This window comes from Rossellomorea vietnamensis, assembly GCF_008180415.1.
In the GTDB taxonomy this organism is placed as follows: Bacteria; Bacillota; Bacilli; order Bacillales; family Bacillaceae_B; genus Rossellomorea; species Rossellomorea vietnamensis_C.
In genome coordinates this window covers 689,768-747,438 of the sequence record NZ_VTEI01000003.1, presented here as the reverse complement: position 1 = coordinate 747,438, position 57,671 = coordinate 689,768, and the positions used below count along the sequence as shown (strand labels likewise).

At 39.5% G+C, this 57,671-nt stretch carries 53 protein-coding genes and 3 tRNA genes (2 of these 56 running past the window's edge); 47 read left to right on the top strand and 9 right to left on the bottom strand.

Annotated features, from left to right (window positions below; translation table 11 throughout):
- The 3 genes from FZC78_RS09690 to FZC78_RS09680 all read left to right on the top strand — a co-directional run.
- Positions 1-192, top strand: the 3' portion of a protein-coding gene (locus tag FZC78_RS09690) for a ParA family protein (protein WP_148939476.1). The gene continues 570 nt to the left of window position 1, outside the view; only the last 192 of its 762 coding nucleotides appear in the window; the start codon falls outside the window, past its left edge; its stop codon occupies positions 190-192.
- Complete coding sequence (locus FZC78_RS09685) at positions 185-1,042, top strand: ParB/RepB/Spo0J family partition protein (protein WP_148939475.1); 858 nt, start codon at positions 185-187, stop codon at positions 1,040-1,042. The genes FZC78_RS09690 and FZC78_RS09685 overlap by 8 nt, the downstream gene beginning before the upstream one ends.
- Before the next feature lie 257 nt (positions 1,043-1,299).
- A complete protein-coding gene (locus tag FZC78_RS09680) occupies positions 1,300-2,019 on the top strand; it encodes a DUF554 domain-containing protein (protein WP_148939474.1) in 720 nt (239 codons plus the stop codon).
- Between the two features lie 225 nt (positions 2,020-2,244).
- Here FZC78_RS09680 and yyaC read toward each other — a convergent pair whose 3' ends face one another.
- Positions 2,245-2,865, bottom strand: a complete 621-nt coding sequence (gene yyaC / locus FZC78_RS09675) for a spore protease YyaC (RefSeq protein WP_148939473.1) — start codon at positions 2,863-2,865, stop codon at positions 2,245-2,247.
- Positions 2,866-3,058: 193 nt separating this feature from the next.
- Between yyaC and FZC78_RS09670 the strand changes: the two genes are divergently transcribed.
- The 13 genes from FZC78_RS09670 (at position 3,059) to FZC78_RS09610 (ending at position 16,420) form a co-directional block, all read left to right on the top strand.
- Complete coding sequence (locus FZC78_RS09670) at positions 3,059-4,009, top strand: mechanosensitive ion channel family protein (RefSeq protein ID WP_148939472.1); 951 nt, start codon at positions 3,059-3,061, stop codon at positions 4,007-4,009.
- A 12-nt stretch (positions 4,010-4,021) separates the two neighbouring features.
- A complete protein-coding gene (locus FZC78_RS09665) occupies positions 4,022-4,225 on the top strand; it encodes a DUF951 domain-containing protein (protein ID WP_148939471.1) in 204 nt (67 codons plus the stop codon).
- Between the two features lie 290 nt (positions 4,226-4,515).
- Complete coding sequence (ychF, locus tag FZC78_RS09660; protein ID WP_148939470.1) at positions 4,516-5,616, top strand: redox-regulated ATPase YchF; 1,101 nt, start codon at positions 4,516-4,518, stop codon at positions 5,614-5,616.
- 161 nt (positions 5,617-5,777) lie between these two features.
- A complete protein-coding gene (locus tag FZC78_RS09655) occupies positions 5,778-6,134 on the top strand; it encodes a PadR family transcriptional regulator (protein ID WP_148939469.1) in 357 nt (118 codons plus the stop codon).
- Positions 6,106-6,750 carry a DUF1129 family protein gene (locus FZC78_RS09650; RefSeq protein ID WP_187444869.1) on the top strand — a complete coding sequence of 215 codons (645 nt, stop codon included), beginning with the start codon at positions 6,106-6,108 and terminating at the stop codon, positions 6,748-6,750. The genes FZC78_RS09655 and FZC78_RS09650 overlap by 29 nt, the downstream gene beginning before the upstream one ends.
- A 366-nt stretch (positions 6,751-7,116) precedes the next feature.
- On the top strand, positions 7,117-7,404 hold the full coding sequence (gene rpsF, locus FZC78_RS09645) for a 30S ribosomal protein S6 (protein WP_148939467.1): 288 nt from the start codon (positions 7,117-7,119) through the stop codon (positions 7,402-7,404).
- Positions 7,405-7,481: 77 nt separating this feature from the next.
- On the top strand, positions 7,482-8,009 hold the full coding sequence (gene ssb, locus FZC78_RS09640; RefSeq protein WP_148939466.1) for a single-stranded DNA-binding protein: 528 nt from the start codon (positions 7,482-7,484) through the stop codon (positions 8,007-8,009).
- Between the two features lie 49 nt (positions 8,010-8,058).
- A complete protein-coding gene (gene rpsR, locus FZC78_RS09635; RefSeq protein ID WP_113927344.1) occupies positions 8,059-8,292 on the top strand; it encodes a 30S ribosomal protein S18 in 234 nt (77 codons plus the stop codon).
- 498 nt (positions 8,293-8,790) lie between these two features.
- A complete protein-coding gene (locus FZC78_RS09630; RefSeq protein WP_187444868.1) occupies positions 8,791-9,726 on the top strand; it encodes a YybS family protein in 936 nt (311 codons plus the stop codon).
- Between the two features lie 31 nt (positions 9,727-9,757).
- The gene (locus FZC78_RS09625) at positions 9,758-11,731 is read left to right on the top strand and encodes a DHH family phosphoesterase (protein ID WP_148939464.1); all 1,974 of its coding nucleotides are present in this window, start codon (positions 9,758-9,760) and stop codon (positions 11,729-11,731) included.
- Positions 11,728-12,177, top strand: a complete 450-nt coding sequence (rplI, locus tag FZC78_RS09620; RefSeq protein WP_148939463.1) for a 50S ribosomal protein L9 — start codon at positions 11,728-11,730, stop codon at positions 12,175-12,177. Before FZC78_RS09625 ends, rplI begins: the two co-directional genes overlap by 4 nt.
- 306 nt (positions 12,178-12,483) lie before the next feature.
- Positions 12,484-13,848, top strand: a complete 1,365-nt coding sequence (gene dnaB, locus FZC78_RS09615) for a replicative DNA helicase (RefSeq protein ID WP_148939462.1) — start codon at positions 12,484-12,486, stop codon at positions 13,846-13,848.
- Between the two features lie 1,282 nt (positions 13,849-15,130).
- On the top strand, positions 15,131-16,420 hold the full coding sequence (locus FZC78_RS09610) for an adenylosuccinate synthase (protein ID WP_148939461.1): 1,290 nt from the start codon (positions 15,131-15,133) through the stop codon (positions 16,418-16,420).
- Between the two features lie 60 nt (positions 16,421-16,480).
- Here the strand turns inward: FZC78_RS09610 and FZC78_RS09605 are convergent, their stop codons facing one another.
- Positions 16,481-17,545: a potassium channel family protein gene (locus tag FZC78_RS09605; protein WP_148939460.1), complete on the bottom strand. Its 1,065-nt coding sequence runs from the start codon at positions 17,543-17,545 to the stop codon at positions 16,481-16,483.
- 1,144 nt (positions 17,546-18,689) lie between these two features.
- Here FZC78_RS09605 and FZC78_RS09600 point away from each other — a divergent pair.
- The 31 genes from FZC78_RS09600 (at position 18,690) to FZC78_RS09450 (ending at position 47,964) form a co-directional block, all read left to right on the top strand.
- Positions 18,690-18,764, top strand: a tRNA-Glu gene (locus FZC78_RS09600).
- A gap of 8 nt (positions 18,765-18,772) precedes the next feature.
- Positions 18,773-18,849, top strand: a tRNA-Asp gene (locus FZC78_RS09595).
- Between the two features lie 354 nt (positions 18,850-19,203).
- Positions 19,204-19,276: transfer RNA gene (locus tag FZC78_RS09590), tRNA-Phe, on the top strand.
- 480 nt (positions 19,277-19,756) lie between these two features.
- Positions 19,757-21,205, top strand: a complete 1,449-nt coding sequence (locus FZC78_RS09585) for a M23 family metallopeptidase (RefSeq protein WP_148939459.1) — start codon at positions 19,757-19,759, stop codon at positions 21,203-21,205.
- 749 nt (positions 21,206-21,954) lie between these two features.
- Positions 21,955-22,665 carry a response regulator YycF gene (gene yycF / locus FZC78_RS09575; protein WP_113927336.1) on the top strand — a complete coding sequence of 237 codons (711 nt, stop codon included), beginning with the start codon at positions 21,955-21,957 and terminating at the stop codon, positions 22,663-22,665.
- A gap of 4 nt (positions 22,666-22,669) precedes the next feature.
- On the top strand, positions 22,670-24,490 hold the full coding sequence (gene walK, locus FZC78_RS09570) for a cell wall metabolism sensor histidine kinase WalK (RefSeq protein ID WP_148939458.1): 1,821 nt from the start codon (positions 22,670-22,672) through the stop codon (positions 24,488-24,490).
- Positions 24,487-25,806, top strand: coding sequence for a YycH family regulatory protein (locus tag FZC78_RS09565; RefSeq protein WP_187444867.1), 1,320 nt, complete (start codon positions 24,487-24,489; stop codon positions 25,804-25,806). Before walK ends, FZC78_RS09565 begins: the two co-directional genes overlap by 4 nt.
- Positions 25,793-26,602 carry a two-component system regulatory protein YycI gene (locus FZC78_RS09560; RefSeq protein ID WP_187444866.1) on the top strand — a complete coding sequence of 270 codons (810 nt, stop codon included), beginning with the start codon at positions 25,793-25,795 and terminating at the stop codon, positions 26,600-26,602. The genes FZC78_RS09565 and FZC78_RS09560 overlap by 14 nt, the downstream gene beginning before the upstream one ends.
- Positions 26,603-26,607: 5 nt before the next feature.
- Complete coding sequence (locus tag FZC78_RS09555) at positions 26,608-27,402, top strand: MBL fold metallo-hydrolase (RefSeq protein ID WP_148939455.1); 795 nt, start codon at positions 26,608-26,610, stop codon at positions 27,400-27,402.
- Positions 27,403-27,996: 594 nt separating this feature from the next.
- On the top strand, positions 27,997-29,217 hold the full coding sequence (locus tag FZC78_RS09550; RefSeq protein WP_148939454.1) for a S1C family serine protease: 1,221 nt from the start codon (positions 27,997-27,999) through the stop codon (positions 29,215-29,217).
- 120 nt (positions 29,218-29,337) lie between these two features.
- The gene (locus tag FZC78_RS09545) at positions 29,338-29,496 is read left to right on the top strand and encodes a CxxH/CxxC protein (RefSeq protein WP_148939453.1); all 159 of its coding nucleotides are present in this window, start codon (positions 29,338-29,340) and stop codon (positions 29,494-29,496) included.
- A gap of 94 nt (positions 29,497-29,590) precedes the next feature.
- The gene (gene rlmH / locus FZC78_RS09540; protein WP_148939452.1) at positions 29,591-30,070 is read left to right on the top strand and encodes a 23S rRNA (pseudouridine(1915)-N(3))-methyltransferase RlmH; all 480 of its coding nucleotides are present in this window, start codon (positions 29,591-29,593) and stop codon (positions 30,068-30,070) included.
- A gap of 210 nt (positions 30,071-30,280) precedes the next feature.
- A complete protein-coding gene (locus FZC78_RS09535) occupies positions 30,281-34,039 on the top strand; it encodes a helix-turn-helix domain-containing protein (RefSeq protein WP_187444865.1) in 3,759 nt (1,252 codons plus the stop codon).
- A gap of 73 nt (positions 34,040-34,112) precedes the next feature.
- Positions 34,113-34,526, top strand: coding sequence for a hypothetical protein (locus FZC78_RS09530; RefSeq protein ID WP_148939450.1), 414 nt, complete (start codon positions 34,113-34,115; stop codon positions 34,524-34,526).
- 158 nt (positions 34,527-34,684) lie between these two features.
- Positions 34,685-35,143, top strand: coding sequence for a JAB domain-containing protein (locus FZC78_RS09525; RefSeq protein WP_148939449.1), 459 nt, complete (start codon positions 34,685-34,687; stop codon positions 35,141-35,143).
- Between the two features lie 16 nt (positions 35,144-35,159).
- The gene (locus FZC78_RS09520) at positions 35,160-35,675 is read left to right on the top strand and encodes a DUF1643 domain-containing protein (protein ID WP_148939448.1); all 516 of its coding nucleotides are present in this window, start codon (positions 35,160-35,162) and stop codon (positions 35,673-35,675) included.
- A 23-nt stretch (positions 35,676-35,698) separates the two neighbouring features.
- A complete protein-coding gene (locus tag FZC78_RS09515) occupies positions 35,699-36,025 on the top strand; it encodes a hypothetical protein (RefSeq protein WP_148939447.1) in 327 nt (108 codons plus the stop codon).
- Positions 36,022-36,324: a DUF960 family protein gene (locus FZC78_RS09510; protein ID WP_148939446.1), complete on the top strand. Its 303-nt coding sequence runs from the start codon at positions 36,022-36,024 to the stop codon at positions 36,322-36,324. The genes FZC78_RS09515 and FZC78_RS09510 overlap by 4 nt, the downstream gene beginning before the upstream one ends.
- 239 nt (positions 36,325-36,563) lie before the next feature.
- Positions 36,564-37,418 (top strand): hypothetical protein, encoded by an 855-nt coding sequence (locus tag FZC78_RS09505; protein ID WP_148939445.1) that lies wholly within the window; start codon positions 36,564-36,566, stop codon positions 37,416-37,418.
- 174 nt (positions 37,419-37,592) lie between these two features.
- Positions 37,593-38,006, top strand: coding sequence for a hypothetical protein (locus FZC78_RS09500; protein ID WP_148939444.1), 414 nt, complete (start codon positions 37,593-37,595; stop codon positions 38,004-38,006).
- 77 nt (positions 38,007-38,083) lie between these two features.
- On the top strand, positions 38,084-38,686 hold the full coding sequence (locus tag FZC78_RS09495) for a hypothetical protein (protein WP_148939443.1): 603 nt from the start codon (positions 38,084-38,086) through the stop codon (positions 38,684-38,686).
- 45 nt (positions 38,687-38,731) lie between these two features.
- On the top strand, positions 38,732-40,411 hold the full coding sequence (locus FZC78_RS09490) for a DNA primase family protein (protein ID WP_148939442.1): 1,680 nt from the start codon (positions 38,732-38,734) through the stop codon (positions 40,409-40,411).
- Positions 40,412-40,572: 161 nt separating this feature from the next.
- Positions 40,573-40,704, top strand: coding sequence for a hypothetical protein (locus FZC78_RS24565; RefSeq protein ID WP_286365485.1), 132 nt, complete (start codon positions 40,573-40,575; stop codon positions 40,702-40,704).
- Positions 40,685-41,233, top strand: a complete 549-nt coding sequence (locus FZC78_RS09485) for a recombinase family protein (protein WP_187444864.1) — start codon at positions 40,685-40,687, stop codon at positions 41,231-41,233. Before FZC78_RS24565 ends, FZC78_RS09485 begins: the two co-directional genes overlap by 20 nt.
- Complete coding sequence (locus FZC78_RS09480) at positions 41,196-42,884, top strand: recombinase family protein (RefSeq protein ID WP_148939440.1); 1,689 nt, start codon at positions 41,196-41,198, stop codon at positions 42,882-42,884. The genes FZC78_RS09485 and FZC78_RS09480 overlap by 38 nt, the downstream gene beginning before the upstream one ends.
- A 111-nt stretch (positions 42,885-42,995) precedes the next feature.
- Complete coding sequence (locus FZC78_RS09475; RefSeq protein ID WP_252183566.1) at positions 42,996-43,193, top strand: hypothetical protein; 198 nt, start codon at positions 42,996-42,998, stop codon at positions 43,191-43,193.
- 311 nt (positions 43,194-43,504) lie between these two features.
- Entirely contained in the window at positions 43,505-43,816 is a 312-nt protein-coding gene (locus FZC78_RS09470) for a hypothetical protein (RefSeq protein ID WP_148939439.1), read from the top strand.
- 76 nt (positions 43,817-43,892) lie between these two features.
- Positions 43,893-44,738 carry a DUF6414 family protein gene (locus FZC78_RS09465; RefSeq protein WP_148939438.1) on the top strand — a complete coding sequence of 282 codons (846 nt, stop codon included), beginning with the start codon at positions 43,893-43,895 and terminating at the stop codon, positions 44,736-44,738.
- Positions 44,728-45,843, top strand: coding sequence for an AAA family ATPase (locus FZC78_RS09460; RefSeq protein ID WP_148939437.1), 1,116 nt, complete (start codon positions 44,728-44,730; stop codon positions 45,841-45,843). Before FZC78_RS09465 ends, FZC78_RS09460 begins: the two co-directional genes overlap by 11 nt.
- Before the next feature lie 131 nt (positions 45,844-45,974).
- On the top strand, positions 45,975-46,334 hold the full coding sequence (locus FZC78_RS09455; RefSeq protein ID WP_148939436.1) for a hypothetical protein: 360 nt from the start codon (positions 45,975-45,977) through the stop codon (positions 46,332-46,334).
- 115 nt (positions 46,335-46,449) lie between these two features.
- Positions 46,450-47,964, top strand: coding sequence for an ATP-dependent nuclease (locus FZC78_RS09450; protein ID WP_187444863.1), 1,515 nt, complete (start codon positions 46,450-46,452; stop codon positions 47,962-47,964).
- A gap of 540 nt (positions 47,965-48,504) precedes the next feature.
- On the opposite strand, the gene FZC78_RS09445 is transcribed toward FZC78_RS09450, so the two are convergent.
- The 7 genes from FZC78_RS09445 to bglX form a co-directional block, all read right to left on the bottom strand.
- Positions 48,505-48,786: a hypothetical protein gene (locus tag FZC78_RS09445; RefSeq protein ID WP_148939434.1), complete on the bottom strand. Its 282-nt coding sequence runs from the start codon at positions 48,784-48,786 to the stop codon at positions 48,505-48,507.
- A 318-nt stretch (positions 48,787-49,104) separates the two neighbouring features.
- Positions 49,105-49,923, bottom strand: a complete 819-nt coding sequence (locus tag FZC78_RS09440) for an ABC transporter ATP-binding protein (RefSeq protein ID WP_148939433.1) — start codon at positions 49,921-49,923, stop codon at positions 49,105-49,107.
- Positions 49,923-50,960, bottom strand: a complete 1,038-nt coding sequence (locus tag FZC78_RS09435) for a FecCD family ABC transporter permease (protein WP_148939432.1) — start codon at positions 50,958-50,960, stop codon at positions 49,923-49,925. The genes FZC78_RS09440 and FZC78_RS09435 overlap by 1 nt, the downstream gene beginning before the upstream one ends.
- Complete coding sequence (locus FZC78_RS09430; RefSeq protein WP_148939431.1) at positions 50,957-51,991, bottom strand: FecCD family ABC transporter permease; 1,035 nt, start codon at positions 51,989-51,991, stop codon at positions 50,957-50,959. The genes FZC78_RS09435 and FZC78_RS09430 overlap by 4 nt, the downstream gene beginning before the upstream one ends.
- Positions 51,991-53,055: an iron-siderophore ABC transporter substrate-binding protein gene (locus FZC78_RS09425; RefSeq protein WP_148939430.1), complete on the bottom strand. Its 1,065-nt coding sequence runs from the start codon at positions 53,053-53,055 to the stop codon at positions 51,991-51,993. Before FZC78_RS09425 ends, FZC78_RS09430 begins: the two co-directional genes overlap by 1 nt.
- Positions 53,056-53,335: 280 nt before the next feature.
- Entirely contained in the window at positions 53,336-56,671 is a 3,336-nt protein-coding gene (locus FZC78_RS09420) for a GH36-type glycosyl hydrolase domain-containing protein (RefSeq protein WP_435874063.1), read from the bottom strand.
- Between the two features lie 19 nt (positions 56,672-56,690).
- On the bottom strand, positions 56,691-57,671 hold the 3' portion of the coding sequence (gene bglX / locus FZC78_RS09415; RefSeq protein WP_148939429.1) for a beta-glucosidase BglX. The gene runs 1,185 nt beyond the window's last position; the window shows 981 of its 2,166 coding nt (coding positions 1,186-2,166); its start codon lies beyond the right edge, outside the window — the gene reads right to left on this strand; its stop codon occupies positions 56,691-56,693.

Genomic DNA, 57,671 nt, shown 5'->3' with positions numbered 1-57,671 from the left:
AACCTGGGAATCCAGGTCATTGAAGAAGTGAAGAAATATTTTCAAGATAAAGTTTACCGGACCATTGTTCCTAGAAACATTCGATTAAGCGAAGCTCCAAGCCATGGAGAACCAATTATTATCTACGATAGCAAATCCAGGGGTGCAGAGGTTTATCTAGATCTAGCAAAGGAAGTGGCTGCGAATGGCTAAAGGACTAGGTAAAGGAATAAACGCTTTATTCGCCAATGTGGATGCTGAGAAAGAAGAGTCAGTTCAGGAAATCAGCCTCAAAGAATTAAGGCCGAACCCATATCAGCCGCGTAAAGTATTTGAACCGGAAGCAATCGAGGAGTTAAAGGAGTCTATCTTGGAGCACGGGATTTTACAGCCGATCATTGCCAGGAAAAGCATCAAGGGCTTTGAGATAGTCGTTGGTGAAAGAAGATATAGAGCGGCTAAAGAAGCAAAGCTTGATAAAGTTCCCGTTGTTGTCAGGGAACTGACAGATAAACAAATGATGGAGCTCGCAGTATTAGAAAACCTGCAGCGTGAGGACCTCTCGCCGATTGAAGAAGGCAATGCTTATCAACTTCTGATGGACAAGCTGGACCTCACGCAGGAACAGCTGGCGAAAAGGCTTGGTAAAAGCAGGCCCCATATTGCCAACCATATCCGTCTCCTTTCCCTGCCTGTGCAGATTCAGCAGCTGATCATCGATAATAAAATTACGATGGGACATGGCCGTGCTCTGCTTGGCTTAAGAAAGAAAGAGAAACTGCAGCAGGTTGTCGATAAAATCATCAAAGAATCTTTGAATGTAAGACAGCTGGAGAAACTGATTCATGAGTTTAATGAAAATGTTTCACGTGAAACAAAGAAGCCGGAAAAGGAAAAGAAAGATGTTTTCATAAAAGAACAGGAAACGATTTTAAGAGAAAGATTCGGTACCAATGTTTCCATCAAGCAATCCAATAAAAAAGGCAAAATCGAATTTGAATTTTTCTCCAAGGAAGATCTTGATCGAATTCTGGAAATGCTCGGCCACTTGGAAGATAAATAATAGGTGCTTATTGAACTGACCATTATAAATGTGTTGGTTCTTTTTTCTGTGCCGCCTTTTATCTTAAGGAGGGACAGCCAGATGGATTCTGCTGATTCTCATTTATGTTATAGCTTTGTAAAATGGTTATGGCCATTGAACGGAAAACAGTCTAGGTTCAAGTCTTTTATCCTTAATGTAAAAAAATGTAGGCATTCACGATCAAAAGTGCTATTTTATAGGGAGTATTTCGATATTCGAAAAAGGAGAACGTCTTTATGGTGCTTTTAGGAACGATTGTTAATGGAGTGTGCATCATTATTGGCACTCTGCTTGGCAAGCTGCTTCACCGTATTCCGGAGAATATGAAAGGTACGGTAATGTATGCAATAGGGTTGGCTGTTATGGTTTTAGGTTTGCAGATGGGAATGAAAAGTGATAATTTCCTCATTGTCATTATCAGCCTGGTCTTCGGTGCAGTCATTGGTGAATGGATAGGCCTTGATGATAAGCTGAATACTTTGGGCGGCTGGCTGGAGAAAAGGCTGGGAACGGCAAATAGTGAAACGAGCATCTCACAGGGTTTTGTGACAGCAACGTTGATTTTCGTCATTGGTGCAATGGCTGTTATTGGAGCGCTGGACAGCGGTATCCGAGGGGCTCATGATGTTCTCTATACAAAGGCAATCATCGATGGATTCACTTCCCTCATCCTGACCACAACGTTGGGAATCGGTGTTATGTTTTCCGCAGTTCCGGTGGTCCTTTACCAAGGAACGATTGCTTTGTTTGCTACACAAATTGACCGCTTCGTCCCTCAAGCGGTTATGGATTCTTTTATCGTGGAAATGACTTCTGCCGGGGGGATCATGATATTTGCGATCGGCCTTAACCTCATCGGCCTGACAAAAATAAGGGTAGCGAACCTTCTTCCCGGCATCCTTGTGGTTGCAGCCGTTGTCTCCTTAATGTACGGATATCAGCAATTTATTTTATAATGGCTCTTTTCGTATACTTTGTTGCTATTTGATACTAAATCCGAAAAAATATTCATGTTAAGAGAGGTAAGAACTCTGGTAACACCGAAAAGAAAAGAGCTGCTCTCCCTCGATAAGAGATAAAACTTTAGTATCTGGGGATACCCGAAAGCAACAATATATGCGAAAACATCCTTTGTAATAAAAAACACACACTAAGCTTGGCTGCCAGGTGTGTGTTTTCTATTATAGCAATTGCTGTTTTTCTTCATTGAGGTTCATCTTGAAAAAGGACTCTTTCCTTGGTCTTTCTTTGCTTGCCAAGTAGATTCCTTCAGAGATGATTCTTGCCATTTTCAGAACAAGATTCAAGCGGGTATTCTGCAAAACAAAGAATTCCATGAAGCCGCTGACATTTACAATTCCGGTGATATGCATATCACCGACATCCGGAAGTTCCTTATTTACACCCGCACCAGGTTTTACAGGTCCGTCGCCAAGCTGGATTGCCCCGACGCTCTTGAGTCTTCCAAGACAGGCATCGATGCCGATGATGAAAGGATTCAGATGACTTTTTCTGATTTCCTCCAGCTTTTCTTCCAGGTTGACGGCATGAATGGGATCATCGAGTGTACCGTAAATATGAAGACCGTCCGTTACTTTTTCTTCTAAAAAGGTGCCGACGAGTGGTCCTAAGGAATCGCCTGTTGAGCGGTCTGTTCCGATACAAACGATTACTACGGGTCTCATGGTTGTCGGAAGCATGGTGAGCAGTTCCGCAGAGATCGAGGCGGCTGCTTTTTCATCATCATGCAGCACTCGGTAGGGCTCTGCTTTCCGCTCAAAAAAACCCTTTTTCAGATTCATTCCCTCCACTCCTTTGTGGGTAGTATTAACAGTATACGGAAAAAAAAGCTTATCTATACATAGTATTATGTATTTGTCACAAACTAAGACTTTTTAAACAATTTTCGGATAGTTTGCTTGCCGCTATCCAAATACGGGTAAAATTGATACAATGAGATATATTTTCTGAGAGCTTTATAGGAGTGGATTTCTTATGAGTCAAACAAAAAATAATGAGGCTGAAAATCCGTTAGAGAAATCTGCTGATCAGGCTAAACAAGTAACACAAGAATTCTGGGATAAGTTAATTAGTGATGACTTATGGATTGAGATTGGTTTAGCTTCAATAAAAATAATTTTAATTTTATTATTAACTGCTGTTGTCCTTAAAGTCGGTAGAACAGTTATTAGAAATATATTCAGGGTGCGTTCACGGTCTCCTTTTAAAATAACGGAGAGACGAGAAGCTACCTTAAGTAAACTATTGGAAAATGTCTTGACCTATGTTGTTTATTTCATAGCAATCACGATGGTTTTAACCAACTTGGGAGTTGAGATTGGAGCTCTCTTAGCTGGTGCAGGAATTGTCGGTTTAGCGGTTGGTTTCGGTGCTCAGAACCTTGTGAGAGACATCATCACCGGCTTCTTCATCATCTTTGAAGACCAGTTCTCTGTAGGGGATTTCATCCGTGTCGGAGCACTGGAAGGAAATGTCGAAGAAATCGGTCTGAGAACAACGAAAATCAAAAACTGGACTGGCGAGCTTCATATCATACCAAATGGAAATATCGCCGAAGTCACCAACTTCTCCATCCATAATAGTATCGCTGTAGTGGATGTCAGCATTGCTTATGAAGAGAACATCGAAAAAGCAGAAAGAGTGATCAGTGAACTTCTGCAGACGATGCCTCAAAAATACGAAGAACTGGTCACGCCTCCGGATCTACTAGGTGTCCAGACACTGGGAGCTTCCGATGTTGTCATGAGGATTGTAGCGGAATGTACCCCAATGCAGCATTGGGCAATGGCGCGAAATATCCGAAAAGATGTTAAACTTGTATTGGATAAACATGGAATCGAAATTCCATTCCCTCGGATGGTTATGTATAACAGGCAGGAAGAAGAGAGTATAGAAAATTCCGTAAGACAGCTTGATAGTGAGTAGGGAGGAAAAGGTATGGAGCCAAAAAGCTTTCAATTGAACGATGTCGTGGAAATGAAAAAGCCGCACCCATGCGGAGTCAACCGCTGGAAAGTCATCAGAATGGGCATGGATATCCGTATCAAATGCCAGGGATGTGACCACAGTATCATGCTTCCAAGAAAAGAGTTTTCGAAAAAGATGAAAAAGGTATTGGAGTCTGCGGGAGAAGAGAATTAAGCAGGAGAGGGATTATCCGTTCAGGGGTACTCCCTCTCTTTTTCTGTTAAAACCAATCCTTGATTAGAAGAGTTCTATTACTCTCTAAAACATTCTAAGTTACCAAACTGGCTTGCTCTCCGGCTATTTCCCAGGCAACTTCCTTCCAGCTCTATCCGATCCTTCCACCCTCCCCTTGTGTTTCTATCACTTAAAACCTATAATTAGAAAAGGTTTGAATAATTTTAGACATTGACTGCCGGTTCATCAGGCAGAATAAATATAGATCCATTTAATGAGGAGTGACCAAAATGGCTTTAACAGCTGGAATTGTTGGTTTGCCGAATGTCGGGAAATCAACTCTATTTAATGCAATCACAAAAGCAGGCGCAGAGTCTGCCAACTATCCGTTCTGTACAATCGACCCGAACGTCGGAATCGTAGAGGTTCCTGATTACCGCCTTGATAAATTGACTGAACTTGTGGAACCGAAGAAAACAGTTCCGACTGCTTTTGAATTCACTGATATTGCCGGGATTGTGAAAGGTGCCAGCAAAGGTGAAGGACTTGGAAATAAGTTTCTTTCTCATATCCGCCAAGTGGATGCTATCTGCCAGGTTGTCCGCTGCTTTGCTGATGACAATATCACCCACGTTTCCGGAAAAGTGGACCCAATTGATGATATTGAGGTAATTAATCTTGAATTGATTCTGGCAGACCTTGAGTCTGTTGACAAACGAATTGCCCGTGTGCAAAAATTGGCCAAGCAAAAAGATAAAGATGCTGCTTATGAGCATGAGATTCTTGTGAAATTGAAAGAGGCATTTGAAGAAGGCAGATCCGCTCGTACGGTTGAATTCTCAGATGAGCAGATGAAAGTCGTAAAAGGCCTGCATCTTCTGACGATCAAGCCTGTCCTTTATGTTGCCAATGTCAGTGAAGATGATATTGTCGATCCTTCTGATAATGAATATGTTCAGCAGGTCCGTGAGTTCGCGAAAGGTGACAACGCTGAAGTGATCGTTGTTTGTGCGAAGATTGAATCGGAAATTGCCGAGCTTGATGATGAAGAGAAAGCCATGTTCCTTGAAGAGCTTGGTATCGAGGAGTCTGGTCTGGACCAGCTGATCCGTGCTGCTTATGATCTTCTTGGACTTGCCACCTACTTTACTGCCGGTGTTCAGGAAGTCCGCGCGTGGACGTTCCGACAAGGCATGAAAGCCCCTGAATGTGCCGGGATCATCCACACTGACTTCGAAAAAGGCTTCATCCGTGCGGAAACCGTATCATACGACGACCTGGTTGCAAATGAAACCATGGGAGCTGCACGTGAAGCAGGAAAAGTAAGACTTGAAGGAAAAGAATATATAGTAAAAGACGGAGATGTCATCCACTTCCGTTTTAACGTCTAAATAAAATTCAGCTGTTCAAAGTCCTTATAATGGGCACTTTGAACAGCTTTTTTCTTATTGACAATACCTGAGTATTTCGAGTAATATAAAGCTATCTTGTATAACAAGTTACTTTTTTTATCACGGTACCTTGTAAAGCAAGTTAGAGAGGATGCAAACACGTGTCATTAAAAAGTCAGATGTTAAAAGGCATTTTGGAAGGATGTATCCTTGCTGTTATAAATGAAAGCCCAACCTATGGATACGAACTGTATGTGAAGTTATCCGGTAGAGGCATGGATACAGTCAGCGAAGGATCGATTTATCCCGTTTTATTGCGATTGCAGAAAGAAGGATTAATACAGGGGAAGATGAAAGAATCCACGAGCGGGCCAAATCGGAAATATTATACTCTTACCCCTGCAGGAGAAAATGCTCTTGAACAATTCAGCTTAGAATGGACAAAATTAAGCACTTCAGTGAATTCAATTTTTAAAGGAGGGAAAACGAGTGACAGCCAAGGAATTGATCGAGATTAATAATGAAAGACGAGAAAAGCTGAATAAAGAAAACAAGAAGTACTACGAAGATATGCTTCTATACATTCGAATGAGTGATGTAGCGGAGCAGGATGGGGAAGAACTTCTTCTCGAGATTCTTGAGCATCTTCTGGAAGCACAGGAAAACGGCCAGAGTGCTGAGGAAGTGTTTGGAGATCAGCCAAAGAAATACTGTGATGAGCTGTTGAGGGATTTGCCGAAAGAGCCGACAAAGAACAAATTGCTGATGTATTTTTATATTACTGCTTCTGGAATGGCTTGGTTTTTCCTTGTAGACGGCATCTTTTCCCTTTTCTTTCCCACTGACAAAGGAATTCCCCTTACACCAATCATTGTGTCAATTCTATTCACGGGAGCAATGGTTCTTTTGATCTTAAAATTAATGAAGTGGACCACCTATAAAAAGAAGTCAAATCTATTGTTGATGTTCAGTGGGGCCGTGACATTTATGGGCTGGATCGGATTGCTTGTCTATTTGGGAATGCAAAATGCCTTTCAATATGAAATGGCTTGGCCGATGTATACATCCTTGGTTGCAGCAGTCATTTTATTTACCCTATCCTGGATATTGCGGCATAGGGTCATTAAGTTTTAGAAAGAGCTGTATCTATAGCTCAGTAAAGTGAAGGAAAAGTAATCATCCTGAAATTCAACGTGTCCCTAAAAATGTCTTTCGGTTAATGTTTTCAATTTCATAAGGCTCTCTTGAAAAATCATTAGCTACTACCGCCCCGGGGAGCTGCGCGCCTGGAGCGGAAATCCATTACTTTTAAAAGCCGAAATATTTACGAAAAGAGCTTTACGAAAAGATTGTATTAAAAAGAAAGAGAGTTAATGTATTTCGCGTGCTATTGCATTAACCTGTCCACTATGATATAATTCTTACTTGTGAGTAATAATATATTGCTCCTTGCTCTTCTGCCGAGAAGAGCCGCATAGACCACAAGGAGGTGACTACAAGATGAGAAAGTACGAAGTTATGTACATTATCCGTCCAAACGTAGATGATGAAACTAAAAAATCTGTTGTTGATCGTTTCGATAATATCCTAACAACAAATGGCGCGGAGATCATCGAGTCGAAAGAGTGGGGTAAACGTCGTTTAGCTTATGAAATCAACGACTTCCGTGATGGATACTACCAATTGGTAAAAATCCAGTCTAACACAGAAGCAGTTTCTGAGTTCGATCGTTTAGCTAAGATCTCTGACGATATCATCCGTCATATCGTAATCAAAGAAGAAGAATAATCCAAACGTTTTCTGAAAACGAATGCTTCTGACTTGTTTCACGTGAAACAATCGTTAGAAGGAAGGGGTTGATTCTGATGATGAACCGAGTAATACTAGTGGGTCGATTAACTAAGGATCCAGAATTGAAATATACTCCTAACGGGGTGCCCGTGGCTACATTTACACTTGCAGTGAATCGTACTTTTACGAATCAGCAGGGTGAACGTGAAGCGGACTTTATTAATTGCGTTGTATGGCGTCGTCCTGCCGAAAACGTGGCAAACTTCTTGAAAAAAGGAAGCCTTGCCGGTGTTGACGGCCGAATCCAAACTCGTAATTTCGAGGGACAGGATGGCAAGCGTGTCTTCATGACTGAAGTCGTTGCTGAATCGGTTCAATTCCTAGAACCTAAGAACTCAAGCCAAGGCGGCGGTTCCGGCTATCAAGGTGAACGAGGCGGCAGCAATTATGGCGGCGGTCAGAAACAGCAGCAGGACTATTCATATGGTCAAGATCAGAATCAGCGCAATAATAACAACCAGAACTATACGCGTGTGGATAATGACCCATTCTCAAATGACGGTCAGCCGATCGACATTTCGGATGACGATCTTCCATTCTAAATTTCAATATATGAAGCAATGAAAATAATAAGCAAGGAGGCGATTTGTAATGGCAATGCGCAGAGGCGGAAAAAGACGTCGTAAAGTGTGTTACTTCACTTCAAACGGAATCACACACATCGACTATAAAGATGTAGATCTTTTGAAAAAATTTATCTCTGAGCGCGGAAAAATCCTTCCACGTCGTGTGACAGGAACTAGCGCTAAATATCAACGCAGACTTACTCGTGCAATTAAACGCTCACGTACTATGGCTTTACTTCCATACGTTGTAGGTGAATAATTCAAACCAAAGGAACAGCAGGATTACTTCTGCTGTTCCTTTTTTATCTTCTTAAAAGGCTCTTTTGGTAAACTTTACGGCTATTTATCATGAAATGCGCAGATACCGCATAAATCATCACAAAATAATCATAAAAGAAAAGAGCTACACCCTCCAATTAGAGAGGAAAGCCTTAGTATCCGGGGGAAATCTGGCTTTTGGAATTTTCCCTAAAGCAGCAATTTATTGGAAAACAGCCTCTTGAAATAAATCCAAAGCGGTTTTCTCAAGGTTTGTAAGCAATAATAATTAGCTATACTGATGAGAAGGCAATTCCATTGGCAGCATTTGAGAAAGCCGCTTTGCAACTGTGAATTGAATCTGATTTCATTTGAAAGCAATGAATTGAATCTGTAAGCAAATACCGATAAAATTAGTGGTGTTTGCTTCGTGCTAAAAAAGAAAGTTACTCTGAGGAGCAACGCTTCTGCTTTAGATTTTTGATTGTGGGGTGTCCAAGTGAAAAATGCCCGTACACTTACGGAAGGAGCATTACTGCTCGCCATCTATACGGTTTTATTGTTATTGACTGTTTATGTGCCTGTCCTTAACATAATTACACCATTCTTTCTGGTGCTTCCATATATCATTTATAGTGAGAAGCATGGGCTAAAGCCTGCACTGGTAATGCTTGCTGCTGCTGTCTTTATTTCTTTATTGGCAGGAGCATTCTTAATCACCTTGCCCTTAACGCTCTCCTTTGGGACTGTGGGTATCATTATCGGATGGATGCTGAAAAACCAAAAATCTAAAATGATGATTTATCTTGTATCCAGCTTTGTCTTTTTGGTCAGTAGCGTAATTGAATATATTGTATCCATACTGTTGCTGGATATGAACCTGATCCGAGAGTTCATAGATTCGTTTAAAAAGATTTTAATCGATGCCTTTCAGAAGGCGGAAGAAATGGGGCAGCCGCTTCCTTCAGGGAAAATGGAGGATATTCGTTCCTCAATGGAACTGTTTGAGATTTTGATTCCATCCTTCTTTTTGACATCTTCTTTAGCTGTGATGCTCATTATCATGAGTGTGAATTTTCCTCTGTTAAGAAAAATCGGAATTCATACAGCCAATTTTCCGCCTTTCAGAAATTGGAAGCTTCCGCAAAGCATTGTATGGTATTATTTAATTACATTGATTCTGATGATTACTGTAAGGCCTGAGGTGGGTACATATCTTCACTGGGCACTGTTCAATCTTTTTTATGTGCTGCAGCTCCTGCTGGTTGTCCAGGGTCTTTCGTTCATTTATTTCTTTGCCCACTTAAAGAATTGGCCAAAGGGACTAGTGATTTTAATTACAGTTTTAGCCTTTCCGCTTTATGAGTTTGTAAGGATTTTAGGTATAATTGATTTAGGATTTGATCTTAGACAGCGCCTTCAACGTAAGTCATAAGGTTAGTATTCTTATTTGAGGAGCTGAAATCATGCCATCTAACTATAAAAAACGATTGGTCAGGTATCCACTGTATGGGCTGGCAGCCATTTCGGTCTTGGTCCTAGCAGCAGTGGCCTTCTATAACTGGTGGATTGCCCTTGCCGGGTTTTTCCTGCTGGCCGCCGTATTTTATATTGCGTTTTATTATGAAAAGAAAACTTATCAATCAACAGAAGAATATATTTCTACCCTCTCCTACCGTTTAAAAAGAGTGGGTGAAGAGGCTTTAATGGAAATGCCGATTGGAATCATGCTCATTAATGATGATTACTATATTGAGTGGACGAATCCATTCATGGCTTCCTGTTTCAATGAAGATACATTGGTGGGACGTTCGCTTTACGATGTGGCCGATTCAGTGGTGCCATTGATCAAGCAGGAAGTGGACACCGAAGTCGTGACGTTGAATGAACGAAAATTCCGCGTTATTTTAAAGTTAGAGGAAAGGCTCCTCTATTTCTTTGATGTAACAGAACAAACGGAGATCGAGAAGCAGTATGAAGAAGAGAGAACAGCCATTGCTATCATATTCCTGGATAATTATGATGAACTTACGCAAGGAATGGATGATCAAACGCGAAGCAGTTTAAACAGCATGGTCACCTCCATCTTAAATAAGTGGGCCAAGGATTCCGGTGTGCTCTTGAAGCGGATTTCCTCAGAGAGGTTTATAGCTGTTTTTAACGAGAAGATTCTTCAGCAATTAGAGAAGGATAAATTCTCGATTCTCGATGATGTCAGGGATACAACCTCCAAGCAGAATGTTCCGCTTACTCTGAGCCTTGGTGTGGGGACCGGGGTATCGACCCTTCCTGAACTAGGCTCCCTTGCGCAGTCCAGCCTTGATCTTGCTCTTGGGCGGGGGGGTGACCAGGTGGCCATCAAGCAGCCTAATGGAAAAGTGAAGTTCTATGGAGGAAAGACAAATCCGATGGAAAAACGGACCCGGGTCCGTGCCCGCGTGATTTCCCACGCTCTGAAGGAACTGATGGTGGAAAGCGACAAAGTCATCGTCATGGGCCACAGGATGCCTGATATGGATGCGATAGGAGCTGCCATAGGAGTCCGTAAAGTGGCGCAGATGAACCAGAAAGAAGGATATGTGGTCGTTAATTTCAATGAGATTGACAATGGTGTAAAACGAATGATGAACGAAATTAAATCGAACCCTGACCTGCATTCCAAGTTCATCACTCCCGAAGCTGCTTTGGACCTTATGACTGACGATACACTGCTTGTGGTGGTGGATACCCATAAACCATCGCTAGTTATTGAGGAAAGGCTTTTGCAGAGGGCTGAACGAGTTGTTATCATTGACCATCATCGCCGCGGTGAAGATTTTATTAAGAATCCTTTGCTTGTTTATATGGAACCGTACGCCTCCTCTACAGCAGAGCTTGTAACAGAGCTGCTGGAATACCAGCCGAAGCACGAGAAAATATCTATGATGGAAGCCACAGCTCTTTTGGCCGGCATCATAGTCGATACAAAAAGCTTCACCCTGAGGACAGGGTCCAGGACGTTCGATGCTGCCTCTTATCTTCGGGGACAAGGCGCAGATACTGTCCTGGTCCAAAAGTTCCTGAAAGAAGACGTGGAAACGTATATCAAGCGTTCCCGATTGATTGAAACGGTTGACTTCTATTACGATGGAGTAGCGATTGCGAAGGGTGAAGAGGATATCATCTATGATCCTGTTCTGATTGCCCAAGCTGCAGATACACTTCTGACGATGGATGGCGTCGTAGCTTCTTTTGTTCTTTCAAAAAGAACGGATGACCTTGTTGGAATCAGTGCACGCTCTCTTGGTGAAGTGAACGTTCAAATCATTATGGAAAGCCTCCAAGGCGGAGGACATCTAACCAATGCGGCTACACAAATTCCCGGCGTCACGGTGGGTGAAGCTGAAAGCAGCCTGAAAGCGGCATTGGATGAATACTTTGAAGGGGGAAAAGAATCATGAAAGTAATTTTTCTTAAAGATGTTAAAGGAAAAGGTAAAAAAGGTGAAGTGAAGAATGTGGCAGATGGATATGCACACAACTTCCTTATCAAGCAAGGACTAGCTGTAGAAGCAACAAACTCCAGTGTGAGCCAGTTGGAGGGCCAGAAAAATAAAGAAAAGAAACAAGCCCAGGAAGAGCTGGAAGACGCAAAGAAATTGAAAGCAATATTGGAAGAACTCACTGTGGAAATGACAGCCAAATCCGGTGAAGGCGGCCGTCTCTTCGGCTCAATCACAAGCAAACAGATTGCGGATCAGCTGAAAAAAACACATAAAATAAAAGTGGACAAACGCAAAATCGAAATGAACGATGCCATCCGCTCATTAGGCTTTACCAATGTACCGGTTAAACTTCATCAAGATGTAACTGCCACTTTGAAGGTACATGTTACGGAAGAAAACTAATATTGGAAATCGATTTTACCGAAAAACGTGTTAAAATAGAATAGACTTATATAAATGTGATCTGGTAGGTTATGCCGATCACATTTTTTCTATGGCTCTTTTCGGAAACTTTGTTGCTGCCAATCATAATTCACCTTAATAACCTGGTAATTATGAAAAAAAAGAGCTGCTTTTCTCGATTAGAGAGAAATCCCTTATTATCCGGGAGGAAAACCCAGCTCCTGGGATTTTTCCGAAAGCAACAATCTATGCGAGAACAGTCTTTTCTATTGAAAAAAATCCTTCTCTCTGGAGGTTTTACACTATATGAACGAAATAATGTCCAATCATGTACCACCACAAAATATAGAAGCTGAGCAGGCAGTCCTGGGGGCCATTTTCCTGGAGCCGAGCACACTGACCCAGGCGTCTGAATCACTCATTCCTGAGGATTTCTACCGCAGTTCGCATCAGAAGATATTCAACGTGATGCTGAATCTGAGTGACAAAGGGAAAGCTGTCGATTTGATTACAGTTACAGAAGAGCTTTCAGCCATGAAAGAACTGGAAGATGTCGGCGGAGTATCTTATTTGAGTGAATTGGCCGGCTCGGTTCCTACTGCTGCCAATATCGAATACTATGCCAAGATCGTTGAAGAAAAGTCATTGCTCAGAAGGCTCATCCGGACAGCAACAACCATTGCTCAGGATGGATACTCTCGTGAGGACGAAGTCGATGCCCTTCTAAGTGAAGCCGAAAAAAACATCATGGAAGTCGCGCAGCGGAAAAATGCCGGTGCGTTTCATGATATCAAAGATGTACTAGTAAAAGCCTACGACAATATCGAACTCCTTCATAATCGTACTGAAGATGTAACGGGCATCCCTACCGGCTTCGCCGATCTTGACGAAATGACGGCAGGTTTCCAGCGAAATGACCTGATCATCGTTGCAGCACGTCCTTCCGTTGGTAAAACAGCCTTCGCTCTTAATATAGCGCAGAATGTTGCCGTGAAAACGGATGAAAATGTCGCGATCTTCAGTTTGGAGATGGGGGCCGAGCAGCTTGTCATGCGTATGCTGTGCGCAGAAGGCAATATCAACGCCCAGAACCTTCGTACAGGATCGCTGACAGATGAAGATTGGCGTAAACTGACGATGGCCATGGGAAGCCTTTCGAATGCTGGGATTTACATCGATGACACCCCTGGTATTAAAATTGGTGAAATTCGTTCCAAATGCCGCCGCCTTAAGCAGGAGCAGGGCCTTGGAATGGTTCTGATCGACTACTTGCAGCTGATCCAGGGAAGCGGACGTTCCGGCGAAAACCGCCAGCAAGAAGTATCAGAAATCTCCCGTGAGCTGAAAGGGCTGGCACGTGAGCTTGAAGTTCCCGTCATTGCCTTGTCCCAGCTTTCCCGTGGAGTGGAGCAGCGTCAAGATAAGCGTCCGATGATGTCGGATATCCGTGAATCCGGAAGTATCGAGCAGGATGCCGATATCGTGGCCTTCTTATATCGTGATGACTACTATGATAAAGAATCAGAGAATAAGAACATCATAGAAATCATTATCGCCAAGCAGCGTAACGGCCCGGTCGGTACCGTATCTCTTGCCTTTGTGAAAGAATATAATAAATTCGTCAACCTGGAAAGAAGGTATGATGACGCAGGTGTTCCGCCTGGTGCATAAAGAGTCGAGGGATTTTCCCTGGGCTCTTTTTTGTTGTATGGAAACAAAAGCGGTAAGATAGCTGGTTTCAGACTTTCTTAAAAGTCACTTTAAGAGACAAGAGAAGAGAGAAAAAGGAGGACTGGTGTCCTTCGAGAGCCCCCCGAGTGACACCAAAAGAGAGAAAAACAAGATCTGGTGTCCTTCGAGAGCATCTCGAGTGACACCAGAAGAGAGAAATCCGAGATCAGGTGTCACTCATGGACATCCCGAGTGACACCTGAAGAGTGAAAAACAAGACTAGGTGTCCTTCGTGAACATCTCGAGTGACACCAAAAGAGAGAAAAACAAGATTAGGTGTCCTTCGTGAACATCTCGAGTGACACCAGAAGAGAGAAATCCGAGATCAGGTGTCACTCATGGACATCCCGAGTGACACCTGAAGAGTGAAAAACAAGACTAGGTGTCCTTCGTGAACATCCCGAGTGACACCAAAAGAGAGAAAAACAAGATCAGGTGTCCTTCGAGAGCATCTCGAGTGACACTAGAAGAGGGAAAAACGAAGTCAAGTGTCCTTCGTAAATATTTCGAGAGACACCAGAAGACAGAAAAAAGGGTTCAGGTGTCCTTCGTGAGGATCCCGAGTGACACCTGAAGAGGGAAAAACATGATCTGGTGTCCTTCGTGAGCATCCCGAGAGACACCAGAAGACAGAAAAAAGGGTTCAGGTGTCCTTCGTGAGGATCCCGAGTGACACCTGAAGAGGGAAAAACATGATCTGGTGTCCTTCGTGAGCATCCCGAGAGACACCAGAAGACAGAAAAAAGGGTTCAGGTGTTCTTCGTGAGGATCCCGAGTGACACCTGAAGAGGGAAAAGCATGATCAGGTGTCCTTCGTGAACATTTCGAGAGACACCAAGAGAGTAAAAAAAGGGTTCAGGTGTCTTTGGTAAACATTCCGAGAGTCACCCAAAGAGTAAAAAAGAGTTCAGGTTTCCTTCTAGAACAGAGTGAGAGACACCAGAAAAATAGAAAGAGGCTCTAGGTGTTCCTCAAGGTCATCGCCAGAGCACCAGAAGGGCGAGAAACTATAAACATTCATTAAAAAACAAAATAGGACTAATAGATTTCCTTGGATCTTCACAAACTAAATTAGTGAAATCACAGCAATTAATTTTTACGAACAAATAAAATAATGAATAGAAATAATGTTCGTGTTTTCATTGACTTGTCCTTCTTTTACCTGATAAAATAAGGTTGTTTGATATGAGAACGATAATTAACCCTAGCGGAGGTGCCATTTATGTCTTCAGTAGTAGTAGTAGGAACACAGTGGGGAGACGAAGGAAAAGGAAAGATTACCGACTTCCTTTCAGAAAATGCTGAGGTAATTGCACGATATCAAGGCGGAAATAACGCAGGCCATACAATTAAATTTGATGGCGAGACTTATAAACTACATCTTATTCCATCAGGAATCTTCTATAAAGAGAAAACATCAGTGATCGGCAACGGAATGGTCGTTGATCCAAAGGCGCTTGTAAAAGAGCTGAAGTATCTTCATGACCGCGACGTTACAACGGAAAATTTACGCATCAGCAACCGGGCGCATGTTATCCTTCCTTATCATTTGAAATTGGATGAAGTGGAAGAAGAGCGCAAAGGTGCTAATAAAATCGGAACTACGAAAAAAGGAATCGGCCCGGCATACATGGATAAGGCTGCACGCAGTGGAATCAGGATCGCCGATTTGCTTGATTATGAATCTTTCGAGGAAAAGCTGACACGCAATCTTGAAGAGAAGAACCGTTTGCTGGAACGTTTTTATGAAACGGAAGGATTTACAATTGAAGAGATCCTGGATGAGTACTATGAATATGGACAGCAGGTAAAAAAATATGTTTGTGATACATCTGTTGTATTGAATGATGCCCTTGATGAAGGCCGCCGTGTCCTGTTTGAAGGTGCGCAAGGGGTCATGCTCGATATCGATCAAGGTACATATCCATTTGTTACGTCCTCCAACCCTGTTGCAGGAGGGGTGACTATAGGTTCTGGAGTAGGCCCAACAAAGATCTCTCATGTAGTGGGTGTGTCCAAGGCTTATACGACTCGTGTTGGAGACGGTCCCTTCCCGACTGAATTGAACAATGAAATCGGAGACCAAATCCGTGAAGTCGGCCGTGAGTATGGGACGACTACAGGACGTCCACGCCGTGTCGGCTGGTTCGACAGTGTCGTGGTTAGGCATGCGCGCCGTGTAAGCGGAATGACCGATCTATCGCTTAACTCAATTGATGTCCTTACGGGAATCGAGAATTTGAAGATTTGTACAGCTTATAAATATAAGGGTGAGGTTATCAATGAGTTTCCTGCTAACCTGAATATCCTTGCTGAGTGTGAACCTGTGTATGAAGAGCTTCCAGGATGGACGGAAGATATCACAGGCTGTAAAACATTAAGCGACCTGCCTGCGAACGCACGCCACTATCTAGAGCGTGTTTCCCAGCTGACAGGCATCCCTTTATCCATTTTCTCTGTAGGGCCAGACCGCTCTCAAACCAATGTAGTGAGAAGCGTTTGGGCTAAATGATGATACAAAAAAAGCTTGAGGACTAAGCCCTCAAGCTTTTTGCTTTTTGAATAGGAGCTTCTATATGGAAGCTCCTGCATATAAGGTTTGATACACCCGGTCATCACAGATTATGTAGAGCACATCCTCTTTTCCAAGCTTCTTCTCCGCTGCATTGCTGAAATCCATGTCTTCGTTAACAGCGATTAAGACCGCTCCACTTTCAAACAGGGCATGCGAGGCATCTTTATAGGTATGCCAATCTTTTAATGGAAGAAGTTCATGAATATTTTTCCCGAATTTTTTGCTCAAAAGCTGCCTGAACAAGCCAGTGGTTCCCGGCTGCAGAGTCGCCTTTGCCATCAGGAGCGAGACAGAATCATTCGAAAGGATAAAATCATCTACATCAATATGGTTAAACAGAGGAATGTTCTTCTCTTCCATTACTTCTACAACTGAATGGATATTTGCGTTGTTCTTCTTTGCTAAAGCTTCTACAGCAGAGGCAATCAATAGAGACTTCCCGTCGGCCAGAACAGGCTTTGAGATACTTAAGTCCGAAAATATAGCCACCCGGTCTGCTTCCAGAATATTTGCCCTCATCAGTACTTCTTCATCTGAAGCATCTCCGCTTATAAAGTGAACCTGGTCATGAGTAAATGGGTCGTTGTCCAACTGCTCAATCAACACAATTCGCTTATCGCCCTTATGAGCAAGCACTTCCTTAATAGCCCGTTCCGTCCTCGAAGACCAGCCGATATATATAAAATGCTCTTTATTTTTAAACAAAAGCTTTCCCTCCCTTTTTAACGTATTATAGGTAGCGAGAACATCCATGATTTTACTGATCAAAAGCCCGATGATCCCTATGCCAAATATGAATAGAAAAACACCGAGGAGCCTTCCGGGCACCGTCGTAGGATAGTAATCACCATATCCGACAGTAGTCAATGTGGTCATCGTCCACCAGAATCCCTCAAAAAGAGTGGGGAAGTTTTCGGGTTCGAGATAATGAATCGAAACTGTCCCAAACAGAACTATAGCAAGTGAAAGAAAAAGGATCACACTAAAGTCCATCTTGGACACTTTCTTCCACAACCTTATGAAAATGGTCACACCATTGCACCTCCTGTTGTTTTCTTCCATATTAACATGAAATGATATATAGTCCCTCAGATATTGGGCTTTAATTTATTTCGTGACCAACGAATTGATGTGTCTTATCTGGCTCCTCCATTTATAACGTACTCAATACTGGATACATATCTTAGATGAAAACCGTTTACTCATGTATCCACGCAGCACTTCTGGATACATATCTTAGACAAAAACCTTTCACTCATGTACCCACGCTGCGCTTCTGGATGCATATCTTTGACGAAAACCGTTCACTCATGTATCCACGCAGCACTTCTGGATACATATCTTAGACAAAAACCTTTCACTCATGTACCCACATTGCGCTTCTGGATACATATCTTAGACAAAAATCTTTCACTCATGTACCCACGCAGCACTTTTGGATACATATCTTAGATGAAAACCGTTTGCTCATGTATCCACGCTGCGCTTCTGGATACATGACTTTGACGAAAACCCCTCACTCATGTATCCACGCAGCACTTCTGGATACATATCTTAGACAAAAACCTTTCACTCATGTACCCACATTGCGCTTCTGGATACATATCTTAGACAAAAATCTTTCACTCATGTACCCACGCAGCACTTTTGGATACATATCTTAGATGAAAACCTTTCACTCATGTACCCACATTGCGCTTCTGGATACATGACTTTGACGAAAACCCCTCACTCATGTATCCACGCAGCACTTCTGGATACATATCTTAGACAAAAACCTTTCACTCATGTACCCACATTGCGCTTCTGGATACATATCTGAGACAAAAATCTTTCACTCATGTATTCACGCTGTGCTTCTGGATACATGTCTTTGACAAAAATCCTTCACTCATGTACCCACATTGCGCTTCTGGATACATATCTTAGACAAAAATCTTTCCCTCATGTACCCACGCAGCACTTTTGGATACATATCTTAGACAAAAATCTTCCACTCATGTACCCACACAGGATTTCTGGATACACTATTTCGTGAGTAATTTAACTCATATGTAAAGCCTCCATACCTGATATATGATGATAAGAATGAGTCAAAACACAGCAATTCAGACACAATTAAATTAATTTCGACATTATTTTCAAAAAGTTATTGCCTAGATTCTATTTTATGTGGTACTATTATCTTCGTTGCTCCAAACAAAACGGCCCATTGGTCAAGCGGTTAAGACACCGCCCTTTCACGGCGGTAACACGGGTTCGAATCCCGTATGGGTCACCAAGTTTTTTGGTCCGGTAGTTCAGTTGGTTAGAATGCCTGCCTGTCACGCAGGAGGTCGCGGGTTCGAGTCCCGTCCGGACCGCCATTTACATATTTAAAAGTTGATTAATTTAATCTTAGTTCAGACTAAGAGGGTTTCGCTATAGGTAGGATATGTTGACTATCGTCAAAAATCCCAGAAGGTCGAGGAAGCAACCGAATGAACACCGGAACGCACTGAAGGTGCGTGAGGATGTGAAGGGGGGCGCTGACGAAGAGAATTCGAAGTTTAGTGGAGACCGAAACTATTATGGCTCAGTAGCTCAGTTCGTAGAGTACGTCCGAATAAGCTTCATAGAATAAACTTCAGCGTACAGCTCGAGCTGCACCTTGAATAAGCTTCCTGAGAGCTGGACGATCAATTATCATCTTAACTTTCCTTTAGGAAATATATTAATATGGCTCAGTAGCTCAGTTGGTAGAGCAATGGACTGAAAATCCATGTGTCGGCGGTTCGATTCCGTCCTGAGCCATCCTCTAAAAAGCATTGCGACGACTTGACTCTCGCGATGCTTTTTTATTTTGGAAAATGACACTGAACCTCTTTAGATAATGTTAGACTGTGATCCAGTCCCCAAGGGTCTAATAACTCAAGAAAATAAAGGGAAAGCCCGCCTTTTTTCTCTGAGCAACACTTGCCTGTCTGGGCTGACCAAGGCGCTTGCGCTTTTGTTCTTTACGCTCTTTCCCCCCTGATTAGCTGTATGCCAATCTTCCCCTTCATTAATGCCTACCTTCTCCTTCCCTTATTCTCCTAGATATTACATAAGAAAGGCAGAATTTGTAACTTATTATACAATTATGTTACATTATGAAAACGTTTCTCTCTTGCTGACAGAATTATGGTAGATTATAAAAGTATCATTTTAAACTAAACTAATATTTTTTAGGTATAAGAGACTAATGTTCATATTGCTGCTGGTTTCTTTGTCTTTAGCTGGGAGGAAAGACCGATGACTTGGAGAAATCCCGTTCATTCATCTAAAGAAGAAAGTCCAAATAAATTAATACATAAATCTGTTAAACTGCTTAAAAGAGCGGCAATGACAACACTAGCCTTGTCTGCCCTTACATTAGGTTCTGCTGCTGCAAACGATGATCCCAAACTTGAAACGGTTTATCATGTATATCTGGGGACAGATTATGTCGGCTCGGTAACGGATAAATCAGCTGTTGAGAAGGCGATCGAAAGTAAGCTTGACGAAGAAGAAGAAAAGTATGACTCTATTGAATTGCAAACTAATCAAGAGATTACATATATACCAGAACAAGTATTCAGGGCATCAGCCGATAATGTGAAGGTGATAGAACATCTGACGCAGACTGTAAAAACAGAAGCGAAGGCTGTTTCCATCTCATTTGGCGAAAAGCCGGCAGTTCTTGTCAAAGATGGGCAAGAAGCTGAACAGGCACTGGAAAAACTTAAACTTAAATTCGTGTCTAAAGAAGAATTGAACGAGATGGAAGAAGGAACACCAGATTCCAATGAAGATTCAAAGCTGATTTCAGTTAAGTTATCAGAAGAAGCCAATTTGGAAGAAACCAAGGCTGCACCTGAAGAAATCTTGAGTGCCGATGATGCAGTGGAGTTTCTTTTGAAAGGAACTCTTGAAGAAAAGAAATACAAAGTTCAAGAGGGAGATGTATTGGGAAGCATAGCCCAAAAGCATGACCTGACTTCCGGAAAACTGCTGGAATTAAACCCTGAATTGAATGAAAATAGTGTCATTCAGATCGGCCAGGAGGTCAATGTAACGGTATCCAAGCCGCTTGTCCATGTAACAGTTGAAAAAGAACAATCAGCTGTTGAGACTATCTCATATGAAAAAGAAGTTATTGAAGATGATACTTTGAATAAAGGCGATATCAAAGTGAAACAGGAAGGGCAAGATGGCGAAAAAGCCATTACGTACCTGACAACAGAAAAAAATGGCATTCAGGTTAGCCGTACTGTCACAGAAGAAACAGTGACGAAAGAGCCTGTTAAGTATATTGTAATCAAAGGAACAAAAGTGACTCCTTCCAGGGGGTCTGGAAGTTTTTCATGGCCTACAAATGGCGGATATGTATCTTCCAAAGTCGGTCAGCGATGGGGGAAAATGCACAAAGGGATTGATATTGCCCGTCCCAATAACCTCACAATCAAATCGATTGATAACGGGACAGTTGTTTCTGCTGGATGGGACTCCGGCGGATATGGAAACAAAGTGGTTATCGACCATAATAACGGCTACCGATCCGTTTATGCACATTTAAGCAGTATCAGTGTATCAGCTGGACAAACGGTTTCTGCCGGTTCTGCTATTGGAAATATGGGAAAAACAGGACAGTCAACAGGAGTTCACTTGCACTTGGAAGTATATAAGAATGGTGCAATGATTGATCCATTAAGCCTCTTTTAATAAATGAACGATGTATCTAGGAATCTAATGCCTCTGGCCATTTCGGCTCGGAGGCTTTTCTTTATAAAAGGCTCTTTTTGTAAACGTTGCTGCTATTTTACCTCATCGTTATTAAGTACGGCATTATATTTTGGTATGCGAAAAGAATGAACTGCTCCCATGTTTAGAGAGAAAAATCTTAGTATCCGGAGTGCAATCCTACCAAAAATTAGATTAAATACGATTACAGTCTAGGTCTTTTCTAATTAATTAGTGATTCAGAATGCAATTTTACCCTCGTCCTCCTTTACGTAGAGGATCTACGCGGCAGGCGTACGATCTCCTGCGGGACTAGCGGTCGTCTAGTTCCAGCGCCTAGCCCCTCGGGATCAAATAACCCGAAGAGAATAAAAGGAAAGAACGCTTCTAAAGCAGCCACAATCTTTGCGAAACCAGCCTTATAAAAAAACTATCCTGGGTGGAAATTCGGTTTCAAGCATCGTGCTTATCCACCTATTTTACGTCTATACCATTTATTTTTACTGATTTATATTACCCGGGAGATAATAGCTTCAAACCTGTTTGAGTTAATAGATTACAATATGGAGACAAACCCTTCAAATTCCAGATAAAAGATGAATTATAAGCGATTAAGTGATAAATTAGAATCAACCCGGCGTTCATAAGCGTGCAGGTTTGTACCATAATACTAACTATAGAGAACAATCACTGAAATAAAAGTCAATTTGAGATAAAGGAGATTAGGGACTATGGATAAGAAGATACTTGTTGTAGATGATGAGAAACCGATTGCGGATATACTGCAGTTCAACTTAAAAAAAGAGGGCTATGAAGTCCACTGCGCATATGATGGCGATGAAGCAGTCAAAATGGCGGAAGAAATCAAACCTGACCTTGTACTGCTTGATATCATGCTTCCTAACCGTGATGGAATGGAAGTCTGCCGTGAAATCAGAAAGAAATATGAAATGCCCATTATCATGCTGACGGCTAAAGACTCGGAAATTGACAAGGTCCTTGGCCTAGAATTAGGTGCCGATGACTATGTCACCAAACCATTCAGCACGAGGGAGCTGATTGCACGTGTCAAAGCGAACATGAGAAGGCATCAGCATGGTGCTGCCCAGCAGGCGGAAGAAGCGGGATCGAATGAAATTGCTGTTGGTTCTCTTGTCATCCATCCTGATGCGTATATTGTATCTAAAAGGGGAGATACAATTGAACTTACTCACCGTGAATTTGAACTGCTTCATTACCTGGCCAAGCATATCGGACAAGTTATGACGCGCGAGCACCTCCTTCAAACGGTGTGGGGCTATGATTATTACGGAGATGTCAGGACAGTGGATGTAACGGTAAGACGTCTGCGCGAGAAAATCGAGGACAACCCTAGCCATCCTAATTGGATCGTTACCAGAAGAGGAGTCGGCTATTATTTACGTAATCCAGAACAGGAGTAATTAAATGAAGAAAGTAGGCATTACCCGTTCCATACACCTGAAGTTTGTCTTAATTTATGTCCTGCTTATCCTTCTGGCCATGCAAATCATTGGAGTGTACTTTGTCCGTGAGCTGGAGGATAAGCTGATCACCAATTTCACAAGCAATATTAAAGAGAATGTCCGTTTCTTACAATATAATATCGGCGAAGAAATGCTCAAGGAGAGGACAGAGGATGATCTCGAACTTGAGGCGGATATTGCTCGGATCCTTGATGACTTTAAAGGATCTGATGTGTCTGAGGTAACAGTTATTGACAGCAAATCCCGCATTCTCGGTTCTTCCAGGGATGATAACCTTGATACTGTCGGACAGCGCACTACTAATACGATGGTGAAGAGGGTTCTGGCAACTGGTAAGGAAATCGACGAAGCCTTTCTTAATCAAAATGGAAACCGGATATGGGTGTACACTTCGCCGATTGCTACTGGTAACGAAGAAATCGGGGCCGTTTATCTTGTAGCCAAGATTGAAAACGTCTATCAGCAGCTGGAAGAAATCAATGAAATCTTTTCAACAGGCACGGCCATTGCCCTTGTGATTACAGCTATTCTTGGTGTTCTTCTGGGGCAGACGGTTACAAGGCCGATTTCCGATATGAGAAAACAAGCTCTTGCAATGGCAAAAGGAAACTTCTCGAGAAAAGTAAAGGTATACGGTTATGATGAGATTGGCCAGCTGGCCATCACATTTAATAATTTGACCAAGAGGCTTCAAGAAGCTCAAGCAACGACCGAAGGAGAAAGAAGAAAGCTCTCTTCTGTTCTTTCTTATATGACGGACGGTGTTATAGCAACTGACCGTAAAGGCAGGGTGATTCTAATTAATGATCCTGCAGCCAAAATGTTGAATGTTTCACGTGAAACAGTCCTTTCACAGCCTCTGGTATCTCTTTTAGGGCTTGATGAAGAGTATACATTTGAAGACCTATCAAATGAGCAGGATTCCATTATCTTGGATTATAGTACGAAAGAACAGCCCTATATATTAAGAGCTAATTTCTCGGTCATCCAAAAAGAAACGGGTTTTGTTAACGGAATTATTACCGTCCTTCATGATATTACGGAGCAGGAAAAGATTGATATGGAACGAAGGGACTTTGTATCCAATGTTTCTCATGAATTAAGGACACCATTAACGACTATGAGGAGTTACTTGGAGGCATTAGCAGAGGGAGCTTGGCAAGATGAAGAAATCGCTCCGCGGTTCCTTAGTGTTACTCAAGATGAGACAGAGCGGATGATCCGCCTGGTAAATGATCTTCTTCAGCTTTCCAAAATGGACAGTAAAGATTACCGTTTTAATAAGGAATGGATTGAATTCGTAGGCTTCTTCCATCAAATCATCGACCGTTTTGAAATGTCTAAAAATCAAAATGTTGATTTCAAAAGACAGCTGCCTGAGAGTGCCTTATTTGTGGATATCGATAAGGATAAGTTGACCCAGGTTCTTGATAATATCATTTCCAATGCCCTGAAGTATTCCCCTGAAGGCGGTTTGATTACATTCAGTGTCACAGAGAAAGAGGAACATATCTTAATCAGTGTATCTGACCAGGGGCTGGGAATTCCCCAGGATAATTTAACAAAAATATTTGAACGTTTTTATCGGGTAGATAAAGCCCGTTCAAGGCAAATGGGAGGCACCGGTCTGGGTCTTGCCATTGCCAAAGAGATGATTTCGGCTCATGGCGGGACTATATGGGCTGACAGTAAGGAAGGAAAAGGAACAACCATTTCATTTACTCTTCCTTATGACAGTACACAAGAGGATGAATGGCTATGAATTATGAACAATTAAAATCCATCACACTGACCTTGCTTGTGGTCTCCAGTATCTTCTTGACCTGGAACTTATGGACGTATCAGCCAAGTCTGGAGCCGATTGATGAAAGTACGATTACGGAGGATATTGTAATCAGTGACCAAAAGGAGCTGAGGGAAATTATCCTGCCCCTTAAACTGCTGTATCATCGCGGCGCCGATACCTATGGAACACAAAGGCAATTTGAAATGGAAAAGATGATCAACCAAATGGCTTCATGGGATGTTTATGAGTTGGCCAACATTTCAGGGACGCTTACTAATAAAGAATACGTAGAGCTTGTCCATGGCGAAGACAGAGTCGAGATCATCTTTCCTGACCTCATTTCGTTTGAGGTATTTAATAGTATTATGAGATTCCGGGATAACCAGCTTCCCGCTGATACTTTTGACCGGATTATTGTAAAAACAAGGGAAGATTCAGCCGAGTATGGGACAGTATACTTTGTCTCTTATGATGCTCAGAAAGTCTATGAAAGCCGGATCAACACGGCGGCTTTACAAGACTTTGAGAAAGAGTTTGCCGCTAAATCCCTTAAGCATCCTGAGTACTTTGGATTTGATGCTTCGGATACCCGCAGGGTTTACCTGCCTGAAAAGTCGATGGACTTGAACAGTTATCAGTATGTTGCTGAACAGGATTCTCTTAAACAGTATGTTGATGCTTTATTCAGCAAGCCCTCCTTGGTCAGCCATGAATTCACCAATACAGGTGAAGAATTCAATGATGAGACCAGTTTGATGAGGGTTAATGTCCACAATAAAACTTTTTCGTTTGTAAATATTGAAGAAGAAGCGGAAGGTGAGACCAGTGTAACGAATCTCCTGATGCAGACAAGCGACTTTATCAATGACCATGGCGGCTGGCCTGAAGAGTACTCTTATCGCTATTTTTCTGTGAACAAGCCTCAGCGGAAGATTCAATATCGGATGTTCATGCATGATCTTCCTGTTTTTAATGAAAGCGGTATGTCAGAATACTCGGTTGTCCTTGGTAAAGTGAATATTTTTAAATATTTCAGGCCGTATACGAGTTTAGACGGCACTTCTTCAGAAACCAGAAGCGTCACCCTCCCATCCGGAAGGAAAGTATTGGACTATCTTCTGGCGGACAATATCAATCCCGAGCAGATTGAAGATATCGTTCAAGGATTTAAACTGGCAAACGATGTCTCTAACCTGGTCGTTCTGGAGCCGGCCTGGTACTATAAATACGCCGGTTCATGGATCAGGATTCAGACTGAAGATGTGGGGAGGGTTCCGATTGGATTGGAGTAAAACCAAAACAATTTTTATCATTGTGTTTCTAATCTTGGACATTTTCCTGTTAACACTCTTCATAAACAAGTATAATGAAAGTCAGTACGATTTTCTTGGAGAGACGAAGTTTGAGGATCAGCTTCAGGTTGATGGTATCGAGTATGAACAGCCTCTTTCAAAAGAACCGGAGAAACAGCCATATATCAATGCCATTACAAAGGCATTTACTGCTGAAGATATTAAGGATCTTAAGAATCAATCTGTCGAAATTGCTAATTCCACCACAATCTCTTCAACCTTTGAAGATACAGAATACGTGTTAAGCGAAAAGTTTAAACCGGAGGAGCTTACTGATTTCATTAACAAAAATGTCCTGAAAGGCGATTCCTATTCGTTTTGGGGTATTGATGAAGAACAGCAGAGAATCCTTTATTACCAAAATTATAAGGGCAAGCCCATATTTAAAAATATAAATGGCGAGCTGGCGATTTACTTTAATGAAGATCGCAAAATTGTCTCCTATACTCAAACCTTGATGACAGATTTTGAAGAGTTTACCGAAAAGAAATCTGTCATTTCGCCGATACAAGCGGTGGAGACCTTGTATGACAAAGATAAGCTGCTTCCTGACAGTTCAATCAGGACACCGGAAATCGGTTTCTATACTCTTGTACCGGAGGCAGAGCGGCAAGTGTTAAGTCCCGCCTGGCATTTTACCGTGACAAGAGATGGGGAAACAGAGCATCATTTCGTGAATGCCTTTGAGGGCAATATTATCGAGTTCACCAATACAGAAAAAGAAATACTGGAGTGAGAGAAATGTCTATGCATTTTAGTGTACTTGCGAGCGGAAGTACGGGAAATGCCATTTTTGTTGAAACAGACCAGAACTCATTCCTCGTGGATGCTGGTCTAAGCGGAAAACAAATGGAAGCATTGTTTCAGAAGATTGGCCGGAACATCAAGGAGCTAACAGGCATCCTGGTGACCCATGAGCACAGTGACCATATAAAAGGAATTGGAATCCTGGCCAGAAAATACGGCCTGCCTATATATGCAAATGCAAAAACGTGGAAGGCAATGGACCCTCTAATCGGCAATGTCCCGCTGGAGCAAAAATTCGAGTTCGGCATGGAAAAGGTTCAAACATTCGGCTCCCTTGATATCGAATCATTCGGGGTTTCCCATGACGCAGCCGAGCCGATGTTCTATACATTCCACCATGAAGGAAGAAAGCTGGTCCTTGTAACGGACACAGGTTATGTCAGCGACCGCATGAAGGGCATCATCTCTAATGCCAACACGTATGTATTTGAAAGCAATCACGATGTGGACATGCTCAGAATGTGCCGTTATCCTTGGAGCATAAAGCGCCGTATCCTTAGTGATGTGGGACATGTATCCAATGAGGATGCAGCCATTGCGATGAGCGAAGTGTTCGGTGACCAGACGAAAAGTATCTATCTTGCTCACTTGAGTAAAGATAATAATATGAAAGACCTTGCAAGGATGAGTGTTTCTCAAACACTTGAATCAAAAGGAGTCAGAGTGGGTGAGCAGTTCAATCTTCTCGATACCGATCCTAAGAACCCAACGGAACTTGTAGCTATCTAAAGTGTTTAGGATATTAAAGGAAAAGGAATTAAAGGATGAAAGCTCTCTTGGCTTTCATCTTTTTTTTGATTTTTCGGAAGGCTGTTTTGCAAAGATTTTGGCTTTCTTAATCATATTGGATTTCCGCTCCAGGCGCACGACTCCGCTCCAATCCTTCTACATAGAGGGGGATGAAAGTAAAATCTCATTCTAAAGCTATAATTTTTAGAAAAAGGCCATTAAATAGACTTTGTTCTTATTTATTGTTCCTTCAGAAATATCCCAAGAGAAGGGTTCTCTCCCGAATAAGGTTTTTCTCTCTAAACAGAAGTAAAGCTCTTTTCTCATGCTTACCAGAATAGCTGTGAATAATAGCGATATCTGACGAAATTTATATAATATAGCAATAAAACTTACTAAAAGAGCCTTTATTATGTATGGTGACCCTGAATGCTTTTAAACAGGAAATAAAGAAATTAGTCTACAGAAACACGCTGGAAGTGGATAAATCCCAAAATATCTTATAAAATGAAAGCAAATTTCCATTTTACCTGACTATATTTTTGATTATGAAGGAAAAATATTAAAGATGTAGAGGAAAGGATGTAGCAGCAGATGGGTTATTATGATCAGGATTATGAAAATACAAGGTCCAAACAAAAAGGGAACCGCGGAGGCTACTTTCTGGCAAGCCTTATAGGTATCATATTAGGGGCGATTCTTGTCATAGTTGCATTGCCGAAATTAGCGGATTGGGATGTGCTTCCGTATAATCCAGGCAGCAATTTGGCTGAAACGGATGAAAACTATCATAACGGCCAAAACGGGGAAAGCAGGAACCTTTCCGTAAATGTCACGACAGATGTGACAGAAGCTGTTCAAAAAGCTGAAGATGCTGTAGTAGGGATTAGCAATATCCGTTCCCAGAGCTTTTGGGAACAAACGGGGCAAGAGGCTGGAACTGGATCTGGGGTCATCTATAAGAAAGCTGGTGGGCAAGCATACATAGCCACAAACTATCATGTTATCCAAGATGCTGACCAGCTTGAAGTGACACTTTCAGATGGCACCAAGCTGCCCGCACAGTTAAGAGGCGGCGATGTCTGGACAGACCTTGCTGTTCTGGAAGTAGAGGCGGCAGAAATTGAAGCTGTAGCTGAATTCGGTAATTCAGATGAGCTTAGGACGGGAGAGCCGGTTCTTGCTATAGGAAACCCATTAGGCCTGGCTTTCTCAGGTTCTGTTACCCAAGGGATTATTTCTGGCCTTGAGCGTACGATCCCTGTCGATGTGAACCAAGATGGTATAGAAGACTGGCAGGCGGAGGTCATCCAAACCGACGCGGCCATTAACCCGGGTAACTCTGGCGGGGCATTAGTCAATATCGCCGGTCAGTTGATCGGGATCAATTCCATGAAGATAGCCCAGGATGCAGTTGAGGGGATCGGCCTTGCGATTCCGATCAATGCAGCTCAGCCCATTATAGAGGATCTTGAAGAATTTGGTGAAGTTAAACGCCCGGCAATGGGAGTTTCCTTGGAAAACGTCAATGAAATCACAGCGTATCACCAGCAGGAAACGCTGAAACTTCCTGAGGAGGTAAAAGACGGCGTAATGGTCCGGCAAGTTGTACCAAACTCTCCGGCAGCTCAAGCTGGGCTTCAGGAACTGGATGTCATCATAGAACTTGATGGGGAAAGAATCAGCGATATTATCCAGCTTCGCAAGCATCTTTATAATGAAAAAGAAGTCGGCGATCAAATGGAAGTCACAATATATAGAAACGGTGAGCAGCAAACAGTTCAAATAAAGCTTACGGATGAATCACGTCTGTAATGTGGATAACTTAAAAGCAGGAAGGTGCCGGGCACTTTCCTGCTTTATTTTTTAATGATATGATGACTTGTGGATAAATTAATAAGATAATGTACCATGTTTAGAGTGGAGGGAAAAAGTATGATCTATTGCTGCATTGAACACGTAGAGCTTGCGATGGACATCATTGTGGATGAATATGAAGTTGCTCCAAAATTGGAACAATTAACAGCCCAGCAAAAATTATCCACAACTTGTGAATATTGCGATAAATCAGCAGAATATATAGTGGCGAACTAATATTCCCATACGATATGTGGATAGTAATTGTGGATATGTGTATAACTTTTGTGGATAACGTGTTTGTAAATCGGTTATAAAGCGAGTGTGAATTGTGAATATCTCAATAGTAACGGTTGGTAAATTAAAAGAAAAATATCTCAAGCAAGGAATCGATGAATATTTAAAACGTCTGAGTGCATACGCCAAAGTCGAAGTCATTGAGGTTTCCGACGAAAAAGCTCCTGAAGAATTAAGTGAAACGGAAATGATTCAGGTCAAAGGAAAAGAGGGAGAGCGGATCCTCGCCAAAATCTCCCCGGATGCACATGTCATTGCATTGGCGATCGAAGGGAAAATGAGAACCTCCGAGGACCTGGCTGATAACCTGGACAAACTTGCTACGTATGGGAAAAGTAAAGTTGCTTTCGTTATAGGAGGTTCTCTGGGTTTGAGTGATGAGGTATTGAAGCGTTCCAATGAGACTCTTTCTTTCTCAAAGATGACCTTTCCCCATCAGTTGATGAGGCTGATACTAGTTGAGCAGGTTTATCGAGCTTTTCGGATTAATCGGGGGGAACCGTACCATAAGTAAATGAGGTTTTGGATAAATAAATACAAAATTATAAAGTCGTACCCTCTTATGTAAAGAAAGAGGGTTTTTGTGCGCTTTTTAAAATAGGTGTATTTTTAAAATTTAAGGAATTGCGCAATAAAAGTTTGACTTTTTTATTTTGTGCGCATATAATCAAGTTAGAAAATGTTAGCAATTGATAAAATGCGCACAAAAGAGGAGCGGGTAGAATTGAACTTAAAAGAACTGCGAACAAGCAAGAATCTTTCTCAAAAGGAGTTTGCTGAAAGAGTAGGTATAACTACAAATTCAATTCGGTCATATGAGAATGGTAGTAAATCACCTACAATAGCCCACATTAGGAAAATTGCAGACTTTTTCAATGTAGAAGTTTCGTCCTTAATAAAGGAAGAGCTCGAAGGGTACGGAGATGTTAATCAACGAGTTTTGGAACGAGCCAATAGCAAATGTGAGCTATGTGAAGATTCCGTACCGGAGGAGCTAAAAAATACTCCTTATTTAACAATTTATCAGTTGGAACCTGGCGACATTAACTTTAAAAACACTGCTGCTGTTTGTCCTGTCTGTAAATTTAAGCTGGATACACTAAAGCTTGATGCAGATAAACAGAAGTTATTGAAGAAAATATCAAAAGTACCGAAGAACGTAGTAACGCTTCAATCAGGGCTTCCAACAAATCCAGATTTAATTCAGGAAGTTCATGTAGCTCTAATTGAATCTAAGGATTTTGAAGAAAAATTGAGGGCAACTGCACTGCAAGTAGTCGATAGTTGTACAAAGGCTAATTCAGAAGCAACTATTGCTTCGAGAATCGAGAATAAAATTTCTGAAATATTGAAGTATTTTGGGGAGGATTATGCTCCAATCCGAGAGGAATCAGTAGTTATTAATGATAATACTGAGGAAAAATCTTTAAGGTATCGACATAAGCAAAATAAACGAGCCGATTCACGCTTTAGTAATGTAATTACGGAGTATAAGCAAGACATTTTGGTTGATTTGGAGAAGAATAAGAATCAGTTGGATGAATACCTACAGAATATTTCTCGAAATGAAGAGGTGCATATCGATAAATATTTTGGTGTTCTAACAGATGGAAAAAATATTGTATTTCTTTCTTACTCGAGTGGGAAGAAGATTGTGTCTCCTCTGCAGAACTTTAACTTAAAGACATTAAAAGAGTTAATAAAGGTATACCTTTCATTAGGTCGAAAAGAGTTATCTGCCAAGGAGTTGGTTGCTGACTTTAGTTTAGATTCATCAAACCAAGTAACTATCAACCTTGCAAAAACACTTTATGACAAACTTATCACCAATCAAAAAGAAGGGGAAACGAAATATGAAAGTGAATGGGAGAAAATCTTCAAGTTAGGTGGGCATAACGACAATAATACTAAAAGTATTAAAGATAGAAAGAATGTCCTTGCTAATTACTTCGATGTCCCTGTTGGTAAGATTGATGAAACAAAGGCACTATTCTGTTTGCATACAGCCTATGTCGTTCTTATTAAGCTCATTGCATATAATGTAACAACTGAGATATTCTTCAAGAGTTCCCATTTCTCTTTAAAATTCGATGAGCTAGCACGTTTAGATTCGAGAGGTTTAAGAAGTGGCTTAAGTGCAATAGAATCCGGAGAAATCTTTAAACAGGTCGGGATTCTCAATCTCTTAGAAGGAGACTTCTTCTCATGGTATCTTCATGAAGAGGTTTGGGATGAAAACATCTTTTCATGTCTTACCAAGAGTATTGAGATTTTATCTGAGTATGACCCTAGTCAAAGGTTATTTAATAGGGGAAATGTACATGACTTTTTCAAAGTTTTGTATCAATCGATTATCCCCAAAGAAGTTCGGCACTCACTTGGGGAATACTACACTCCGGATTGGCTGGCGGACCATGTAGTGAATCGAAAACTTAATGAAATTCGTAAGTTAAATCCACTTTGGAGAGGAATAGACCCCTGTTGTGGTTCTGGGACATTTGTCATGAAAATGATTGAATATGTTCTTAGAGAAGAAGCAGATAAAGACAATTCAATTATCTTAAAGAATGTTCTAAAAAGGGTTTATGGCTATGACATTAATCCGCTAGCAGTATTAACTTGCCGAATTAATTACTTTATTGCCATTGCAAGATTTATCGATGTTGAAGATGGACTTCAATCAATAGTTTTTCCAGTAAAATATGGTGATGCAGCATTAGTTCCAAAAGTTTCCAATATTATGAAGACAGATTTTATTTCATATGAAATAAACGAAGATGATTTAAACTCTCTTAACTTTAGATTGCCAAAAATGATGTTGATGCATCATGAATTTATTTCTGTCACTCAAAGTTTTGAAGCAGAAATCTTTAAAAGTGAGGAGGTCAACACTTCTAATCTTACTAAAATGTTATTAGACCTCTGTGATTATACAAATGAAGAGATTCAATCCTCGGTAGAAGAATTCGTAGAAAGTACTGTTTACTTAATGCAGAAGGGATGGAGTAGAGCCTGGATAAGAACTATCTTCAGCGTGTTAAGTACTATGGTAGATGGAAAGTTTAATTTAATCGCTTCTAATCCACCATGGATTGACTGGAAGGCATTACCTGACGGATATCGTGAGATTTTAAAACGAGCTTCTCTTGAACAACACGTTTTTTCGGGGGATAACTTTACTGGAGGAATCAATCTAAATCTATGTGCTCTTATTGCAAACGTTGTTGCAGATAATTGGTTAGAGTCGGAAGGGGTAATGGGCTTCCTTATGCCGAAGTCAATAGCGTTCCAACAAACATATGCAGGATTTAGAGAGTTAGTCCAAGTGCGAAGTGGCAATCTAAACTATGATGAGTTTATCGATTGGTCAAAATCAGGTGACCCTTTTAAACCAGTGACGGAGAAGTTCATGACTTACTATTTTAAGAAGAGTGATGAACCTCAAGAAGAACTAATACCTGTTGTAATGTATGAAAAGCGCAGAGGTGAAAATATCTTTGAAAAGAAATATAAAAACTTTGAGGCAATAGCAGATAAGTTTAATCCTATTGATAAGATTGCGTATATGGCATCGGAACATTATAACAATTTCACTTTTACTGACACTCGAAACGTTGGTGATATTCCAAAAATGAAGTTAATTGCTGGGCAAAGTGAATACAAAGGACGTGTTGGTTTAGGACTATATCCTAAAGAAGCTATTATTCTTGAGGTTCTTGATGAGAGGGCTAGAACTACTGCGAATAAGGTATGGGTAAGTAATTACCAAAATAAGAAATCGGAAAGAAAAGTTGCTGTACGACAGGTGTTAATGGATACGAAATTTTTATACCCTGTAATTGAGGGACCAAATATTGTACGTTTTGGCTTAGAAAAAGTAAAGTTTGTAGCACCATTTCCATATAAATCAACTGACTTAAAAAGACCAATACCTCGGGAGGAATTGGAGTTAGAATCAAAAAGTCTACTGAACTATTATGATTCAGTCCGTGATGATATTGGAAAAACAGATTATAACCAAAGAGTTCAAGGTAAAAAGGGGGAATTTTATAGCATTACACGAGTTGGTCCCTACACATTTGCACCGGTAAGAGTTGCATTTAGAAATAATACAAAATGGGTTTCAACAGTAATTAAAAAAGGTATGACCCCATGGAATGAGGAAAAAATGTATCTCCTTTTAGACCATGCATGCTCCATTTCACAAGATAATGAAGGAAACTTTATAACTGAGGATGAAGCCCATTATATTTGTGCGGTAATGAATTCTGATATTGCAACGAATTATATAATTGACTCATCTGACTCAAGGTCATTTAAAACTGATTTGCCTCTTCGCATTGAAAAATATGATAAGGATAACGAAAATCATGTAGCATTATCACATCTTTCTAAAATAGCACATGACTCTGAGTTGTCTGAAGAAGAAGTGAATCGCGAATTGAGTATATTAATTACCACTTATCTAAATAATCTAAGCTAAATTAAAAGTAAAGGTTGGGAGCTATTTATGCTTCCAACCTTTTTTGTGTTTTGGGAAAGGGGAACATGTTGTTGTGAGAATAATTAAAAACTTTAGGGATTTAAATGTATTAGTAAGCTCAATGATGGTTGAAGAGAGATTGATAAAAGCTGCTTCTGGGGTTTTCTGGGATAATGTTAAAACCAAGAGCAAAAAGTGTGAAGTAAATATTTTTTCAAACTTTACCAAAATTATAATGTTTGAAAAGGGAGATAACCTAAAAAATATAGATTTCTTGGGCTTTGAGTCAAAAAAGGGAGGTGTATTTGCTATTAGTCCTAACAAAATTAATCATTGCGAGAAAAAAAACTTATTTATTTATAACATAGGTTACAATCAAGAAATAATTGATATCATAATAACAGGAGATGGTCTGGATAGGGATGTATATGACTTTTTAATGACTCATTTAATGTTACAAAAACCAATAGGAAAAAGCTTAGTTTAAGAACCCTCCTACCTGCTAGAAGTAAAGTATTATGAACTATAATACTGACTAATGTAATAAAATGGTTAATTGAATATATATTATTAAATTGAGATTTATAGGTCCCTAGCTTCTAAGGAAAGCTAGGGACCTAATTAATTTAGTCGGGAGTGGTTAGGATGAATGAGAAAAGAGTGCCCGCCAAGCGAGTAAATATTGTTTCAATTAGGTTGGTAAAAGAGTCAAGTATCCTCTATGAAAGAAGAAGCATTCGCTCTCCTCAGGATGCGTATGAGTTATTAAAAGGATTCCTAGAAGATAAGGACCGTGAGCAATTCATTGTTGTAACCCTAGACACCAAGAATCAACCAGTATCCATAAATGTTTGCCATATTGGTAGCTTAAATGCAAGTATTGTTAGTCCCCGTGAAGTAATGAAATCTGCTATCTTATCGTCAGCAGCGAGTATCATGGTGGCTCATAATCATCCATCTGGTGACACTAAAGAATCTATGGAAGATGTGGAAGTAACCAAACGTCTTGCAGAAGCTGGAAAGCTGATGGGGATTGAGCTATTGGACCATATAATTATTGGAGATGGTACGTATAATTCCTTAAAAGAGAAAGGCGTAATTTAAAAGGAGTAAAAAGACAATGAAAACAATAAAAAACACGCTAAACACAGAAGTTACGTATGCTAGCGATATGAAAAACAAGTATCTTATTAGGAAAGAGTGGGACAAGAATAAGAAAAAGGCACTTGTTATTATGAAGAACGCAGGTCATGCAGATGAAATAGTGCAAGACCAAACAACGATGTACGTTATTAATAATCTTTCTAAATTAGAATACGGCGTTGCAGAAATTGTGAACTTATTTCCGTCTATTGAAGGAGTTGAAATGAAAGAATCTGTTACTGAAAATCTGAAATGTATCCAAGAAGCTATTGCTAGAGTAGATGATGTCATAATTGCGGTTGGAAAAGGAGTAGAAACTAATAAGAAAGCAATTGAGCGGTTAAAAATGATTATAGCCTTATTGCTAGACAAGAAAATAAACATCCTTCAAATAGAAGCGACTTTTGGTCGGAAAGGTTTCCATCCTCTCTATCCAGCTGTGAAACACCAGTGGAAATTAGTACCTTATGGTGATAGTAATATTGTCAACTAATAATATATTAAAGGAGTTACACTATGTTTAGTAGCGAGTATTTTGATGAATATTTTAATGAATTGATGTTTCTGCAGTTTGGTATACAGGTAGAAAAGGATAATTACGGGGGAGAAGCAGTTATCCTTTTTAAAGAGGAACTTGACCCAGAACTAGTAACCGAAGAGTTCCTAGAATTGATTCCTGATAAAGTTTTAGTTTACTCAAATGGTTTTGATATTGAAGGAATTGAGTGGATGGTTTGTGTAGCAGCAGATGCTAATACAAATCATCCACTCTTTTTAGTTTGCCTTAAAAATGGTGTGAGGGTGTTTGAAAAATTATTAAATAAAGGTGAAAATAAAAAATGACTAGTAAGCCACGCTACATGACTAGAGCAATAAATGAAGAATTGAGTATAGAAATTCAGGCTCTATTGTGGGGGCTGCTGGATTCAATTGTAATTATAAGAAAAGATAAAATGGATTATTTACAAGTCTTTGAAATTGTTAATAACTGTAAGAGTATAAAAATTACCAATCACCAAGAACAGCCATATTTAAAGCAAGAAATAGTTCTAGAGCATGTTTTAATGAACGTTAAAGCCACAGTTGTTTGGATTATTAATGAGCCTAATAAGCAAACTATGTTGTTTCCTTCGGATTACTAGAGAGAACATTGCTATTGAAAGTGGATTATTAGTTTGAATTGTGGAACTAAAAATCCACTTTTTTTTGTGTGGGAGATAGGGTTTGAGTAAAAATAAAATTTCAACATAGTTTAAACTGTTGAGTATTAGAATAAAAATTTTATGAAAAAATGTAGTAAGATAATCAAGGAGAATAACCGAATATTAGTTTTTTTTAATATCCTTCTCCCCCTAACCCCCTAAGACTGGAGCGTAAGATAATGGACTTGAAAGAAACTGTTACAATGTACCAAATATCAAAAGAACTTGCACTGGAATGTAATTATGACTTTGTAAAAAAAGATGATAATGGAAATATAAAAATAGTAGAAGATAAAAGAAATGTTTTTGAAAATTATAAAAAAGAACAAGTGAAAAAGTTAACCGAACTTCTTAAGGTTAAAGGAGTAGAAAAAAATGCAATAAAGAATGAACAAGAGTTTGCAATACCAGTTGATTCAAAGGAATACATAAAATATTTACTTCTAAACTTTACTTCAAAATCAGTAAAAGCAATTAGGAAAACTGGATTAGAAAGTTTACCGTACACTCAATGGAGTGAGTTAGTGAATGGACTAGTCGAATATAGTACTAAAGATATTAAGGATAGTAGTCAAAAAGAGAAAAAAAGGTTGGAAATCTTTGCTCAACATCAATATTTTTCTATAGAAAGGCATAACTGTCTAATCGATAAATTTAGCTTGTTGTTAAAAGAGGCAGAATTGCGATATGGGACATTTGATAATTTAGGTAATGAGAATAGTAGTACACAAAAAAAAGGGACATATGAAGTAAATAATTCTAGTGATGAAATATATAATTTTGATGACGCTGATTATAACGCACGATTACTTAGTGAAAACGATGTAATTGAACTGTATGGCTATTTGGAGAAAAAGATTTATCAATGCTTTATAGAATTTGGTGAAGTGGCGGACATTTTTAGTGAAATTCGTCATGAAGACATTGAGGATAAAGTAATCCAAGCTATTGACGAAAATGAAAATCCCGATGATATAACTTATGATGATAGTAAAATTGTGTTGGAAAAAGCACTAAGAGAGTTTCAGAAATAAATAATGACTAAACTAGCTGCCATTCGCATGGCGGCTTTTTTGTTCTAGTCATTTAAGAAATAGGGGGAAGAAACTATTTTTTTCTCCCTACTAATTGTTTTTTTTCTCTCTTGGTAAGATTTATTACAGAAAGCGATTATTAATAAAAAAATAAATCAATGGGAGGTAATTTTAATGATGGAAGTAAAACAAGCTCAGAAATATTATAACGGAACCTTAACTTTCATAAATAACTTTCAAGAGCAAAGTGAAGAGGAAGAAATATTAGTAAAAGAAAAAAGGTTAATGGAGATTTACTCATTTGGTGAGGACAGTGAAAGTGATTTTGCGGTACTGGATGATGTTAATACGTTAAAAAATTTAATGGCTTTTGCAGAGGTAACTCGGTATAAAGAAAGATTGCTCGCTGATATGACGGTGGAAGAAAGAGATGAAGTGACAAAAAGGATTATCAAAAATTTAGATGAGTTTCACGTGAAACCTGTCGGCTATGAAATCAAAAAGGATTCAATCGTGGTTGCATGGTATCTCAATTCTGTTATTAACACTTTTAGGTTTTCAGACCAATCAACGGCATTAGTTGACTGAGGAAAATGATGAAGCTTGAGCAACTGTTAGACAGAGAAAATCTTTTAATATATCTAAAAGATTGGAGAGTGTAGCAAATGGCATTAAAGAAGGTAAGACGTCCCGTAAAAAATGGACCAAATGAAGATAACATTCAAACGTTGAAACAAGTTGAGATGAAATTAATTGAAAATGGAGAGGAAGGAAACTCTATGAATTATCTAAACACTGGTAGTGGTAGTAACCTGACAGCCGAATCTACATCACTCTCAAATAACAGTATTCAACAGAGCACTGCGATGGAACGAGTATTTACTTTTGGAGATGACTTCGTTTCCATGAAGCGAATTGCAAAAATTGCAGAAGGTATTTATGACTTTCGAATTGATGACATTGGTGTTAAAGAAAATGTTGAGACACAATACGGTACGAAAGACCAGTATGTGATTACGTTTTCTCTTGGGAATCCAAGCACTAACGAAATTACAACGTTAACATTGCCTTACAATATCTCTTCTAATCACCAATCTGCATTAATGGAATTTCTTGGAGCTTTCAAAGATGTATTCAGAGGTAAAAAAATAACCATGAGATATTTGGTTGGCATGACTGGACAAGCAAGAGTTTATCATGTTGTTTCAGAAGCTGGCAATGTCTATGAAAAGATTGAGATTTTAGATGTAGAAAAACCAAACACGTAATAGTAGGAAGGTTTAACCCTTCCTACTGTAAAGGAGCTGAAATAAATGAAACAGTTAAAAAATGAGTCACCCTACCTCTCGCCTTATAGCGTTAGGAAGATTAGATTGTTTGAAAGCAGTGAAAGAACTAGAAAGCTACTAGAAGCTATTCATCTGAAAGAACAACTTTCAATGTTAGTAACAGCTATGGATATGATTGTCGCTCCAAAAAGCCTTCAATATTTCAAGGCATTGCTTTATGGTTTTGATAAAATCCCACAACATGAATCTGCAAAGATATATGAAAATGCAGAGCGTGTTGTGGAGCAAATGGTATCAAAAGAACTATTGGATGAACTACAACAGTTAATCACTATCAGTAAAGCTGAAGAACATGGCTTTCTATATGATGAGAAAAAGAATGCATATTCCTTCAATCCTAATATCTTTGCCAAGCATTTCGTTAACCGTTGTTATGTTCGTTCTACAAAGGATGGTCGATTATTCCTTTACAATAGGAAAGGTGTTTATGAAGAACTGACAGAGGTAGAACTAGGAAAGATAATTCGAACCCTGATGCATGAAGGTCTTTGGAGTAGCTGGAGTAGCAAGTCAGAAGCAGAAGTAGTCAAGACACTATTACGTGAATCTGAAACAGTAGATGAAATGAATACAATGCGAAACTTCATCAATCTAAAAAATGGGATGTTGAGTTTGGATAGATTTGAACTTCTACCTCACCATCCAAGTTATTTATCAACGGTACAATTGCCAATCGATTATGACTCAGAGGCTACAGCTCCATCATTTATGCAATTTTTAAAGGAAATCACGTTAGATAATGATGAACTTATTCGTGTTCATCAGGAAATTATGGGCTATCTATTATCAGCTGAAACAAAAGCAGAGAAAGCTTTCTTTTTTTATGGTGGAGGTTCGAATGGTAAGAGTGTACTCTCTTCTATTATTACTAAGTTAGTAGGTAAAGAGAATATGAGTAGTATTCCTTTAGCCGAATTTAGTCAACAATTCGGTCTTGAAGGACTCATCAATAAAACTGTAAATATTGCTGCTGAAAATGAAATGGGTGGTAAAGCATTAAAAACAGAAAACTTTAAAGCCATTGTTAGTGGTGACACCATTACCATTAATATAAAGTATCGCTCAGCTATAAGCTATAAACCACATTGTAAGCTCGTGTTTGTTGTTAATGCGCTACCAGATTCAATGGATGTGACTAATGGATTTTTTAGAAAGTTGTTAATTGTACCATTTCGAAAGAAGTTTGAGGACGGTGAAAAGGATACGGAACTCATAAATAAATTATTAATCGAGCTTCCTGGAATATTAAATTGGGCGATTGAAGGTTTAAGGAGATTAAGGACAAACAATTATCAGTTCAGCAAATGTAGAGTAATTGATGAATACCAACGTGCTTATCATACAGAACAGAATCCAGTTACAGAGTTTTTCCTTGAGCATATCGCTCTTAAAGAAGGAAAACGCACAAGGCAGTCTGAATTTCACGAGAAATATTTGCAGTGGTTGAATATGCAAGGGATTGACGACAAAGGAACAAAATCAAAACAAACTTTCTGGAGAAATTTCAAAATCATACTTGAGAATGAATGTATTCCAATTGTGAAAAAGAAGGTTAAGGGAACAGTTTACTTTGATGGAATGGAAATCGTAGGAATAGACCATCTTCAAGTACCAACAATGAATGGAGAATTCATTCAGTTTTAGGGGGATAGGGGGAGTGCAAAAAATAAAAAATAGATGGTAAGAAAAGGTGTAAAAATTTTTAAATCAAAGGAAGTTTCGATTTTACTCACCACCCATCCCCCTTTTAAAAATCATAATCAAAATAAAATATATATCATAAATCAGCTGAGAGGGAGAAAAGCATGAATATAGAAGAAACGACCGACTATAACTATCAAACTTTAATAGATATTTTAGCCGAAATGGTCAAAAACTATTTGACTACTAATACAGAACATGATGGGGGAGAAGAGAATGCAAATCAAGGAAAGTAACCAACAACAGAAGGTTAAGGTTTCTATCTACACTCGGAACACATCAATTGAACAATCAAAAGGACACAGGCTCTATCGTGACATTCAAGTGTTAAAAGAAATGTATGTAAAAATGGGTTACGAAATTCCGCAGATTTACTTCAATGTAGCATGTCAAGGAAATGGTATAGAGGATAGAAAAGCACTAAAACAATTATTGAAAGATGTATCTTTGGGATTAATCGACGTGGTACTGGTTTGGTATTTATTTAGTCTATCGTCAAACGCAACTGACCTTTTAAAAATTAAACAATTTTTAGACGAACATAATGTTGAATTGTGCTCTGCTACTGAGCCATTTGATACTTCAGATTTCGAAGGTGAATTACATTTTCAATGGATGGTCTCATTAATAGAAGATGAACATCTTACATGTAAAAGGGATATTTCATTATCGTCACTTGCTCGTTTAATAATGACAAGAGGTCAATCTTTGAAGGGCGGTGAATTAAATGCAGAATTACGCAATGAATCTATTGGAACAGCTTGACCACAACCCTCAAGCTGGAACACAGAAAAGAGCTTCTATATATGCTCGTGTTTCTACAGTTGAACAGGCTGAGGAAGGATACAGTATAGATGAACAGATAAACGTCTTACGGCAATGGTGTGAACAAGAGGGGTATGTTATCCATAAGGAATATGTTGACCGAGGTATAAGCGGTAAGAATATTAGAGGTAGACCAGCTATTCAAGAGCTTCTTCATGATGCCAACCAAAAATGCTTTGATGTTGTGCTAGTGTGGAAACTGAACCGACTTTCAAGGAAAAGTGTTGACCTTCTCAACATTGTGGAAATACTGCAGAACAAAGGTATTGGCTTCCGTTCTCATACAGAACGATATGAAACTGAAACACCGACAGGGAGATTACTATTTCAAATGATGGCTGCAGTTGCCGAGTTTGAACGAGCTAATATTGCTGAAAATGTCAAAATGGGCATGTTAGCAAGAGCAAGGGAAGGCTCGTGGAATGGTGGACAAGTACTTGGTTATGATGTAGTGAGTATTCCTAGTGATAATAGGAAAAGGAAAATATCAAAGCTATTTATAAATGAAAAAGAAGCCCAAACCGTCAAACGAATATTTGAGCTTTATACAGGAGGACATGGATATAAGGCAATTGCCAATACTGTTAATAAAGAAGGGCATCGCAGTAAAAAGGAAAACACGTTTTCTATTAGTGCAATTAGAACCATTCTTACAAATCCTATCTATGTAGGCTTCATTAGATATAACGTAAGACAAGATTGGAGTGAAAAAAGAAGAAACAATATTAATCCTAATCCTGTAATTGAAAAAGGATTACATGAACCAATTATCTCTGAAGAAACATGGGAAAAAGCTCAAGCTATTTTGAAGAGTAGAAGCAAAACTCCTAATCGTGTCCACAGTGGGGAATATCCTCTTACTGGTGTAATGAAATGTCCAGCATGTGGAGCAGGTATGGTTTTGGGGAGAACGACAAATACAAATAAAGATGGGAGTAAGCGTGTTCTAGAGTATTATGTATGTGGTGCATGGAAAAATAAAGGTACAGCAGCTTGTCGCTCTAATGGAATTAGAACTGAATATGCAGATAAATATGTATTAGACAAAATTGGTGGACTAGCAACAAATGATAAATTAATGAGGGATGTAGTTGCAAAAGTTAATGGTGGATTGAACGAGAAAACATCTCCTTTGCAGAAAGAGTATAAAGTATTAAAAAAATCCTTGAGTGAAATAGAATCTAAAAAAGACAAAGTTCTTGGGTTATATGAAGATGGTGTAATAGAAAAGGTTGACTTAGTCGAAAGGCTTGAGAAATTAAATGTAGAGAAAAAGCTAACGGAAGAGAGATTGTCACCATTAGAACTTCAACTTTCAGGACAAAATCAAATAAATGTTGACTATGAATTGGTTAAGGAGGTGATGTCTAACTTTGTATCAAACTATAAGAAAACAATAACAACTGAGCAAAAGAAACGATTATTGCACTTGCTTATAAAAGAAATCAGAATTGGAGAAAGTCGAGAAATCAATTCTATTCAAATTCAACTTAATAATGAAGTGGTTCGCCACTTCACAAAACAAGGAGAAGAGAAATCGTCTAGTGAAGATGATTTCTCTTCTCCTTTTTCTATTCTAATCGACTTGTAAAAAGGGAGTGGATAACATATGAGTGTTATTAAGGTATTCAGAAACTACATCGAGGTACACCACCCACATCTAGCATGGAAGGACTGAAAAGCAGACGTTAGAGTCCTATCAGTGGACGATATCAAGAATGAACAGGTTAAGGCTAGTATCCCAAATGAGAATAATCAGGAACTAAAATGTTGGATATTCTTCTATGATGGTGGGGCATCGAATGTTGTGTACCTATTACAGGATAAAGAGGGTCTAGAGAATAAAGGAATCGGTCTTTTGAAAGATGGTGAACTTGTTAAGCCTATTAGCTTTGTGTGAGGTAAGGGCAAGTGGAATTATAGCACAACTAAATATGGTAACAAGTCGGAGAGGTTGGCTCTATAAGAGTTATCGTCTCTTGTTTCGTGCGTGATTTTACGATTAAGGAGGTGAGTACATGACACCAATTGATTTATTCAAAGCAGGTGTGGCGTTTGGAGTATCCATCTATGTATTTATTAAGAAGAACACTAATCAAGAGAAATAAAGGGGGTTTTAGTAGTGCCATACTTTTTGTTGGGAACGGTTGTAGGAATTGTAGTTTCATTAGCAACAGAATTAACACAGAAACCAAGTAGGAGCTATAGATAATGAAAAAAGTACAGTGTTTAAAGGATTTTAATGAATTTGAGAGTGAATTTCCAAGTTGTTTTATAAAATATTTAAAGAATGAATTCTACCATCTGTTTGAATACCTAAACAATGGTGAGGCTATTGAAGAATTTAAATTACCATTTTATCAAGAAATGGTAATATTAGAATCAAAGATAGAAATGGATAAAATAGTAAAGGATATTATAAACTTAGAATTTAATGAGAAGATTATTTTTCCCAGTTTTATGATATCGAGAATCGGAATATTTAGAGGAGATGATATTCAATTATATTATTTCATAATTTAATAGTATAATAAGAATGTATGTTCTGTGTCTGTGTAAGAGTCTTGATAATTAAATAATTTTTAGTTGGAGGTGCGTTATGGTAAGTGAAAAAGAAGAAAAGCTCCAATTTTTAAAGATTGCATACTTCGATGAAGGTTCTGCTTTAGATTATTTAGAAGCAAAGCATGGAGGTAGATATGATAAAGTATCTTTGGATATTATTCAACGGGTAAAACAGATTGCTGGAGAAATGGGAGGTGAGGCTTCAACTGACCCCAAAATACTTTCATTTGTGGTGGACTCGCTATTTGGTCTAAAAGGGAGAATTGCGGGAAGTGCATCTTATAATAGAACAGGAGATAACAAAGTTAGTGAAACTTTAAGTAGTACCGTGCTCTCAAACTTTATTGAAGAAGTAGCTAATAACAAAAAAGAGTTTCAAGAGGATAATTTAACACCAAATTTTGGTATCTTTGAAAAAGTTAATCTTTCATTTGTTCCTAACTCAATAACTTTTCTAAAAATAATATCACCAATGCTTAAAGTAATTAAAGAAGAGTCATTTGGAAACGAAATGCCTATTCAACTTGGAGCACTAGACCAAATTTTTAATGATGCAAAAGGATATTACGAGTTGATTTCAGTTGAAGAAGAACAACGAAAGGTATTTCGCTTTAATTTTAATGCCTTGAGAAATAATTATAGATTAAATGACTTAACAAAGATGAATCTTACTGTTATAGGTATCAAAGTAGGAGAATGTAAAGAAGCTGAGTTAGAGTGGGAATCAGAGTTTGGAGAAAAAAAACCTACTGAGCAAAACAGTGCCTTTGGAGAGATTATAGATAAAGAGGAAGAACATAATCCCGAAATAAAAAACAACGAAAAAACTTTATATATTTATGATGTGATACTTGCTGGAGTTGCTAGTGATGAAGATTAAAATCTTTTATGGTCCTGATAATGCATTTGACGATTTCATCCATACTTATGAGTATACTACCATGAATGAAGTCATGTTACAGGTTGTTGAGAGGGACCGTTCGATAACCATTAGAACAGAAGAATCCAATTGGGAACCACCACAACACTATTACGAAACAATTGTTTGCTACAGACAAGGCTACTCATCTATGACATCTAGTCTAATCAACAATATTTTGCTTTTATTTAGAAACGTTGAGTGTAATTCCCTTTACTTACAAAATCCTCCTACTAACATAGTTGACACACTTCAAAGCAAATATGATGTAGAAATAGAATACTATGACTATGGAAAGCTTACATTTGATGAATTGACCGAATTGAAAAGGCTCTATGAGGAAAGGATTATAGGACAAGAGAGAGTACTAAGTTTCCTACTTCCTGTAGTAAATGTCACTAGAGTTAGGCAAAGCGGTAAGCCTATAGTAATAATGTTTTATGGACCTCCTGGTGTAGGGAAGACGGAGACTGCAAAGATAATTTCTGAAGCTATATATAAAAGTGACAATATAAAAAGGTTTCAACTATCTATGTACCAAACTGAACATGCCTACAAATTCCTATTTGGCTCAGAACCTCAAGAGGATAGTTTAACTAAGGAGCTACTTTCACGAGAAACAAATGTTATTTTATTGGATGAATTTGATAAAGTTCATCCAAATTTATATAGTGCATTTTATGAACTTTTTGACGAAGGAAGGATAGTTGATAGAAACTATAGTGCCAGAGTTGAAAATGCAATATTTATTTGTACATCAAACTTTCTAACTATGGATGAAATAAAAAGTAGGGTAGGTCCTGCAATTTTTTCTAGGTTTACTGAATGTATTGCATTTAATCATTTAAGCGACGATGTCAAAAAGAATATCTTAGAAGTAAAATTTAATGAGTGTTATTTTAGACTTCCAGAAGCAGAACAAGAGTTATTATCAAAACTTAGTAAGCACGCGATGCTAGAAGAGCTAGGAGAGCAGCTTAAAAACATGACAGACTCAAGGGTAATAAAGAATACTATTGAGAAATACTTAAGCTATAGGATTTTAAAAGAACAAAAGCTTTTATAAAAAATCAACCAGATGATGGAAAATATTAATCGTTAAATTAGAATGGAATAACAAGTTAGTAGGTACTAGCAAAGGGTAAGGTCTAATATAATATGTGTAATACCTAAAATTATTAGAGTGGAGGACCTACAGTGATAATTTCAATTGATACAGGAGAAATAAAACATAAGCTGCCTTACAACAATGATTTTAATAAGTGGAAAAAAAGGTTATCAGACGTTGACTATTATAAAATAATTGATGAACTTAATAAAAAGATAGACGGTAACGAAATACATACATCTGGTTGGATGCCTGGTTCTAATTGGATGGGAACTGTATTCGAACCTATTTACCATGCTTGTAATAAAAATGAGAGACAGGCTGCATTGTTTTTTGGTTTAATAGTTTATAAGGTGTTTATGGATAGAGATGATACGTGGGCTTGTGGAAGATTCAAATTAGATGGAAAAGATTTAAAGAGTTTGACATACTTTAAGGTTAATATTTAAGTGAGATGCTCTCTCCTAAATGGATTGAGCATCTTTTATTTATGTTTTTTGGTTTATTTACTTGCTGCATAATATGGTAAAATGTACAAATAAACCAATTAAGGGTGAAGTGGAAATGGCAGATTATTCCCAACAAAAAATAAGAAAAGTATATATTAATCTATTAAAAAATCTTAAAGAAGTGGAAATTGATTTTTCTGGTTCGAGTCTCACTGCTTTAATAGGAATTAATGGTTCAGGAAAATCTACAATTTTACATGCATTAGCCTGTTGTTACAAACCTATCAATGAGAATAGGACCTATAATTATAAATTTAGTCAATTTTTCACTCCTACGGTTGATTCACTTTGGCAAGGTAGCCGTTTTACTATGTATCATGATTATAGAATAGGGAGCAGAGTTCATGAGGATTCTGAAACCACGTTTTCTAAAAACGCAGATAGGTGGTCGCCTAAATATGACCGAAGAGTTGCTCGTGATGTTTTTTACATTGGGATAAATACTGGTGTACCTAAAATAGAAGAGGAAAAAAGGCAGAGCTTTATTAGGTATAGCACTACTTTATTAGATGATGCGACGTCAAGGGTTATAAAAGAAAAAGCTGGTTATATAATGAATCGTGATTACAGCTCATATAATTTACACAGTGATTCAAAAGGTAAGTATATAGGTGTTGAATATAATCAAGCTAAATACTCTTCTTTGAGCATGTCTGCTGGAGAACAAAGAATTTTCAAAATATTATCTGCAGTTTATAATGCTCCCAAAAATTCTTTAATCTTAATTGATGAAATTGACTTGCTACTACATGTGTTTGCATTAAAAAAATTAGTTGAAATTCTATACCATAGAGCGGAAGATAAAAAATTACAAATTGTATTTACAACTCATTCAATAAATATCCTAAACTATAATGAATTTATTAACATACGACATTTATATAATACCTCTGATAAAACAATTTGTTTAACTGATACAAAACCAGATACTATATATCGAATGACCGGAGAGAGTACTCGACCTATTGATTTATTTGTAGAAGATGATTTAGCTTTTACAATTGTAAATCAAATAACTGAATCACTAAATATGTCTAGATATGTTAATGTAACACGCTATGGAGCTGCCCAAAACTGCTTTACTACAGCAGCGGGAATGATGCTATCTAATAAGTTAACTTCAGAGTGTCTATTTATACTTGATGGGGATATGTATGTTAGTGATGAGGATAAAATCGATAGAGTAAATAGTGCATTAACTGGTTCAGCTCAAAAAAGTTCTGAAATGAGAAACAAGCTTGTAAATCATATTACTCAATTTAATTTACCAGATGGTTTTGCACCTGAATTTTTTATTCATAGTCTTTTGAAAGAACTTACAATCACTCACCAGATAGTTGAAACAGCAAAGGAAATACAAAAAGTGGATAATACACATAAATATGTAGACGATATAATTGAAAGAATGAATTATCAGAGTAAAGAAGTGGGGTTAAGTAAAATCATTGATGTAGCAAGTCAAAATGAAAAGTGGGAACACTATATATATCCTATTAAAAACTGGCTTAAAGCCTTAAGAAATGACCTATCGGAAGAGATACCTAATGAACCAGTATTCCAATCGACCTAAATGGGAACTATTAAATATTTATTGATTTAGCTTAAAACCTCATTTAGATACATCACGGCGAACCGTACCATAAGTAAAATGGGGTATGTAAAGAACCGCCTAAATGTATATTTAACAAGGTTTTAGGTGGTTCATTTTATACGCCGAAATGTACTATATATTTATTTAGACTTTTAGCTTGCAGAACCTTGTTGCAAAGAATAGTGGTATCTTTAAGGTGGTTTATCTTTGTATTAGAATAATATTTAGAAAGAGTAAAAAGGAGTCAGGTGGTATGAGCGTAATACCGTTATATGCCAGCCCGGAATTTGGATGTGTTAAATCATGATATAGAGGTTTTCATGGTACTTAATTCGTCTATTAGTTCCATAATGATGTTATCATTCACTACAATACAATCCTTTAGCTCAGGAACATAACTGTTGTATAGGCTTGAATCGTTTATATCATTAATAATCCCGCATTCATGAACTAAAGGCACCGATTATTTCTCCAATTGCAAAATAATCTTCGTAATAATTCCTTGAGACTTTTCTTATTCTATAAGTTAATCAGTAGCAGCGGAATACTCAAGCCCAGCACCCACAACATTGGAATTCCATTCAGGATGGCTGCTAAACGCCCCTTTTTCCGATGGAGAATCCATGCGGCAAGGCTGCATCCAATCATGACAATAGGATAAATCCCGATGCTTGCTACGAAAAGGCTATTGGCTAACACAATGCCTTGGTCAAAACTCATAAACGACAGGCCGAAAATAAGCAGCCATGGCATCAAGAAAAGAACATAGACAACTTGGGTAATGATGAAGTATTTTTTCAAATTTCCATCCATCCTTCCTTTGCGGATAAGAGAGTATATTCTCTTTAAGGAGGAAAAAATCCTTTCTCCTTGTGTTAGATCAGGAAATATTGGGGCTGACCCCAAAACCACATGAATAAAACGGAATACCGCCGCCTTTTTTCTTTTCCTATCCTTGAAAGAATCAAGCTTTGCAGATAAAACTTGAACCAGTCCCACTATGGGTATGAGCAGATTACCTGATTCTGACTTAAAAGACAAATAAATTAAAATAGGCTGCGGACAATCTCCTTCTTGGGGAGACTGTACGCAGCCTTAATAAATGGGAACTAGATGCTGTTAATTAGAAACCAACTGCCTGTTCACATGATGTCTTCCAATTGGCACCACAGTAGGAGATCCTGCAACGGGATCTTCCACCACAGTGCAATGAAGCCCAAAAATATCCTCTATTAAACGGCTTGTAACAACCTCTTTTGGCTCTCCCTCAGCGACAAGCTTTCCTTTATGAAGAGCAAAGATATGGTCAGCATATCTTGCTGATAAGTTGATATCATGAAGGACCATGACAATGGTGGTTCCCCGCTTTTGGTTAAGATCTGTCAGTAAATCAAGTATTTCGACCTGATAGGTAATATCTAAATAGGTTGTCGGCTCATCCAGAAACAATATGTCTGTTTGTTGTGCCAGCGCCATTGCGATCCATACACGCTGTCTTTGGCCGCCTGAAAGCTCATCAATACTTCTGTCGGCAAATTCAGTGATATTCATAATTTCCATTGCCTCGGCAACAGCTTCATAATCCTGTTTTGTCCACCCTTTTAAAAACGTTTGGTGTGGATATCTTCCTCGTCCGACTAAATCGGCAACCGTTATACCCTCTGGAACAATCGGTGATTGCGGCAGAAGTCCCAGGACGCGGGCCAGCTGTTTTGGGGGGATCTTATTGATGGGTTTCCCGTCCAACGTAACCTGCCCCGAAGTAGGCTTAATAAGTCTGGCCATCGTTTTTAGCAGTGTAGACTTCCCGCAGCCGTTAGCTCCGATAATCACGCTTATTTTATTATTTGGGATGGAAAGACTGACATCATGCAGAATGGTTCTATCATCATAGCCAGCTGTAATCCCTTCAGATTTAAAAGTATGTGTTGGTATCATTATAAATCCCCCTTTCGATTCATTCGGATGAGCAAGTAGATAAGATATGGTGCTCCGAGAATGCCTGTGATGACACCTACTGGATATCGTGCAACGAATGCGAACTGTCCAATAAGGTCTGCTCCTAGTACTAAAACAATCCCAATAAGACCTGCTGGAATAAGGGGTGAGAAGCCCACACCTACCAGTCTCTTGGCGATGGGCCCTGAAAGGAATGCCACAAAGGCAATGGGACCTGTCGCAGCAGTAGCCAACGCAATCATAAGAACAGAACTGATTATCAGTATAAGTCGCGTCTTATCTGTATGGATTCCTAGTGATGTGGCTGCTTGCTCTCCTAGTTCCAGCATCTCTAGTTGTTTCCCAAAGACGAGGATAATAGGTGCGCAGATTAGAACGATAAAGATAAGAGGATAAAGAGTCTCCATCTTCGCTCCATTCAGGCTCCCGCTCAGCCACCTCATAGCAGTAGGAATATCGTGGTGCTGTCCAATGAGCAATAGATAGGAAATGACGGCGTCCAGCATCGCTTGAATTCCGATTCCCACCAATATTAAACGACCGATTGAAAACGAAGTTCCTTTCGATAGGAAAAAAATAATGACAACCGCAGTAAGTCCTCCGATAACAGATGCAATGGAAACAACCATATTGCTGGCTTGAAGAACAATGATACAAAACACAGCCGCAGTACTGGAACCAGCTGTGATCCCGATTACATTCGGGTTTGCCAAAGGATTGCGTAACATAGTTTGAAAGACGGTTCCCGCAACGCCGAATGCGAAGCCGGCAAAAACACCGGCAATCATTCTTGGCAGCCGGATTGTACCAACTGCAAACGATACCCCTTTTACTTCCTCGCCCAGTAGAACCCGTAAGACATCCTGAACGGGATAAATCGTATTTCCAAGCATCAGCATCGTGCAGCAAAGCGCAAAGGAGATGATGGCGAGTAAGGAAGTAACGAATACGAAACGGCGGCGTCTCTTTATTCTGCCTGTCATAATAGTATTTAATGTAGTGGATTCATTCATCATAAGGCACGCATTTTCGCTTTCATAGTTAGTAAAATTAAGATAGGAGCACCAATAAACGCTGTAACGACACCGACTTCTAACTCACCAGGGCTGCCGAGAAGTCTGCCGCTTACATCAGCAAGCGTTAAAACAATGGCGCCTGTAAGTGCTGACATCGGGATAACAAAGCGTAAATCTGGGCCGATCATGAGACGGATCCAGTGAGGGGCTAACAATCCGATAAAGCCAATTGGGCCTGCTAATGCTGTTGTTACGCCGCACAATAAAACACCGCCAAATGAAGCGATTAGCCGAAGTGTGCCGGTCTGTACGCCAAATCCCTTGGCAACCTCATCTCCCAAGGCTAAAGCATTCAATGCTGGTGCGGTAAATAGTGCGATAAGAATGCCGAGACTGAGAAAAGGAATAAAAATGGAGATGGAATCCCAGTTTCCAGCTCCGACACTGCCGACTTGCCAGAATCTGAATTGGTCCATAACACTTGAGCGGGGGATCATGATGGCTATCACAAGAGATGATAATGCCGCACTTGTAGCCGCCCCCGCTAAAACGAGTTTAAGGGGCGTGGCACCGCCACTCCCCATTGAACCAATTCCGAAAACAAAAATGGCAGTTATGAATGCTCCTGCTAACGCAAACCAAATGTATTGACTAGAAGAACCAATATCAAAAAAGGAAATACCTATAACCACAAATAGTGCTGCTCCTATGTTTACTCCCAATATGCTGGGATCTGCAATTGGATTCCGAGTCACGGATTGCATAAGTGCCCCTGAAACCCCCAATGCAGCTCCACACATAAGACTGAATATTGTCCTGGCAATTCTTTGGCGGACTACATTGGCTCCGTGGGTCTGTACGTCAGGATGGAACAAGCCGTTCATCAGCTCGGTCCATCCTACTGTCCGGGACCCAAACGCAAGGGATGCCAATACACAAATACCCAGCAGGACAATAGAAAGGATCAATACTTTAATGAAGTTCTTCGGTAAAAGCAACTGCTTATTTTCTGCAACGGACGAGGTGTTCATTATTCAACTTTGCTTACAGCTTCTGAGAGTAATTCCACGTACTCATCAATTGTGTAATTGATAGAGAGTGTGCTTGGAGTTCCTGCTGCTGCAAGTGGTGTGTTATCTTCTATCACAACTATGGAGCCTCTCTCGACAGCTGGGATTTTTCCTAGAATAGGATCAGCCTGAAGGGCTTCCAGTGTACTCTCATTACCGTAAGTCACGAATACTTCAGCATCGTTCAGCATATCAGAATTTTCCGCACTTACTTCTATATAGAAACTGCTGGGATCAATTTCACTTGTAATGCTTTCAGGATATTCAAACCCTAACTCAGTAAGGAAAGCACCGCGTGGGTCTGTTTCTGAGTAGATATAGAACTTAGATAAATCAGCAGCATCAATGCTTACGAATGCAGCCTTTTTACCTTGGAATTCAGGGTGTTGATTTGCCTTTTCTTCAATTAATTCTTCTGTATCAGCAATCAACTGCTCCCCTTCTTCTGCCATTCCCATACCGATTGAGTTGTAAGTAACTTGTTCTCTCCATGAAGCGACCCAAGGGCTGGTTTGATAAGCAACAACAGGAGCGATTTGACTCAATGTATCATATTCTTCCTGAGTAATGCCTGAATATGCTGCAAGAATGACATCTGGATTAGAGTCTGAAATCGCTTCGAAGTCTAAACCGTCAGTATCTTGGAAGATGTTAGGGTTTTCTTCACCAAGCTCTTCTAACTTTTCTGCAGTCCAAGGCAGCATTCCGCTATCATCTTGAACACCGTAGTTTGCAGCAGAGAATCCTACCGGTACAACACCAAGAGCAAGAGCGACGTCATGATTTGACCATGCCACAGTAGCGACACGTTCAGGTTTTTCTTCAATTGTAGTTTCTCCAAATGCATGTTGGATCACAATCGGATATTCTGCAGCTGCTTCTTCCGTTTCATTTGTATCTGTATTAGATTCTTCAGCCGATTCAGATGCTGAATTTTCATTTGTCTGCTGATTGGAACAACCTGCTGCCATCAACATAGCAATTAGTAATAATGAGAAGAATGAGAATTTTCGTTTCATAAGCATTTTATGTATCCTTCCTTACTATGAGTGTAGTTGATAATAATTATCACTATCAATACTGTATAATTCCTGAATCGGAATGTCAATAAAATATTTTCTTTATTTGGGCAGGTTGGTCTATGGCTGTTATTTGGGGTTTCCCGAAAGCAACCCTATAAGCGAAAACGGTGTTCATTATAAAAGCATGGGATTAGTCGCCCATGCTTTTAGGTGATTGAACAAAAAGCTGCTCGAAGGGACCGGGTAAATAAGTCTCTAACTTTGCGCTCAAACATATTGGTTATCATATAAACAATTCGATTACATTCCTGTCATTCTTCAGCAAGTCCTTAAGTATTTCTTTGGAAATCATTAATCCACCCTTGCGGTAAGAATTATCCGTATTAGTGGTTTCAACTCTTTTCCCATTAATCTTCACGTATCTTTCATCTGTCTGTAAGTGATAAATAAGGCTAATAGGTTTATCTTGGAAAGAATAGGTGAATTCGGTTCCATCCATGGATTCTGGAAGGATGGCATCCAGTATTAGGTTGCCTTCAAATTGTCGAATGCCGAGCGCATTTGAGATTAGTTGGTTCATATAGATTCCTGGGCCGCTTGAATAGATTCTCCAGCCTCCTTTAACAGGGACTGAACCATCTTTAAGTTTATGAAAATGCTCCTGAGCTTCGTATCTGGTATTGAATTTCCCATCCGAACTGCTGAAGTAGGCGTTGCTTTGACGGATCTCAGCATTGGGTACTGCCTCTTGAATCTTGATTGGGTTGATTACACGTAACCCCTGCCACACCTCTTCCTTAATGCCCAGCTTCGCCATAGCTTCCACAAATCGAATGTGTGCATGAACATATTGAAGTCCGATCTCACGCCCGAAATTTGAGGCCTGTTCTGCCCGTTTAAAGTGAGTGCTGACTCCGCCGGTATAATTAGCAGGCTGGTTCATCAACCGGACGCCGTCTGGACAATATAAATGTTCCCTAATGAGTTTATAGTGGCGATCAGCTTGTTCAGGCGTGAAGAGTTCACTTATAATACTTCTCTGCATTGGCAGCAGACGGTAGTGGATTCCCGTCTTACTATCAGTTGGGTGAAGCATGAACTCTGCTTCATCTGGCTTTTCCATATACACAAATCCTGGTATCACATCTGATGTAAGGATATAGCTGTAGAAGTCCTGCCGGATTCCTTCCACAAGCTCATCTACTCTGGACGCTTCCTCTTTATCAACCTTCGCAAGAATAGAGGCAAATTTTCTTAAGCTTTGATACATAAGGGCGACTGTCCATGTGCTGACCATGTATTTCTTCAATTGCTGGTTTGCTGGTTGAAGAGTGTCATCCCAGTCACCATCATCATAAGAAGGAAGGAATGTGTCATGCAGGAAGTGCTCTTTCATGTAAGCAATTTCTTTCTTTATATGAGAAAGCAAGCTTTCTTTATTTTCAGTAAAGGTAAAGCTGGACTTGTCCATATAAGCAATTTGTTCTTTTAATATTTCATAGTCTTCTGTAGCTTCTATATAATCACCTACCACTTTTAGCGGCCACACGATTATATCTCCATGGCTATCGGTTTGTTGAATCTTGGTATACTGGTCGAACATAAACCACTGCGGCCAATCTCCGCTATCTTCATATTGATGGGCAAAGACAGACGTTATGATTTCCCGTACGGTGCTGTAATTCTGAGTGGCCATGAAATACTCTACCGGTCCTTGGTTGACATCCCTGGTTCCCCATGCGGCACCTCCATATTGTTCGAGCCCATGTGGGGTAGAGAAGTGGACAAGCATGTTATGCGTATACCAATAGGCAAGAGCATTGACCTTTTCCAATTCTTCACTTGTCTCGCCAGCATTTGATAAATGGAAACCTCTCATTACCTGTTTGTAATACTCACGGTATTTATGCGTTTCGATAGTGAAGTTGCGCTCATCAAAGTCAGGTAAATCACCGTATAAATCTCCTTGAATTGATAAGGTCCACTTTGAAGCAGAATCAATAAGTCCCACTAGAAGGGAAGCGCTCATTGGTTCGACATTATGGGCAATCAGCCTTTCATCACCAAATTGGACGTCAGCTCCATTGAGTTGGAGTCGATAGCCGAGCTCCGGCAGTGTATCTGAACTATCGGAAAGGGAATCCGCTTTGAATGTAACTTGGTTTCCTTCTATATTATAGGCGAAAGGAGCCTCGTACTCATTATTGTTCATAGTTACTTGGTGTGTTACTAAATAGCGGTATGATTTTCCGCTTTGGGCTTCAAATTCTAGTTGTACATCCTTTTTGTCAACGGTAGTAAAAGTGGTAATGATGAAAAGTTCATCAGCCGTTTTGTAATACCACTTGGCATAATTCATTCCCATTTCGAAGAGGGAAGGCATGGTCATTAAGCAGTAACGGCCATCCATTTCAACATATATCCGCTGCCCTGAGGTTTTGAGGATATTAAGCGGATTACGTGAATTGGTTATCATTTTATTCATGGATATGTTTCCAACAGCGATTTGAGAGTTAAACATTCCATACATATATACACTCGTTGTGAACACATCGTCCCGTATATAGTCATTATTTCCATTCATTAAGATATGCCCATGTGGTCTTTCGACAAGCTGTTCTTTCTGCTTTAGGACAACGTGCTCATACGTTGGAGTGAAGAATGATAGCAGTGATCCTTCAGCTTGTTCCTCTAAAATTCTGTCGGGGAAAAACCTGTTAATTTCATCCGTATCCATTTCGATGGTTTGCAGGGGCGAACCGACTTTATCAGATAACACTACACGGTTAATCGGATCTGAGTATACAGGTGCGTTGCTCTGTACAGATTGCCACGCCTCAAGAACTTCATCTTCGTATTCTGACTCAGAAATGGCATGAGGATGGTCTTCTTTAAATAATCCATAGAAGGTAAATTGATGTTTTCCATCCAATGTCACTTTCTCTGACTGCAGCGCAGTATAAGCAAATTCATATTGATAGACCTCATTCTTTAAATGAGTACTAGAAAGAATTTCAGGAGTGTTAGTGGTTTTATAGGACAAACCAAAGAATTGGTATCCATCAGTTGAGTACCCGACAGTCTTGCCCAAACTGCCCTGCTGGAGATAGGGAAACAACCCATCTTGCGGCTGGTTCTGGCGGGAGCAGACGACATAACCTCTTACAGGGCTTTTGAACACAGAATGGTCAATGTATTGGGAAGTGTAAGCTTCATTTGATCTTACTGCGCCCATATTTGCGATGCTGATATCCTGCCCGTAAATTACATCGATGTCTGCATTTGTTCCTTCTAATTGGATATCCCAAAACCATATTCCTCGAGGTGTTAATGAAAAGCGCACTTCGTATTCAATAGAATCTGCCTGTCCTGCCCATTTTATTTCATAAGTGGAGACGGAGACTGTGCTTCTGGAGTGGACGCCTAACAAAGGAATCGCTTTAATTTCACTCTCTTCGTGAATGCGCAAATAAATATTGTTTAGGGAGCCATCAACAGGATTCGAAAGCACCTGATTGATCATTGTCTCCCCATTAGCTATTTTATAAATGTCTCCACTCGGTAAAAAGCTTGCTTGTAAATCACCCAATTGAAGGTTGATATGTGTATTTATAGTCAAGTGTCATTCTCCTTTAGGATTATAGTAATTGAAAAGAAAGAGATAGAACATCTTCACTGCTCGATCCGATAAAAACATTGAATTTTCCTTTATCGCTTTTCAAGCTTAAATCAGAATGATAATAACGCAGCTGTTCCTCTCTCAAGTTGAATAGAACCTCTTTGGTTTCGCCTGGATTTAAGAAAATCTTTCTGAAATCTTTTAATTCTTTTAAGGGTCGGACAACCTCGCCGGTGACATCTTGTATATAGAACTGAACAACTTCCTCTCCAGCCATTTTTCCATTATTGGTTACCTCAATGGTAAAGGATATCCCCTCTTCTGGGTCCATGTTTTCAGCTGACTGTTGGATATTTTTGTATAAAAAATTTGTATAGCTTAAACCGAAACCAAAAGGGTATAAAGGTTTATTTGGACTGTCAAGATATTGGGAGGCATATCTTTCTTGCGCATCAGGTGCATCCTTTGGCCTTCCGGTATTAAAGTGATTGTAGTAAACAGGGATTTGGCCGGCGGAATAGGGAAAGGACATTGTCAATTTCCCGGAAGGGTTCTCCTTACCGAAAAGAACATCCGTAATTGCCGCCCCTCCCTCTGTACCTGGATACCATGCTTCCAAAATAGCATCAGCTTGATCATGAATATCTGTTAAGTCAAGCGGCCTGCCATTAAATAGAACAACCACAATAGGTTTTCCCGTTTCCTTGATTTTGGCAAATAAGTCTAACTGTGCTTGAGGTAACTTGATATTGGTGCGGGAACCAGCTTCTCCACTCATTTCCGAGTCTTCTCCTAAAGCAAGAATGACCACATCTGAATTTTTGGCAGCCTGTACAGCTTCAGCTGCATCTTCTTCTGATATTGATTGAATGTTGCTTCCTTTTGCGATTGTCAATAACGAATGATCCATCCCCTGGCTAATTCCTTCTTTCAATGTAACAGCGTCTTCTCTTGAGCCTTTCCAGGACCAGGCACCAAGTATGTCGCCGTTATCCGCAAA

Coding starts and splice junctions, on each gene's coding strand:
- FZC78_RS09680 (WP_148939474.1), top strand. CDS start 1,300: ATGGTGCTTTTAGGAACGATTGTTAATGGAGTGTGCATCATTATTGGC.
- dnaB (WP_148939462.1), top strand. CDS start 12,484: ATGAACGAAATAATGTCCAATCATGTACCACCACAAAATATAGAAGCT.
- FZC78_RS09505 (WP_148939445.1), top strand. CDS start 36,564: ATGGACTTGAAAGAAACTGTTACAATGTACCAAATATCAAAAGAACTT.
- FZC78_RS09685 (WP_148939475.1), top strand. CDS start 185: ATGGCTAAAGGACTAGGTAAAGGAATAAACGCTTTATTCGCCAATGTG.
- FZC78_RS09435 (WP_148939432.1), bottom strand. CDS start 50,960: ATGATGAATGAATCCACTACATTAAATACTATTATGACAGGCAGAATA.
- FZC78_RS09520 (WP_148939448.1), top strand. CDS start 35,160: ATGAAAACAATAAAAAACACGCTAAACACAGAAGTTACGTATGCTAGC.
- FZC78_RS09510 (WP_148939446.1), top strand. CDS start 36,022: ATGACTAGTAAGCCACGCTACATGACTAGAGCAATAAATGAAGAATTG.
- FZC78_RS09515 (WP_148939447.1), top strand. CDS start 35,699: ATGTTTAGTAGCGAGTATTTTGATGAATATTTTAATGAATTGATGTTT.
- walK (WP_148939458.1), top strand. CDS start 22,670: ATGAAGAAAGTAGGCATTACCCGTTCCATACACCTGAAGTTTGTCTTA.
- FZC78_RS09625 (WP_148939464.1), top strand. CDS start 9,758: ATGCCATCTAACTATAAAAAACGATTGGTCAGGTATCCACTGTATGGG.
- FZC78_RS09425 (WP_148939430.1), bottom strand. CDS start 53,055: ATGCTTATGAAACGAAAATTCTCATTCTTCTCATTATTACTAATTGCT.
- FZC78_RS09565 (WP_187444867.1), top strand. CDS start 24,487: ATGAATTATGAACAATTAAAATCCATCACACTGACCTTGCTTGTGGTC.
- FZC78_RS09430 (WP_148939431.1), bottom strand. CDS start 51,991: ATGAACACCTCGTCCGTTGCAGAAAATAAGCAGTTGCTTTTACCGAAG.
- rpsF (WP_148939467.1), top strand. CDS start 7,117: ATGAGAAAGTACGAAGTTATGTACATTATCCGTCCAAACGTAGATGAT.
- yycF (WP_113927336.1), top strand. CDS start 21,955: ATGGATAAGAAGATACTTGTTGTAGATGATGAGAAACCGATTGCGGAT.
- rpsR (WP_113927344.1), top strand. CDS start 8,059: ATGGCAATGCGCAGAGGCGGAAAAAGACGTCGTAAAGTGTGTTACTTC.
- FZC78_RS09460 (WP_148939437.1), top strand. CDS start 44,728: ATGAAGATTAAAATCTTTTATGGTCCTGATAATGCATTTGACGATTTC.
- yyaC (WP_148939473.1), bottom strand. CDS start 2,865: ATGAATCTGAAAAAGGGTTTTTTTGAGCGGAAAGCAGAGCCCTACCGA.
- FZC78_RS09470 (WP_148939439.1), top strand. CDS start 43,505: ATGAAAAAAGTACAGTGTTTAAAGGATTTTAATGAATTTGAGAGTGAA.
- ssb (WP_148939466.1), top strand. CDS start 7,482: ATGATGAACCGAGTAATACTAGTGGGTCGATTAACTAAGGATCCAGAA.
- rplI (WP_148939463.1), top strand. CDS start 11,728: ATGAAAGTAATTTTTCTTAAAGATGTTAAAGGAAAAGGTAAAAAAGGT.
- FZC78_RS09480 (WP_148939440.1), top strand. CDS start 41,196: ATGCAGAATTACGCAATGAATCTATTGGAACAGCTTGACCACAACCCT.
- FZC78_RS09440 (WP_148939433.1), bottom strand. CDS start 49,923: ATGATACCAACACATACTTTTAAATCTGAAGGGATTACAGCTGGCTAT.
- FZC78_RS09525 (WP_148939449.1), top strand. CDS start 34,685: ATGAATGAGAAAAGAGTGCCCGCCAAGCGAGTAAATATTGTTTCAATT.
- FZC78_RS09550 (WP_148939454.1), top strand. CDS start 27,997: ATGGGTTATTATGATCAGGATTATGAAAATACAAGGTCCAAACAAAAA.
- FZC78_RS09610 (WP_148939461.1), top strand. CDS start 15,131: ATGTCTTCAGTAGTAGTAGTAGGAACACAGTGGGGAGACGAAGGAAAA.
- FZC78_RS09665 (WP_148939471.1), top strand. CDS start 4,022: ATGGAGCCAAAAAGCTTTCAATTGAACGATGTCGTGGAAATGAAAAAG.
- FZC78_RS09585 (WP_148939459.1), top strand. CDS start 19,757: ATGACTTGGAGAAATCCCGTTCATTCATCTAAAGAAGAAAGTCCAAAT.
- FZC78_RS09495 (WP_148939443.1), top strand. CDS start 38,084: ATGGCATTAAAGAAGGTAAGACGTCCCGTAAAAAATGGACCAAATGAA.
- FZC78_RS09450 (WP_187444863.1), top strand. CDS start 46,450: ATGGCAGATTATTCCCAACAAAAAATAAGAAAAGTATATATTAATCTA.
- FZC78_RS09485 (WP_187444864.1), top strand. CDS start 40,685: ATGCAAATCAAGGAAAGTAACCAACAACAGAAGGTTAAGGTTTCTATC.
- FZC78_RS09465 (WP_148939438.1), top strand. CDS start 43,893: ATGGTAAGTGAAAAAGAAGAAAAGCTCCAATTTTTAAAGATTGCATAC.
- FZC78_RS24565 (WP_286365485.1), top strand. CDS start 40,573: ATGAATATAGAAGAAACGACCGACTATAACTATCAAACTTTAATAGAT.
- FZC78_RS09605 (WP_148939460.1), bottom strand. CDS start 17,545: ATGGAAGAAAACAACAGGAGGTGCAATGGTGTGACCATTTTCATAAGG.
- FZC78_RS09490 (WP_148939442.1), top strand. CDS start 38,732: ATGAAACAGTTAAAAAATGAGTCACCCTACCTCTCGCCTTATAGCGTT.
- FZC78_RS09545 (WP_148939453.1), top strand. CDS start 29,338: ATGATCTATTGCTGCATTGAACACGTAGAGCTTGCGATGGACATCATT.
- FZC78_RS09500 (WP_148939444.1), top strand. CDS start 37,593: ATGATGGAAGTAAAACAAGCTCAGAAATATTATAACGGAACCTTAACT.
- FZC78_RS09670 (WP_148939472.1), top strand. CDS start 3,059: ATGAGTCAAACAAAAAATAATGAGGCTGAAAATCCGTTAGAGAAATCT.
- ychF (WP_148939470.1), top strand. CDS start 4,516: ATGGCTTTAACAGCTGGAATTGTTGGTTTGCCGAATGTCGGGAAATCA.
- FZC78_RS09555 (WP_148939455.1), top strand. CDS start 26,608: ATGTCTATGCATTTTAGTGTACTTGCGAGCGGAAGTACGGGAAATGCC.